Origin of the sequence: Rahnella sp. AA (genome assembly GCF_002834385.1) — a bacterium.
GTDB lineage: Bacteria > Pseudomonadota > Gammaproteobacteria > Enterobacterales > Enterobacteriaceae > Rahnella.
Genome location: NZ_PITQ01000002.1, coordinates 633,047 through 690,717, shown reverse-complemented (window position 1 = coordinate 690,717; position 57,671 = coordinate 633,047). Strand labels below are relative to the sequence as shown.

Annotated in this window: 53 protein-coding genes; 33 read left to right on the top strand and 20 right to left on the bottom strand. The window is 53.6% G+C overall.

Annotation, left to right across the window (positions count from 1 at the left end):
- The first annotated feature begins 417 nt into the window (after positions 1-417).
- From CWS43_RS07935 to CWS43_RS07905, 7 genes are all read left to right on the top strand, one after another.
- Entirely contained in the window at positions 418-1,854 is a 1,437-nt protein-coding gene (locus tag CWS43_RS07935) for a HAMP domain-containing sensor histidine kinase (RefSeq protein ID WP_101076478.1), read from the top strand.
- A gap of 31 nt (positions 1,855-1,885) precedes the next feature.
- On the top strand, positions 1,886-2,659 hold the full coding sequence (gene qseG / locus CWS43_RS07930; protein ID WP_232776749.1) for a two-component system QseEF-associated lipoprotein QseG: 774 nt from the start codon (positions 1,886-1,888) through the stop codon (positions 2,657-2,659).
- The gene (gene glrR / locus CWS43_RS07925; RefSeq protein ID WP_101076375.1) at positions 2,656-3,993 is read left to right on the top strand and encodes a two-component system response regulator GlrR; all 1,338 of its coding nucleotides are present in this window, start codon (positions 2,656-2,658) and stop codon (positions 3,991-3,993) included. The genes qseG and glrR overlap by 4 nt, the downstream gene beginning before the upstream one ends.
- Before the next feature lie 154 nt (positions 3,994-4,147).
- On the top strand, positions 4,148-4,486 hold the full coding sequence (gene glnB, locus CWS43_RS07920) for a nitrogen regulatory protein P-II (protein WP_013574351.1): 339 nt from the start codon (positions 4,148-4,150) through the stop codon (positions 4,484-4,486).
- A gap of 419 nt (positions 4,487-4,905) precedes the next feature.
- Positions 4,906-5,427 carry a sorbitol dehydrogenase family protein gene (locus tag CWS43_RS07915; RefSeq protein WP_101076374.1) on the top strand — a complete coding sequence of 174 codons (522 nt, stop codon included), beginning with the start codon at positions 4,906-4,908 and terminating at the stop codon, positions 5,425-5,427.
- Between the two features lie 26 nt (positions 5,428-5,453).
- Positions 5,454-7,055, top strand: coding sequence for a GMC family oxidoreductase (locus CWS43_RS07910; RefSeq protein WP_101076373.1), 1,602 nt, complete (start codon positions 5,454-5,456; stop codon positions 7,053-7,055).
- Between the two features lie 10 nt (positions 7,056-7,065).
- Positions 7,066-8,466: a cytochrome c gene (locus CWS43_RS07905; RefSeq protein WP_101076372.1), complete on the top strand. Its 1,401-nt coding sequence runs from the start codon at positions 7,066-7,068 to the stop codon at positions 8,464-8,466.
- Positions 8,467-8,531: 65 nt separating this feature from the next.
- Here the strand turns inward: CWS43_RS07905 and hmpA are convergent, their stop codons facing one another.
- Positions 8,532-9,791, bottom strand: a complete 1,260-nt coding sequence (hmpA, locus tag CWS43_RS07900; RefSeq protein WP_255414153.1) for an NO-inducible flavohemoprotein — start codon at positions 9,789-9,791, stop codon at positions 8,532-8,534.
- Positions 9,792-10,190: 399 nt separating this feature from the next.
- Here hmpA and glyA point away from each other — a divergent pair, with 399 nt between their 5' ends.
- A complete protein-coding gene (glyA, locus tag CWS43_RS07895) occupies positions 10,191-11,444 on the top strand; it encodes a serine hydroxymethyltransferase (protein WP_101076370.1) in 1,254 nt (417 codons plus the stop codon).
- Positions 11,445-11,607: 163 nt separating this feature from the next.
- The gene (locus CWS43_RS07890; protein WP_101076369.1) at positions 11,608-12,768 is read left to right on the top strand and encodes a 3-phenylpropionate MFS transporter; all 1,161 of its coding nucleotides are present in this window, start codon (positions 11,608-11,610) and stop codon (positions 12,766-12,768) included.
- On the opposite strand, the gene csiE is transcribed toward CWS43_RS07890, so the two are convergent.
- Positions 12,765-14,045, bottom strand: a complete 1,281-nt coding sequence (gene csiE / locus CWS43_RS07885; RefSeq protein WP_101076368.1) for a stationary phase inducible protein CsiE — start codon at positions 14,043-14,045, stop codon at positions 12,765-12,767. The two genes, CWS43_RS07890 and csiE, sit on opposite strands and share 4 nt — an antisense overlap.
- A 145-nt stretch (positions 14,046-14,190) precedes the next feature.
- Between csiE and CWS43_RS07880 the strand changes: the two genes are divergently transcribed.
- Together CWS43_RS07880 and CWS43_RS07875 are read left to right on the top strand one after the other, a co-directional pair.
- Complete coding sequence (locus CWS43_RS07880) at positions 14,191-14,898, top strand: DUF1007 family protein (protein ID WP_369825851.1); 708 nt, start codon at positions 14,191-14,193, stop codon at positions 14,896-14,898.
- Positions 14,889-15,908, top strand: a complete 1,020-nt coding sequence (locus CWS43_RS07875) for a nickel/cobalt transporter (RefSeq protein ID WP_101076367.1) — start codon at positions 14,889-14,891, stop codon at positions 15,906-15,908. The genes CWS43_RS07880 and CWS43_RS07875 overlap by 10 nt, the downstream gene beginning before the upstream one ends.
- Positions 15,909-16,007: 99 nt before the next feature.
- Here CWS43_RS07875 and suhB read toward each other — a convergent pair whose 3' ends face one another.
- The gene (suhB, locus tag CWS43_RS07870) at positions 16,008-16,811 is read right to left on the bottom strand and encodes an inositol-1-monophosphatase (protein ID WP_101076366.1); all 804 of its coding nucleotides are present in this window, start codon (positions 16,809-16,811) and stop codon (positions 16,008-16,010) included.
- Positions 16,812-16,937: 126 nt separating this feature from the next.
- Here suhB and trmJ point away from each other — a divergent pair, with 126 nt between their 5' ends.
- The 16 genes from trmJ (at position 16,938) to CWS43_RS07790 (ending at position 33,520) form a co-directional block, all read left to right on the top strand.
- Positions 16,938-17,675, top strand: a complete 738-nt coding sequence (trmJ, locus tag CWS43_RS07865; protein WP_101076365.1) for a tRNA (cytosine(32)/uridine(32)-2'-O)-methyltransferase TrmJ — start codon at positions 16,938-16,940, stop codon at positions 17,673-17,675.
- A gap of 217 nt (positions 17,676-17,892) precedes the next feature.
- Positions 17,893-18,387 carry a Fe-S cluster assembly transcriptional regulator IscR gene (iscR, locus tag CWS43_RS07860; RefSeq protein WP_101076364.1) on the top strand — a complete coding sequence of 165 codons (495 nt, stop codon included), beginning with the start codon at positions 17,893-17,895 and terminating at the stop codon, positions 18,385-18,387.
- 324 nt (positions 18,388-18,711) lie between these two features.
- The gene (locus CWS43_RS07855) at positions 18,712-19,887 is read left to right on the top strand and encodes an IscS subfamily cysteine desulfurase (RefSeq protein ID WP_101076362.1); all 1,176 of its coding nucleotides are present in this window, start codon (positions 18,712-18,714) and stop codon (positions 19,885-19,887) included.
- A 112-nt stretch (positions 19,888-19,999) separates the two neighbouring features.
- Positions 20,000-21,310, top strand: coding sequence for an aminopeptidase PepB (gene pepB / locus CWS43_RS07850; RefSeq protein ID WP_198555788.1), 1,311 nt, complete (start codon positions 20,000-20,002; stop codon positions 21,308-21,310).
- A 76-nt stretch (positions 21,311-21,386) separates the two neighbouring features.
- Positions 21,387-22,250, top strand: coding sequence for an enhanced serine sensitivity protein SseB (sseB, locus tag CWS43_RS07845; RefSeq protein ID WP_101076361.1), 864 nt, complete (start codon positions 21,387-21,389; stop codon positions 22,248-22,250).
- A gap of 223 nt (positions 22,251-22,473) precedes the next feature.
- Positions 22,474-22,899 carry a nucleoside-diphosphate kinase gene (ndk, locus tag CWS43_RS07840; RefSeq protein WP_101076359.1) on the top strand — a complete coding sequence of 142 codons (426 nt, stop codon included), beginning with the start codon at positions 22,474-22,476 and terminating at the stop codon, positions 22,897-22,899.
- Between the two features lie 227 nt (positions 22,900-23,126).
- Positions 23,127-24,326 (top strand): bifunctional tRNA (adenosine(37)-C2)-methyltransferase TrmG/ribosomal RNA large subunit methyltransferase RlmN, encoded by a 1,200-nt coding sequence (locus tag CWS43_RS07835; protein WP_101076358.1) that lies wholly within the window; start codon positions 23,127-23,129, stop codon positions 24,324-24,326.
- Between the two features lie 92 nt (positions 24,327-24,418).
- Positions 24,419-25,180 carry a type IV pilus biogenesis/stability protein PilW gene (pilW, locus tag CWS43_RS07830; protein WP_101076356.1) on the top strand — a complete coding sequence of 254 codons (762 nt, stop codon included), beginning with the start codon at positions 24,419-24,421 and terminating at the stop codon, positions 25,178-25,180.
- On the top strand, positions 25,170-26,159 hold the full coding sequence (rodZ, locus tag CWS43_RS07825) for a cytoskeleton protein RodZ (protein WP_101076354.1): 990 nt from the start codon (positions 25,170-25,172) through the stop codon (positions 26,157-26,159). Before pilW ends, rodZ begins: the two co-directional genes overlap by 11 nt.
- 42 nt (positions 26,160-26,201) lie before the next feature.
- The gene (gene ispG, locus CWS43_RS07820) at positions 26,202-27,323 is read left to right on the top strand and encodes a flavodoxin-dependent (E)-4-hydroxy-3-methylbut-2-enyl-diphosphate synthase (RefSeq protein WP_101076352.1); all 1,122 of its coding nucleotides are present in this window, start codon (positions 26,202-26,204) and stop codon (positions 27,321-27,323) included.
- A 131-nt stretch (positions 27,324-27,454) separates the two neighbouring features.
- A complete protein-coding gene (gene hisS, locus CWS43_RS07815) occupies positions 27,455-28,729 on the top strand; it encodes a histidine--tRNA ligase (protein ID WP_101076350.1) in 1,275 nt (424 codons plus the stop codon).
- A gap of 13 nt (positions 28,730-28,742) precedes the next feature.
- Positions 28,743-29,363, top strand: coding sequence for a YfgM family protein (locus CWS43_RS07810; RefSeq protein WP_101076348.1), 621 nt, complete (start codon positions 28,743-28,745; stop codon positions 29,361-29,363).
- 11 nt (positions 29,364-29,374) lie between these two features.
- Positions 29,375-30,556: an outer membrane protein assembly factor BamB gene (gene bamB, locus CWS43_RS07805; protein WP_101076346.1), complete on the top strand. Its 1,182-nt coding sequence runs from the start codon at positions 29,375-29,377 to the stop codon at positions 30,554-30,556.
- Between the two features lie 210 nt (positions 30,557-30,766).
- The gene (gene der / locus CWS43_RS07800; RefSeq protein ID WP_101076345.1) at positions 30,767-32,251 is read left to right on the top strand and encodes a ribosome biogenesis GTPase Der; all 1,485 of its coding nucleotides are present in this window, start codon (positions 30,767-30,769) and stop codon (positions 32,249-32,251) included.
- A gap of 69 nt (positions 32,252-32,320) precedes the next feature.
- Positions 32,321-33,277, top strand: a complete 957-nt coding sequence (locus CWS43_RS07795) for an AEC family transporter (RefSeq protein ID WP_101076344.1) — start codon at positions 32,321-32,323, stop codon at positions 33,275-33,277.
- Between the two features lie 12 nt (positions 33,278-33,289).
- Positions 33,290-33,520 carry a zinc ribbon domain-containing protein gene (locus CWS43_RS07790; protein ID WP_101076341.1) on the top strand — a complete coding sequence of 77 codons (231 nt, stop codon included), beginning with the start codon at positions 33,290-33,292 and terminating at the stop codon, positions 33,518-33,520.
- Here the strand turns inward: CWS43_RS07790 and CWS43_RS07785 are convergent.
- From CWS43_RS07785 to CWS43_RS07775, 3 genes are all read right to left on the bottom strand, one after another.
- Positions 33,505-33,852, bottom strand: a complete 348-nt coding sequence (locus CWS43_RS07785) for a protealysin inhibitor emfourin (RefSeq protein ID WP_101076340.1) — start codon at positions 33,850-33,852, stop codon at positions 33,505-33,507. The genes CWS43_RS07790 and CWS43_RS07785 overlap by 16 nt on opposite strands.
- Complete coding sequence (locus CWS43_RS07780) at positions 33,853-34,887, bottom strand: M4 family metallopeptidase (protein WP_101076339.1); 1,035 nt, start codon at positions 34,885-34,887, stop codon at positions 33,853-33,855.
- Between the two features lie 136 nt (positions 34,888-35,023).
- A complete protein-coding gene (locus CWS43_RS07775) occupies positions 35,024-36,106 on the bottom strand; it encodes a LacI family DNA-binding transcriptional regulator (RefSeq protein WP_101076337.1) in 1,083 nt (360 codons plus the stop codon).
- 215 nt (positions 36,107-36,321) lie between these two features.
- On the opposite strand from CWS43_RS07775, the gene CWS43_RS07770 reads away from it, so the two are divergent.
- Together CWS43_RS07770 and CWS43_RS07765 are read left to right on the top strand one after the other, a co-directional pair.
- Positions 36,322-37,635 carry an MFS transporter gene (locus CWS43_RS07770; protein WP_101076336.1) on the top strand — a complete coding sequence of 438 codons (1,314 nt, stop codon included), beginning with the start codon at positions 36,322-36,324 and terminating at the stop codon, positions 37,633-37,635.
- Positions 37,632-39,995, top strand: coding sequence for a TIM-barrel domain-containing protein (locus CWS43_RS07765; protein WP_101076334.1), 2,364 nt, complete (start codon positions 37,632-37,634; stop codon positions 39,993-39,995). Before CWS43_RS07770 ends, CWS43_RS07765 begins: the two co-directional genes overlap by 4 nt.
- Before the next feature lie 47 nt (positions 39,996-40,042).
- Here the strand turns inward: CWS43_RS07765 and xseA are convergent, their stop codons facing one another.
- A complete protein-coding gene (gene xseA / locus CWS43_RS07760) occupies positions 40,043-41,416 on the bottom strand; it encodes an exodeoxyribonuclease VII large subunit (protein WP_101076332.1) in 1,374 nt (457 codons plus the stop codon).
- 168 nt (positions 41,417-41,584) lie between these two features.
- Between xseA and guaB the strand changes: the two genes are divergently transcribed.
- A complete protein-coding gene (gene guaB / locus CWS43_RS07755; RefSeq protein WP_157825360.1) occupies positions 41,585-43,051 on the top strand; it encodes an IMP dehydrogenase in 1,467 nt (488 codons plus the stop codon).
- A gap of 223 nt (positions 43,052-43,274) precedes the next feature.
- Positions 43,275-44,852, top strand: a complete 1,578-nt coding sequence (gene guaA, locus CWS43_RS07750) for a glutamine-hydrolyzing GMP synthase (RefSeq protein WP_101076328.1) — start codon at positions 43,275-43,277, stop codon at positions 44,850-44,852.
- A 14-nt stretch (positions 44,853-44,866) separates the two neighbouring features.
- Here guaA and CWS43_RS27175 read toward each other — a convergent pair whose 3' ends face one another.
- Positions 44,867-45,088 (bottom strand): hypothetical protein, encoded by a 222-nt coding sequence (locus tag CWS43_RS27175; RefSeq protein ID WP_157825359.1) that lies wholly within the window; start codon positions 45,086-45,088, stop codon positions 44,867-44,869.
- A 120-nt stretch (positions 45,089-45,208) separates the two neighbouring features.
- Between CWS43_RS27175 and CWS43_RS07745 the strand changes: the two genes are divergently transcribed.
- Positions 45,209-46,552: a bifunctional diguanylate cyclase/phosphodiesterase gene (locus CWS43_RS07745; protein ID WP_101076326.1), complete on the top strand. Its 1,344-nt coding sequence runs from the start codon at positions 45,209-45,211 to the stop codon at positions 46,550-46,552.
- Positions 46,553-46,659: 107 nt separating this feature from the next.
- Here CWS43_RS07745 and CWS43_RS07740 read toward each other — a convergent pair whose 3' ends face one another.
- Positions 46,660-47,436: an NAD(P)H-dependent oxidoreductase gene (locus CWS43_RS07740; RefSeq protein WP_101076325.1), complete on the bottom strand. Its 777-nt coding sequence runs from the start codon at positions 47,434-47,436 to the stop codon at positions 46,660-46,662.
- Between the two features lie 85 nt (positions 47,437-47,521).
- On the opposite strand from CWS43_RS07740, the gene CWS43_RS07735 reads away from it, so the two are divergent.
- Positions 47,522-48,415 (top strand): LysR family transcriptional regulator, encoded by an 894-nt coding sequence (locus CWS43_RS07735; protein WP_101076323.1) that lies wholly within the window; start codon positions 47,522-47,524, stop codon positions 48,413-48,415.
- Positions 48,416-48,475: 60 nt separating this feature from the next.
- Here CWS43_RS07735 and CWS43_RS07730 read toward each other — a convergent pair whose 3' ends face one another.
- From CWS43_RS07730 to hybO, 11 genes are all read right to left on the bottom strand, one after another.
- Positions 48,476-49,138 carry a DUF3313 domain-containing protein gene (locus CWS43_RS07730; protein WP_101076321.1) on the bottom strand — a complete coding sequence of 221 codons (663 nt, stop codon included), beginning with the start codon at positions 49,136-49,138 and terminating at the stop codon, positions 48,476-48,478.
- 140 nt (positions 49,139-49,278) lie between these two features.
- Positions 49,279-49,743, bottom strand: a complete 465-nt coding sequence (locus tag CWS43_RS07725; protein WP_369825850.1) for an N-acetyltransferase family protein — start codon at positions 49,741-49,743, stop codon at positions 49,279-49,281.
- A 178-nt stretch (positions 49,744-49,921) separates the two neighbouring features.
- Complete coding sequence (gene hybG / locus CWS43_RS07720) at positions 49,922-50,185, bottom strand: hydrogenase maturation factor HybG (protein ID WP_101076319.1); 264 nt, start codon at positions 50,183-50,185, stop codon at positions 49,922-49,924.
- Complete coding sequence (hypB, locus tag CWS43_RS07715; RefSeq protein ID WP_101076318.1) at positions 50,176-51,054, bottom strand: hydrogenase nickel incorporation protein HypB; 879 nt, start codon at positions 51,052-51,054, stop codon at positions 50,176-50,178. The genes hybG and hypB overlap by 10 nt, the downstream gene beginning before the upstream one ends.
- Positions 51,055-51,085: 31 nt before the next feature.
- On the bottom strand, positions 51,086-51,427 hold the full coding sequence (gene hypA, locus CWS43_RS07710; protein ID WP_101076317.1) for a hydrogenase maturation nickel metallochaperone HypA: 342 nt from the start codon (positions 51,425-51,427) through the stop codon (positions 51,086-51,088).
- 1 nt (position 51,428) lies between these two features.
- Positions 51,429-51,959, bottom strand: a complete 531-nt coding sequence (gene hybE, locus CWS43_RS07705; RefSeq protein ID WP_101076474.1) for a hydrogenase-2 assembly chaperone — start codon at positions 51,957-51,959, stop codon at positions 51,429-51,431.
- 5 nt (positions 51,960-51,964) lie between these two features.
- Positions 51,965-52,516 (bottom strand): HyaD/HybD family hydrogenase maturation endopeptidase, encoded by a 552-nt coding sequence (locus CWS43_RS07700; RefSeq protein ID WP_101076316.1) that lies wholly within the window; start codon positions 52,514-52,516, stop codon positions 51,965-51,967.
- 17 nt (positions 52,517-52,533) lie between these two features.
- A complete protein-coding gene (hybC, locus tag CWS43_RS07695; protein ID WP_101076315.1) occupies positions 52,534-54,240 on the bottom strand; it encodes a hydrogenase 2 large subunit in 1,707 nt (568 codons plus the stop codon).
- Positions 54,218-55,417: a Ni/Fe-hydrogenase cytochrome b subunit gene (hybB, locus tag CWS43_RS07690; protein ID WP_101076314.1), complete on the bottom strand. Its 1,200-nt coding sequence runs from the start codon at positions 55,415-55,417 to the stop codon at positions 54,218-54,220. The genes hybC and hybB overlap by 23 nt, the downstream gene beginning before the upstream one ends.
- Positions 55,404-56,435, bottom strand: coding sequence for a hydrogenase 2 operon protein HybA (gene hybA, locus CWS43_RS07685; protein WP_101076313.1), 1,032 nt, complete (start codon positions 56,433-56,435; stop codon positions 55,404-55,406). The genes hybB and hybA overlap by 14 nt, the downstream gene beginning before the upstream one ends.
- A 3-nt stretch (positions 56,436-56,438) precedes the next feature.
- Positions 56,439-57,572 carry a hydrogenase 2 small subunit gene (gene hybO / locus CWS43_RS07680; protein ID WP_101076312.1) on the bottom strand — a complete coding sequence of 378 codons (1,134 nt, stop codon included), beginning with the start codon at positions 57,570-57,572 and terminating at the stop codon, positions 56,439-56,441.
- Between the last annotated feature and the right edge of the window lie 99 nt (positions 57,573-57,671).

The window sequence follows — 57,671 nt, the reverse complement described above, 5'->3', positions numbered from 1 at the left end:
AAATGCGTTGTGCATATGTCTGAAAATAATTTTCAATAAAAATACTCTTTTAATACATGCATATAAAATTTATATTTTAATGTTGGCATGTATTCTGCTAGATTATGGCAGTTGCTCATTCACCTGATTATGATTGGCTCACGCGAAAGCGTTGATATGCTCATAATGTCCGAATGACGCCAAAGAAACGGTGCCTATCGTTCACCTGACCGATAATCGTTGCGCAAGCACGTTATCAAGCATCGAACGACACGTTGAGTGAGGCACCACCTCTTCCAACCTCCTGAATATCCTTTTGGGTATTCAGGAAGTTAATTCTGCGAACCCCCCTCCTGCCCCTTATCGCTATCACTTCCTCTGTGGCACTGGCTGTTCAAACCGTTGTCAGCTAGCATGACTTTATCTGTGGTCAATGAGATGAATGCGTTGAAAAGAGGACGTTTATTCCCCGGTTCTTTACGTCAGCTGGTGCTGATGGCTTTCCTGCTGGTTCTGTTGCCATTGCTGGTGCTGGCCTATCAGGCTTATGACAGTCTGGATCAACTAAGCCGCCAGGCGGCGCGGATCAACCGCACCACGCTCATTGACGCACGCCGCAGCGAATCGATGTCCAGCATTGCACTGGAGATGGAACGCAGCTACCGCCAGTATTGCGTACTTGATGATCCGACGCTCTTTCGCCTCTATCAGAATCAGCATAAACAATACGCGCAGTTGCTGGATGCTCACGCCGCAGTATTGCCCGATTTACGCTATTACCAGACGCTGCGCACGCTGCTGACACAACTCACGGAACCCACCTGCCGTAATAACGCCCCCGATGCTGACTCATCTGCGCGCCTTGAGAATTTCTCCCGTACGAATGCTGAAATGGTGCAAGCCACCCGCGAAGTCGTGTTTTCACGCGGCCAGCAGCTGCAGCATGCTATTGCCGAACGCGGCCAGTTTTTCGGCTGGCAGGCGCTGGTGCTTTTTCTGCTCAGCGGCGCGCTGGTCGTCTTGTTCACCCGCATGATTATCGGCCCGGTTAAGGGCGTAGAGCGTATGATCAACCGGCTGGGTGAAGGACGCAATCTGGGGGATGTGATGCGTTTTAAAGGCCCGCGTGAAATCCGTTCTCTGGTTCAGCGCATCGTCTGGCTGAGTGAACGTCTGGCCTGGCTGGAGTCGCAGCGTCATGAATTTTTGCGCCATATTTCACATGAGCTGAAAACTCCGCTCGCCAGTATGCGCGAAGGCACCGAATTGCTGGCGGATGAAGTTGCCGGCCCGCTGACGCCGGATCAAAAAGACGTGGTGGCGATCCTCAATAACAGCAGCCGCCATTTACAAACCCTGATTGAACAGTTGCTCGATTACAACCGCAAACTGGCGGATGCGCCCACGCTCAGCGTGGCCGTCAGCCTTAACGCACTGGTCGATGATGTTGTCGCAGCTAACAGCTTGCCGGCCCGCGCCAAAAAGATCCGCACTGAAGTGTCAGTCGAGGCGCCGCAGTGTCTGGCAGAGCCCACTTTGCTCAAGCGGGTACTGGATAATCTCTATTCCAATGCGGTGCACTACGGGGCCGAATCCGGTACTATTTGGGTCCGCAGCCGGGAAGAAGCAGGGCGGGTGATTATTGAGGTGGCGAACACCGGAACCCCGATCCCGCAAGCTGAGCATGCGATGATTTTTGAACCTTTTTACCAGGGTAGCCAGCAAAGAAAAGGGGCTGTAAAAGGCAGCGGTCTGGGATTGAGCATTGCTCAGGACTGCATTCGCCGTATGCATGGAGAGCTGCAACTGGTTGCCGTTGAGGATGCGGACGTATGTTTTCGCATTGAATTACCCCTGACGGCTGAGAAGAAATAATAATGATGCTATTTGCAGGCGGGTGCGACCAATGAGCGCATTCACCCTAATGACCCAAATTACCGCCCGCCTGGTGCGGGCTGTACTGCGCAAACGGGCCCTCCTGGTGAGCGTACCGCTGGTGCTGGCGGGCTGTGTGTCACATTCCGCCGACAACCGTTACTACCAGCAGGTGTCTGATCAGATTGTGCCGGACAGCAAAGTCATCGACTTTCGCATTGCGCCTTGTGAAACCCTCTGGACACTTGATGACAGCGAAGCCATGAGTAACTCTCTTTACTGGCTACGGGCGATGGACTGCGCCGATCGCATGAGCGATGCCCAGGCGCGATTCCAGGCACAACAGATCCCCGCGACCCGCTGGGATCAGGTGTTTAAACAAAGCATTTTGCTGTCGGGAGCTGATCCCGATCAGCAGCAGCGCCGTACGTTGCTGGCCAAAGTGAGTGAATATCGTGGCCAGATGCCGGGGCAGATCCGGCCGCTGGTGCAGTTGTGGCGTGAACGCCAGAATCTGCAGGTGGTGCTGGGCGATGAAAAAGCCCGCAATGCCCGTCAGCAGGCAGTGAATGAAGAGAAAATTCAGACAATGGCCGCCGGGCAGGTGGTGCTGGAAAACAATCTTGCCGATACGCGCCGCAAGCTGGAAAACCTGACTGACATTGAGCGTCAGCTTTCCTCACGCAAGCAGATTCAGGGCGATTTGCCGGATAACGACGCCAGCACCGCCGCGAAACCGACGTCTGTGAATGCGGTGAAACCTTCTGAGACCTATACGCCTGCTAAGGATCAAAACGCAAAATGACGTTACGCAAAGCTGCCAGCTTGCTGCTGGTTGATGACGATCCCAGCCTGCTAAAGCTGTTGGGCATGCGGCTTACCAGTGAGGGGTTTCGTGTTACGACGGCGGAAAGCGGCGCTGAGGCACTGCGCGTGCTACATCGTGAACGTATCGATCTGGTATTGAGTGATTTACGCATGGATGAAATGGATGGTATGGCGCTGTTTGCTGAGATCCAGAAATTTCAGCCCGGCATGCCGGTGATCATTCTGACGGCTCACGGTTCTATCCCAGACGCCGTTGCTGCCACGCAGCAGGGAGTATTTAGTTTTCTGACTAAACCGGTTGACCGTGATGCGCTGTATAAAGCTATCGATGAAGCGCTGGCGCAGTCCAGCCCTTCTGCTGATGAAAGCTGGCGTGAGTCGATCGTTACCCGCAGCCCGCTGATGTTGCGGTTGCTGGAACAGGCCAACATGGTGGCACAGTCCGACGTCAGTGTACTGATTAACGGCCAGAGCGGGACGGGGAAAGAAGTGCTGGCGCAGGCGATTCACGGTGCCAGCCCGCGCGGCAAGAAAGCTTTTATCGCCATTAACTGCGGCGCTTTGCCGGAACAGTTGCTGGAGTCTGAATTATTCGGCCACGCTAAAGGCGCATTTACGGGCGCGGTGAGCAGCCGGGAAGGGCTGTTCCAGGCGGCAACGGGCGGCACGTTATTTCTCGATGAAATTGGCGACATGCCGCTGTCGTTACAGGTAAAACTGCTGCGTGTATTGCAGGAGCGCAAAGTGCGCCCGCTCGGCAGCAATCAGGACGTGGATGTTGATGTGCGGATTATTTCCGCTACGCACCGTGATTTGCCCAAAGCAATGGAGAAAGGCGAATTTCGCGAAGATCTGTTCTACCGGCTTAATGTGGTGAGCCTGAAATTGCCGACCCTGAGCGAAAGGGCGGAAGACATCCCGCTGCTGGCCAACCATTTGCTACGCGTTGCGGCACAGCGGCATAAACCTTTTGTCCGCAGTTTTTCCACGGATGCGCTGAAACGGCTGATGGCCGCAGGTTGGCCGGGAAATGTACGCCAACTGGTGAACGTGATTGAGCAGTGCGTGGCGTTGACTTCCGCGCCGGTGATCAGCGAAGCGCTGGTACAACAGGCGCTTGAAGGGGAAAACACCGCGTTGCCGACGTTTGCGGATGCGCGTAATCAGTTCGAACTGAATTATTTGCGTAAATTGTTGCAAATCACCAAAGGCAATGTCACTCAGGCTGCCAGGATTGCCGGGCGCAACCGCACCGAATTTTACAAGTTGCTGTCACGCCACGCGTTAGAAGCGACCGATTTTAAAGAGTAACGGGAATTTACTTTCAGAGGCTTCGGGTACATTCCTGCCGCTGAACTATGATACCTTTAGCGCCTTCGCATGCCTCAGGCATCCGAAACCAGACTGTGAACCATGCTGCCGCTCAGGAAGGCGGAGAGCAAACGAATGATTATAAGGGTCCGCCATGAAAAAGATTGATGCGATTATCAAGCCATTCAAACTCGACGATGTCCGTGAAGCACTGGCCGAAGTTGGGATTACCGGGATGACTGTGACCGAAGTGAAAGGCTTTGGCCGTCAGAAAGGTCATACTGAGCTGTACCGTGGTGCTGAATACATGGTCGATTTCCTTCCGAAAGTGAAAATCGAAATTGTTGTTGCGGATGACATTGTGGATACCTGCGTGGAAACAATAATGACCACTGCGCAAACCGGTAAAATCGGCGACGGTAAAATCTTCGTATTCGACGTGGCGCGTGTGGTACGTATCCGCACCGGCGAGCAGGACGAAGAAGCAATCTAATATTTTCTCATAGCCGGTAGCCTGAGCTCACCGGCTTTGAACCCCTCCGTAGTTCTCCTTCCTTTCCCTTCTCATCTTGTTATACCAACCCGTTTTTATACAAATCCCTCATTAATCCTCTGTTTTTTTCGCGCTTTTACTCTTAATACTTTCGATTTGAACTGTCGGTTTTCTATTTCCGGATAACCACAAAAAATGCTATTTGTTGTGTTTTTGTAAAGTTTGTGGGGTTTTTATTGTGACTTCATTGAAAAAATGAGAGTAAAATCACATTTGTTGTTATACCAGTTCAAATAACTTGTCAGATACGTTGTAGTCACCGACTAAAACAATTCAGGGTGAAAGTACCTGACAGCCGGACTGGTGTGGATTGATCTTCCGTTGATCGTGGTTTTCACACCCATTCAGAAGGCTTTGCAATGTCACAACAAGAAAAACCCATACGCATTTCCCGGCGCGTATTTTTAGGGGGCGCATTAGCCGCGCTTTCTGTTCCCCTGATGAACAAACTCCTGCTCAGCCCGGCCTACGCAGCACCCGTCGCCGGATTGTCTCAGGCCAAACAGGATTTCACTCAACTTTCACAGTATCTGACCGGCCATGACCAGCTGGATCCGGCTCTTTCTGAACGCTATTACCAGACCATGTTGCAGCTGTACCCGGATTTTACTGCTCAGGTTCAGGCATTACAGGCGTTTGTCTCGGCAAATCATATTGACGCCGCCAGTCTGCAAAAAGCGCTCGATGCGCAGCAGCCCGCACTGGCGAAATTGCCACGCAGCATCTTGCAGGCGTGGTATCTCGGCGTGGTCGGTGACGGCAAACAGGCCGTCTGTCTGGCTTATGAAAATGCCCTGATGAATGTCGCGGTACGCGATCACCTCAATCCGCCGAGCTATGCCTACGGCGCTTACGGTACCTGGGCTAAACAGCCTGCCTGAAAATAACGTTCAAAAAGGGTTAAGCAATGAGTGAACAACTTTCTGCCGATGTCGTTGTTATCGGCTCGGGGATCTGCGGCTCGCTGGTCGCACAGCGTCTGGCAAAACAGGGCTTATCGGTCATTATTCTTGAATCCGGGCCGCGTATTGATCGCGGTACGCTCACTGAGAACTTCCGTAATTCGCCGCGCAAAAAAGACTTTATGTCACCGTACCCGTATTCAGACTGGTCGCCGCATCCGGTTTATAAACCCGAAGATAATGATTACCTGCAACAGCAGGGGCCATATCCGTTCCCGGCAGAATATATCCGCATTATGGGCGGCACCACCTGGCACTGGGCGGCGCAGGCGTGGCGCGTGTTGCCTAATGATATGAAGATTAAAACGCTCTACGGGGTCGGGCGTGACTGGCCGTTGTCGTACGAGGAGCTGGAACCGTTTTACTACGAAGCTGAAGTTAAAATGGGGGTATCCGGTGCACCCAACAATGGTTCACCGCGCACGCAGCCGTTCCCGATGGAACCGGTGGCGGAATCCTGGTTGCAACAACGTTTTCGTGAACGTCTGGCACCGGGCGGTTATGACGTGATCGTCAATACTACCGCGCGTAACAGCCGCAATTATGACGGACGTCCTGCCTGCTGTGGCAATAATAACTGCATGCCGATTTGTCCGATCGATGCGCAATACCACGGCGGCATCGCGGCACAGGCTGCCGAAGCCGCGGGCGCAAAACTGATTACCAGTGCAGTGGTTTACCGCCTGGAACATGACGAAAAAGGCCGCATTGTTGCTGCACATTATTACGATCCGGATAAGGGTGAGCATAAAGTTACGGCGAAAAACTTTGTTCTGGCGGCTAACGGAATTGAAAGCCCGAAACTGCTGCTGATTTCCGCCAGTGATAAATACCCCGACGGGCTGGCAAACAGCTCTGGCACTGTAGGGCGCCACCTGATGGATCACCCGAGTAACTCACTGACTTTTGAAACAGAGGAGCCGCTGTGGGCAGGCCGTGGACCGATGAGCCCGGCGTCTATCAATAGCTTGCGTGATGGTGATTTCCGCAAAGATTACGCCTCATTCCGTATTGATATCGCCAACTCTTCGCAGGTGCAGTCCGTGACGCAGGATCTGCTGGCCGAAGGTGTTTACGGCATTAGTCTGGACAATGAAATCCGTCGCCGCGCATCGCATCAGACCAGCCTGAAAAACGTGATGGAACAGTTACCGAACTACGATAACCGCATCATTCTCAGCGATAAAAAAGACAAACTGGGCATCCCGAAACCGGCGGCAATTTACCACATGGACGATTACGTGCATCGCGGTATGGCGCGAGCCGTGAAAGAGTACACCGAGATTGCCAGGTTAATGGGCGGCACTAATTTGCGTTTCAGTAAGCCAGGCGTTTACGGCAATAACCAGCATATTACTGGCACGATGAGCATGGGGCATGACCCGAAAGATTCCGTGGTGGATGCGTTCGGGCGTACGCACGACCATGAAAATCTGTTCATCACCAGCACCGGTGTTATGCCGACGTCGGCCACGGTCAATTCTACGTTGACCGCCGTCGCACTGGCGCTACGCACTGCTGACCATCTTGCCAAAACTGCGCTATAGGCTGACTGACATGACTCTGAATCGTTTATCTCAAAAACGTCTGACGGGCGTGCTGCTGGCCTTTGGCCTGAGCCTGACCGCGGGTGTGGCGCACGCGACATTATCCCCGGAGCAGGATGCGTTGATCAGGAAAGGTGAATACGTCGCGGTGGCCGGTGACTGCGTGGCCTGCCACTCGACCGAAGGCGGCAAGCCGTTTGCAGGCGGGCTCGGGCTGGCGACGCCGCTGGGCACTATTTATTCGAGCAATATCACGCCATCGAAAAAGGACGGTATCGGCAATTATACGCTGGAACAATTTGAACATGCAGTGCGTGACGGCGTGCGCGGCGACGGTGCGAATTTGTATCCGGCCATGCCCTACACTTCTTACGCCAAAATCAGTGATGACGACATGAAAGCGCTATACGCCTATTTTATGCAGAGTGTACAGCCGGTTGATGCGCCTTCAACGCCAACGGCGCTGCCGTTCCCGTTCAATATCCGTTTGTCGATGGCAGGCTGGAATTTGCTGTTCCTTGATAAAGGCGTGTTCAAATCCGATCCGGCAAAAAGCGAGCAGGTAAACCGGGGCGCGTATCTTGGCGAGGCGCTGGAACATTGCAGCACCTGCCACACGCCACGTAACGCACTGATGGCGGAGCAGGGGGATAAAGCGCTGAGTGGCAGCAGCCTGGGCACCTGGTATGCGCCGAACATTACTCCGGATACGGTTAGCGGTATTGGCAACTGGAGTACTGATGAAATCGCCGGTTATCTGAAAACCGGACATGCACCGGGCAAAGCGCAGGCAGCAGGGCCGATGGCCGAAGCTATCGACCACAGCTTAAGCCATCTCAGTGACAGTGATTTGCAGGCAATTGCGGTCTGGCTGAAGCAAACCACACCGGTCAGCCAGGAAGGGCAGGCGAAAGCGGCGGATCAGTTCGGCACACCGGCGAATTATGTTGATAATCTGCGCGGCGTTCCACGCCCGGCAGATGCCGATAAAATGACCGGCTGGCAGGTGTACGACGGCTATTGCGCCAGTTGTCATCAGCCTGACGGGCGTGGCAGTAAAGATGGCGGGTTACCTTCGCTAATCAATAACACCGCGCTTGGCCACCTGAACAGCGATAATCTGGTGATGGCCATTTTGCATGGCGTGCAGCGAGGGGCTGAAAGTAAAGATGTGGCGATGCCCGCTTTTGACCATTTGCTGTCAGATACGCAGATCGCTACGCTCAGTAACCAGTTGTTGCAGCAGTTCGGTAACGATCAGGCTAAAGTTACGTCTGAACGGGTGAAAGAATTGCGTGCGGGCGGTAAGCCTTCGCCGTTGCTGGAACTGGCGCACTGGGGAATGGGGATTGCGGGACTGGTCGTTATCCTGCTGATTGCACTGTTCTTTGTGCGTCGTCGCCGTCATTAATTTATACTGAGACAGTAAGCGTAAAGGCTGGCATTGTGTGCCAGCCTTTTCTTTTTCAACGGCTATCAGATGACTTTATGCGGGCCGAAGCATTCGTAGTGAACGTTGGCTTCGGCAATGCCCAGTGCCAGCAGTTGTTTTGCGGCAAACTGCATGAAACCCACCGGGCCGCACAGGTAGAAGTGCATCGCCGGATTGCTGATTTTATCGCTGACTTTGCTCAGATCCATCAGCCCCTGATACTGGAACTTATTTTCTGGTGAAAAGCCACCGGGTAAATCGCTTTCCTGCGGCTGGTTATACCAGACATGGCTTTCCAGCTGCGGGAGTTGTGTCTGTGCGCTTTTCACTTCACCGGCAAACGCATGAACCGCGCCATTTTCGGCGGCGTGCAGCCACTGAACCGGCGCTTTATGGCCGCGCTGCGCCAGCGTGCTGAGCATACCTAACATCGGTGTCTGGCCGACACCGGCGGAAATCAGCGCGACCGGCGTGGTTTCGCTGACGTCCATGAAGAAATCACCGTGCGGCGCGGCGAGATGAATAATGTCGCCCGGCAGCGCAAAGTTATGCAGGAAATTAGAAACCGCGCCCTGACCTTCACGTTTTACCGCAATACGGTACGTTTTACCGTTCGGTGCCTGCGTCAGGGAATACTGACGGATTTCCTGATTTTCCAGTGATGCGTCACGGATATACACGGCCAGATACTGCCCCGGCTGAAAATCCGCCACCGGCTTGCCATCGACAGGTTCCAGCAGGAAAGAGGTAATCAGTTCGCTTTGCGGCTGTTTCTCCGCAATACGGAATTCACGGGTGCCGCTCCAGCCACCGGTTTTTTCGGCGCTTTCTTTATAGATTTCCGCTTCGCGATTGATAAATACACCCGCCAGCACGCCGTAGGCTTTACCCCACGCATCCAGCACTTCCTGACCCGGGCTGAACATTTCATCCAGCGTTGCCAGCAGGTGTTCGCCGACAATGTTGTACTGCTCCGGCTGAATGATAAAACTGGTGTGTTTCTGCGCGATGCGTTCCACAGCGGGTAAAAGCGCCGCCAGATTTTCGAGATTCGCAGCATAAGCGCAGATGGCGTCAAACAGCGCCTGACGCTGATCGCCATTACGCTGATTGCTCATATTGAAGATGTCTTTCAGTTCAGGGTTGTGCGCGAACATGCGATCGTAGAAGTGAGCCGTCAGTTTCGGGCCGGTTGCCGCGAGCAAAGGAATAGTGGATTTAACGGTTGCGATAGTTTGTGCATCTAGCATAGTGAACTCCTTCCTCTTCGTCCTTGAAACTGCTGCTGCGTTAGCTGCCCTCAATAATCCGAATCACTGACTCAGGTCAGCTCATCGGAATTCTTTCGATTGCCGCCTTGCCGTAGCTCCCATGACTTTGAGGTTATTTAGAATGAAAAGTAATAACATGTATTTTAAATACATCTTATATAAACCCCCTATTTCTGTAAACACCCCCTAAAGAGGTACGGGTAATTTCCGGTGCGGGATATCTCACAAAGCTGAAATTTGAACATGTTCAGGTGAATAAAATTCCCTTGATTATGGGCAGAGGTTCGCAGATCAAAGCCTTGCTGCATCTGGAGCCAATCGTTTGCTTAAAAACCTGAAACTGACCCTATCCGAAGGCCGCCTAAACATTTACACTGTTGCGCAGAACCCGTAAGGGGCGTTTATTTTAGTTTGTTGAGTCAGGAGATGCGGATGTTAAAGCGTGAAATGAACATTGCCGATTATGATGCTGAGCTGTGGGCAGCAATGGAAAAAGAAGTTGTTCGTCAGGAAGAACATATCGAGCTGATTGCGTCAGAAAACTACACCAGCCCGCGCGTGATGCAGGCTCAGGGTTCGCAGCTGACCAACAAATATGCCGAAGGCTATCCGGGCAAACGTTATTACGGTGGTTGTGAGTACGTCGACATCGTTGAACAACTGGCTATCGACCGTGCAAAAGAATTGTTCGGTGCTGATTTCGCTAACGTTCAGCCACACTCCGGCTCACAGGCTAACTTCGCGGTTTACACCGCATTGCTGCAACCGGGCGACACCATTCTGGGGATGAACCTCGGGCACGGCGGTCACCTGACGCACGGTTCTCCGGTCAACCTGTCCGGTAAGCTCTATAACGTGGTGCCTTACGGCATCAACGAAAGCGGCGACATCGACTATGACGACGTTAAGCGTCAGGCCGAAGCACACAAACCAAAAATGATCATCGGCGGCTTCTCAGCCTTCTCCGGTATCGTTGACTGGGCAAAAATGCGTGAAATCGCAGACAGCGTTGGTGCGTACTTCTTCGTCGATATGGCACACGTTGCCGGTCTGATTGCTGCGGGCGTTTACCCGAACCCGGTTCCACACGCACACATCGTCACGACCACCACGCACAAAACGCTGGCTGGCCCTCGCGGCGGTCTGATTCTGGCGAAAGGCGGCAGCGAAGAGTTCTACAAAAAACTGAATTCTGCCGTATTCCCTGGCGGCCAGGGCGGCCCGCTGATGCACGTGATTGCCGGTAAAGCGGTAGCACTGAAAGAAGCGATGGAACCTGAGTTCAAAGCGTACCAGCAACAGGTTGCTAAAAACGCGCAGGCGATGGTTGCTGTGGTTCTGGAACGTGGCTACAACGTGGTTTCCGGCGGTACGCACAACCACCTGTTCCTGATGGATCTGGTCGATAAAAACCTGACCGGTAAAGAAGCCGATGCCGCTCTGGGCCGCGCGAACATCACCGTGAACAAGAACAGTGTGCCAAACGATCCGAAGAGCCCGTTTGTCACTTCTGGTGTACGTATCGGTACGCCTGCTGTCACCCGTCGCGGCTTCAAAGAAGCTGAAGTCCGTGAACTGGCTGGCTGGATCTGTGACGTGCTGGACAACGTGAACGACGAAGCGACTATCGAACGCGTTAAACAGAAAGTTCTCGATATCTGTGCACGCTTCCCGGTTTACGCATAATATTTGCGGAGCCGTTGAGCTGCTAAAACCCGCTACGGCGGGTTTTTTTATGGGCATGTATCAGAATTTGTGAGCTGGCAGACATTACGGGAGTCGGAATGCGTCTGCGGATTGCTAGCGATTGTGAGCTTTGTCAAAGTATTGGCCTCACACCGGAGGATTTATGGAATTGCGTTCCACGCGCTGGCTTGCACTCAGTTATTTCACCTATTTTTTCAGTTACGGCATTTTTCTTCCCTTCTGGGGCTTATGGCTAAAAGGCGAGGGGATTTCCTCCGAAAGCATCGGCCTGTTGCTCGGTGCCGGGTTAGTCGCCCGTTTTCTCGGCACGTTAATTATCTCTCCGTCGATTAAAGACCCGTCTCATCTCATTACCGGCCTGCGTATTCTGGCCTTGCTCACGCTGGCGTTTGCCGTCGGGTTCTGGTTTGGCAACGGCTGGGCGTGGCTGATGATCAACATTGCCGGTTTCAGCTTATTTTTCGGGCCGTTAGTGCCGCTGACCGATGCTTTAGCGGGCACGCTGCAACGCCAGATCAATATGGATTACGGCAAAGTGCGTGTCTGGGGTTCGATTGCGTTCGTCATCGGATCAGCGGTGACCGGCAAGCTGGTCGAGGTTTACGGCCATAACGCGATTTTGTATACGCTGACGGCAGGTATCGCAGCGATGCTGCTCGGCATGTTATTGCGCCCGAGCGTGAAACCGGTGGGTGAACCGCGCGAAAGCGGCGCGCCGACCATTTCATGGAAAGCGTTACTGGGCGAAAAACCGGTCTGGCGGTTCCTGCTGTGCGTCACGTTATTGCAGGGGGCGCACGCGGCGTATTACGGATTCAGCGCGATTTACTGGCAGGACGTCGGCTATTCCTCAACGACCATCGGGTATTTATGGTCGCTGGGCGTGGTGGCGGAAGTTCTGGTCTTTACCTTCAGCCATCAGCTGTTCCGGCGCTGGTCGGCGCGGGATTTGCTGTTGTTGTCGGCGGTATGCGGTGTGGTCCGCTGGGGCATGATGGGGGAATTTACCGCGCTGCCGTGGCTGATCGTGGTTCAGATCCTGCACTGCGGCACGTTCACCGTTTGCCATCTGGCGGGTATGCGTTTCATCGCTTCGCGTCCGCGCGATCAGGTGATCCGGTTGCAGTCGGTTTATTCCGCGCTGGCGATGGGCGGCGGCGTGGCCATTATGACGATGGTTTCCGGCTTCCTTTTCGAGCATCTTCACGCCGGATTATTCTGGGTGATGGCGCTGCTGGCGGTTCCGGCGATTTTCCTGCGCCCGAACGTCACACCTTCAGCACCGGCTGAGACAGCCAGCTAGGGCGCTTCGAGCAGCGAGCGGATACGTTTTCGCTGCTCTTTCGCCAGCGGCAGCTGAGTGTGGATGACTAAAGGATCGGCGTCGGTGCTGCGGATGGCGTAAGGCGTGACAATCATCGCCACGCCGCCCGGCGCGCCGAACTGATAAAAATCCGCCAGCGTCTGATACTTGATATTGAGCGGCAGCAGCGTGGCTTCGCGCAGTTGTTGCTCGACCGCTTCTTCCAGTTGCGGATTGTCGTGCGTCAGCAGCAAAATCTGTTTTTCCTGTAAGGCATTCCCCTGCATCAGCCAGGCACCAAACGTAATTGCCACCAATCCGATTTCATCTTCTGAAAGGCTGATCAGATATTCGTGTTCAAACCCTTTCAGCGCCTCACGGGTTGTCCTCACCAGGCGCGGATACATCCGGTTTACTTCTTCCTGCATCAGATTATCGATACCCAGACTGAAATGGCAGCGCTCAATCGCCGGGCCGAGATGGGCGAAAAGTTGCCCAACCAGCCCTTCGTAGCTGCTAAATTTCATACCAGCGACTTCCTGAAAGCTTGCCACCATATTTTCAACTTCCAGCCGCAGACGCTGATCTTCCGTTGAACCGGAACTCTGATAGCTGTGATTTTTTAACATGCGCAGCATCAGGGTGAAAAATTCGCATTCGCCGTCATCCAGCAAACCATTGCTGAGGCTCTGCAACTGAATAAAAATCTCACGTGCCGCCGGGTATTCCGGTTTTTCACGCAACCAGCGCCGCTGCTGTTCGGTGAAATGTAAGCCGGTGGGCCGGTCGTTTTGCCATAAACAATACTGCAGGCAAATCTGCATCAGCTGGCGGTCGTGCTGGCTAAGCGGCTTTGGCAGCAGTGCGGTGCCGTCCTCAACGATCATGCCCAGGATATCCGTTCGTAGTACCGCTTTAGGGCAAGACTGGCCTTCAAAAGCGATGTGCAGCCACGGGATAAAATGGCGGGAAACAAAATCAGGAGAAATGCGTAATGTGCGGCGCAATCCCTGAAACAGGCACAGCCGCTGGGCGAGCTGATCGCCCTGGATCCGGCACTCTCTCTCGCTGTACTGCAATACATCCAGATGATGGATCCGCTGGATTTCGCAGGTGACTTCGGCCAGATCTTCCCACGTTGTACATAATCCGACGCCGTTAATTTCGCTGATGATCTCCAGTTGAACCGCCGTCAGCGGCGCGTACAGCATCAGCAACACGTGGCACCGGCGTTGCGTAGCGGAAAGCGCAGGAGAGGGCTGTTTTTCTGGAGTCATATCACCTTCTGTAACTGTTTAGCCTGAAATTATTAGTCAAGCATAGCAAAGCGAAAGCCTGCAATATGGCGCGGGTATTGGGTTTTACTCCGGCTTACAACTCAGATCACAGATATTTTTGACGACCGCTTAAATGCACAGCAAAATGCTGTTACTTAGTAACAATATGAAGGCGCTTTACAGGGAGATGACCTTGAACAAAGCCAGGAACCGGCCTGTTTTCCGTTGTGCAAAATGGCTGGGTTTAGCGCTCATGTGCCTGCCAGCCAGCGTGCTGGCGCATCCGCACAGTTTTATTGATATGCAGACCACGCTGGTGGCGGACGCAACGTCGCTGACCGGGCTGAAAATGGTCTGGACGATGGACGAAATCACCTCCGCCGATCTGCTGTATGACGCGAAAAATGCTAAAGCGGGATCGGAGGTCTGGAAGAAACTGGCGGCAGAAGTCATGGCACGGGTGCTCAGCCAGCACTATTTCACCGATTTCTACCGCGAAGGCAAACCGATGAAATATCTCGATCTACCCAGTGAATATGCGCTTTCCCGCAAAGGCGATCAGGCGGTGCTGGAGTTCGTGCTTCCGCTGGCGCACCCGCAACCGCTGGCGGGTAAACCGATGCAGTTTTCGACCTTCGATCCCTCCTATTTTGTGGATATGACGTACAAAGACAAAAACGCGCTGCACCTTCCGCCGGATCTGGAAAAACGCTGCACGCTGGCGCTGTTTACCCCGAAACCGGACGCCTCGCTGCAAAGCTATGCGTTGTCGCTGGATAAGGCCGATGCGCCGCCGGAAGACATGGATCTTGGTCAGCAATTTGCCCAGAAGGTCACGCTCGAATGTCATTAATTTCAACCCCACCGAAAACCTTCTCCTGGCGGGATTTATGGCCGCTGGTGGTATTTACGATCCTGCTGGCGGGCGGGGCGTTTGCGCTGTTCCACTTCTGGCCGCGAATTCTGCTCAGCAGCATTATCTGGCAGCGGGATTTGCATCAGGAACTGGCGGGGCTTTTGCGGCAGGTGAAAGAAAATCCGTTACAGGCAGGCATGACGCTGGCGGGTTTCAGCCTGATTTATGGTGTGGTTCACGCCATCGGGCCGGGGCACGGAAAAATCGTTATCACGACCTATCTGGCAACCCATCCGTCACGCCTGAAAAACAGCCTGAAACTGACGTTTGCCTCCGCCATTGTGCAGGGGTTGGTGGCGATTTTACTGGTCAGCGTGGTGCTTGGTGTCTTGCAGCTTTCTTCACGCCAGCTTCATCAGAGCAGTTTCTGGATGGAGCGGGGCAGTTTCATTCTGGTGATTTTACTTGGGTTGTTGCTGTGCTGGCGGGCACTTAAACGGGTCTGGCAGACGATCAAACGTTTGCAGCCAGCACCGGCCATGCGCATTAACCGCCTTTCTCCGCTGGGCGCTCAGCCGCATGTTCATGACGAACACTGTGGCTGCGGGCATCAGCACGTGCCGAGCGATCAGCAGCTTCAGGCGGGCGGTGATTTACGCACGCAAATCGCGATTGTGCTGGCGATGGGGCTGCGTCCGTGCTCCGGCGCAATCATGGTTCTGCTGTTCTCCAAAGTGATCGGCGTTTACAGCTGGGGCGTGATTTCTGCCATCACGATGGCCATCGGTACGTCGCTGACCGTGTCACTCATCGGCGTACTGGTTTTTTACAGCCGCTCACTGGCGGTGAAACTGAGCGCAAGCCGGACGCCTGCCGCGTGGCAGCGCATCGCCTGGTCTTTGCTGGCACTGACCGGCGGGATTGTGTTGCTGGTGGTGGGTATTTTGCTCTTCAGCACCGGCGGCGGTGATGTTTCTCCGATCACCGGCGGGCCTTTCGGGCGTTAATCTTCTCGCTGCCAATCCTGAACCGCAGACATAAAAAAACGGACGCCCAATCAATGGACGTCCGTTTTTTCTGGGTCTTACGACCCGAAACCGACGAAATTAACGCTTCAGCGCTTCGCTCAGTTCATCACGCATGGTCATCAGAATACCTTTAACGACGCGTGGATTACCGGCAACGATGTTACCGGAAGAGAAATGGTTGTGGCCGCCAACGAAGTCAGTCACAACGCCGCCTGATTCACGAACCAGCAGTTCGCCACCGGCGAAATCCCAGGGCTTCAGGGCGATTTCGAAGAAGCCGTCAACGCGGCCAGCAGCGACGTAAGCCAGATCCAGCGCAGCAGAACCGGTGCGACGAAAATCTGCACATTCGGTGAACAGTTTGCCCACGACGTTCATGTAGCTTTTTGCGTGTTGTTTGGCTTTGAACGGGAAACCGGTCGCCAGAATGGTGCCGTCGAGATCTTTCGCGTTAGTGCCGCGCAGACGGTAACCGTTCAGCTGTGCGCCCTGACCACGGGTTGCGGTGAACAGTTCGTTGCGCATTGGATCATAAACTACCGCGACTTCAGTGCGGCCTTTGATGCGCACGGCGATAGAAACAGCGAAATGTGGGAAGCGTTTAACGAAGTTGGTGGTGCCATCCAGCGGGTCGATAATCCATTGTACATCTTTGTCTTCGCCTTCCAGCTCGCCACACTCTTCACTGATGATGGTGTGTTTTGGGTAGGATTTGCGAATGACATCGATAATCATGTGTTCTGCATCGCGATCTACATTGGTAACAAAATCGTTGGTACCTTTTTGAGTAGCTTCTACAGAGTCTGGCGTTTCGTAATGTTTGGCAATCAGGTTACCGGCCTTGCGCGCAGCGCGCACGGCGATGGTGAGCATCGGATGCATGGATATCTTCCAACTAGGATGTTAAAGAACGGGAATACGGGAAACGGCGCGCAGTATAGCAGGGGTTCTGAAAATTAACTACCGTTGTGTTAGGCTGTTATGATTTTCCGTCTGCCCAGAGTTTGTATGCTGCCTAATATCCGCATTGTCTTAGTTGAAACGTCCCACACCGGTAACATGGGTTCTACTGCCCGTGCCATGAAAACGATGGGCTTATCAAGCCTTTATCTGGTGAATCCGCTGGTGAAACCTGATTCTCAGGCCATCTCTTTGTCCGCCGGTGCCAGCGATGTGATCGGCAACGCCACCATCGTTGATACGCTGGATGAAGCCCTTTCTGGTTGTAGCCTGGTGATCGGCACCAGTGCGCGTTCCCGTACGTTGCCGTGGCCGATGCTTGAGCCGCGTGAATGCGGTGAGCACAGCGCCAAAGCGGCACAAACTGCGCCGGTTGCGCTGGTCTTCGGGCGCGAACGCGTCGGGCTGACCAACGAAGAACTGCAAAAATGTAACTATCATGTCTGCATTCCGGCGAACCCCGAATACAGCTCGCTGAATCTGGCGATGGCCGTGCAGATTATTGCGTATGAAGTTCGCGTTGCACATCTGGCTTTGCTGGAAGCTGCCACACCGCAGGTGGAATACGAAGAATCGCCGTATCCGCTGGTCGACGATCTGGAACGTTTTTACCAGCATCTGGAACAGACGCTGCTGGAAACTGGCTTCATTCGTCAGGCACATCCGGGTCAGGTAATGAGTAAATTACGCCGTCTGTTTACCCGTGCGCGACCTGAATCTCAGGAATTGAACATCCTTCGCGGCATTCTGACGTCGATTGAAAAGACTCATAACAACAAAGAATAAGCCTGTTTTGGGGGTTATTAAGACGTTTTTTGTTATGTGAATCATTGTGTTGTAATGCCTTCATTCGTGGAGGCAAAAACGCCTGTTTTTCCTCAGTGTAATACTTGAGTAAATTACTCGGTTAAATAGTTGACTGATTTACTCGGGAATGTCAGACTCATTTGCATCAACCGCATCCGTGCGTTTTTAAAAGTCATTTAAAACAGGTAACCATGCTATGAGACTGACATCCAAAGGCCGTTATGCCGTGACCGCTATGCTCGACGTTGCACTGCATTCACAGGAAGGACCAGTACCACTGGCTGATATTTCTGAGCGTCAGGGTATTTCTCTTTCTTATCTGGAGCAGTTGTTCTCGCGTTTACGTAAAAATGGTTTGGTTGCCAGTGTTCGTGGTCCGGGCGGTGGTTATCTGCTGGGCAAAGATTCCGGTGATATCGCGGTTGGCGCGGTAATTACTGCCGTTGACGAATCTGTCGATGCCACCCGTTGTCAGGGTAAAGAAGGCTGCCAGAATGGCGAACGTTGCCTGACGCACACGTTGTGGCGTGATCTGAGCGAGCGCATCAGCGGTTTCCTCAACAACATCACATTGGCAGAGCTGGTCAACAACCAGGAAATCCTGGAAGTGGCCGACCGTCAGAACGGTGAAATCCGTCGTCAGCCGAATGGCCGTCAGATGGAGACGATCAACGTAAATCTCAGAGCCTAATCCCCGTCATCCTTCGCGCTGCCCCGGCGTTGGCTGCCGTCGCAAACCCCCGGTCACATACTACTGTATGCTCCCGGGGATTTGCTCCGTTGCCGCCTTGATGCAACACGAATGATTTAGGGAATGCTGAGAATTTATGTTTTAAGAAGCCCGTGGGAATTCACATTTCCGCGGGTTTTTGCATTTTCAGACGCCAATACTTACCGTTTAGTGCCCGTAAAACATCATTTCCCTTTTAAGAATTCGTGAAGCCGTTTTAAACTGGGTGTCGTTTTTTTCATTCTTTCGTTCGAAACAGAACGCGCAGTCCGGAGCTTGCCTGCCATGAAATTACCTATTTATCTCGATTACTCTGCCACTACGCCGGTTGATCCGCGCGTCGCCGAGAAAATGATGCAGTGTCTGACACTGGACGGTACTTTCGGTAATCCGGCTTCACGGTCTCACCGTTTTGGCTGGCAGGCCGAGGAGGCGGTGGATGTGGCGCGCAACCAGATTGCCGAACTGATTAATGCCGATCCGCGTGAAATTGTATTCACCTCCGGGGCGACGGAGTCCGATAATCTGGCGATCAAAGGTGCGGCGCACGCGCAGCGCGGGAAAGGCAAACACATTATTACCAGCCAGACTGAGCATAAAGCGGTGCTTGATACCTGCCATCAGCTGGAAAGCGAAGGTTTTGAAGTTACGTATCTGGCGCCACAGGCTGACGGTTTTATCACGCCGGTGGCCATTGAAGCGGCTATGCGTCCGGACACGATCCTGGTCTCCATCATGCAGGTGAATAACGAAATCGGCGTGGTGCAGGATATCGCGACGATTGGCGAACTGTGCCGCAGTCGTGACGTGTTGTTCCATGTGGATGCGACCCAGAGCGTGGGGAAAATCGCGATTGATCTCAGCGAGTTGCCGGTCGATTTAATGTCATTTTCCGCACATAAGATTTATGGCCCAAAGGGCATCGGCGCGCTGTATGTGCGTCGTAAACCGAAAGTCCGCATCGAAGCGCAAATCCACGGTGGCGGCCATGAGCGCGGCATGCGTTCCGGGACGTTGCCGGTGCATCAGATTGTCGGTATGGGCGAAGCTTATCGCATCGCTAAAGAGGAAATGACCGACGAAGTTGAACGTCTGGCAGCGTTGCGCGATCGCCTGTGGAACGGCATTCAGGTGCTGGACGGCGTCTTTATGAATGGTTCTGCCAAACATGCTGCGCCTAATATTCTGAACGTCAGTTTCGCCGGTATTGAAGGGGAATCCCTGATTATGGCGCTCAAAGATCTGGCGGTTTCCTCCGGATCAGCCTGTACGTCCGCCAGCCTTGAGCCTTCTTACGTTTTGCGTGCTCTGGGTATCAATGAAGAGCTGGCTCACGCCTCTTTGCGTTTCTCCCTGGGGCGCTGGACGACGCAAGAAGAAATTGATTATGCGATTGCGCTGGTGGTGAAATCTGTTCGCCGCCTGCGTGAACTGCCGCCGGTTTATACGGCGAAAGCCTGACATTTACCGTGAAGTGCCACCCTATTTAAAGGGCGATTTACCTGTCATTGAAGAAAAGACGTTCATTGAAGATAAAACTTGTCTTTGAAAATAATAAATCAGGAGTGCTGTTATGAGTTCCGAAGTAACAACCAATGAAGCCATGTCCGTGTTCCTTTCTTCCCAGCCAGCAGATGCCCGCTGGGGTGAAAAAGCCACGCTGAGCACCGGTTCTGAAGGCATGACTATCCATCTGAAAGAGGGCGATGCGCTGACGGCGATTTCCCGTGCGGCACGCCGTATTGATGGTCAGGGCGTGAAAAATGTCAAACTGACAGGCGAGGGCTGGGATCTCGAAAACAGCTGGGCATTCTGGCAGGGTTTCCGTGGCCCGAAAGGCACGCGCAATGTGGAATGGGCTGAGTTATCCGAAGATGACACCACCACGCTGAAACAGCGCCTGAAAATCATCGACTGGGTGCGTAACACCATCAATACGCCAGCGGAAGATCTGTCCCCTGAGCAACTGGCGACCCGCGCTGTCGATCTGATGTGTGAATTCGGTAACGAAAAAGTCAGCTACCGCATCACCAAAGGTGAGGATCTGCGTCAGCAAAGTTACATGGGCATCCATACTGTGGGCCGTGGCTCTGACCGTCCGCCGGTTCTGCTGGCGCTTGATTACAACCCGTCAGGCGACGCTGAAGCGCCTGTTTATGCCTGCCTGGTCGGCAAAGGCATTACTTTCGACACCGGTGGCTACAGCCTGAAACCCAGCGCTTCCATGGATTCCATGAAAGCTGATATGGGCGGCGCGGCTACCCTGACCGGCGCGCTGGCGCTGGCGGCGGCTAACGGCCTGAACAAACGTGTGAAACTGTATCTGTGCTGCGCCGACAACATGGTCAGCGGCAACGCGCTGAAACTGGGCGATATCATTCGCTACCGCAACGGCAAAACCGTCGAAGTGATGAACACGGACGCCGAAGGCCGCCTGGTTCTGGCTGATGGCCTGATCGACGCTTCTGCGCAGAATCCGGAGCTGATCATTGATGCGGCGACGCTGACCGGTGCGGCGAAAACCGCATTGGGCAATGATTACCACGCACTGTTCAGCTTTGACGATGCGCTGGCAGCTGAGCTGCTGGAAAGTGCCAAAGCAGAACACGAACCGTTCTGGCGCCTGCCGCTGGAAGAGTTCCACCGTTCGCATCTGCCTTCCAATTTCGCAGAACTGAACAACATCGCCGGCCCTGCACATACTGCGGGCGCAAGCACGGCGGCGGCTTTCCTGTCTCATTTCGTCACTGAATATAAGAAAGGCTGGCTGCACATCGACTGTTCGGCAACCTACCGTAAAAGCGCTGCTGACCAGTGGTCTGCAGGTGCGACCGGTCTGGGTGTGCGTACCGTCGCTAACTTATTGTTATCCAAGTCTAACTAACATAATTATTTGTTGATGTAAGATTAACGGGGCGCAGAATAGCGCCCCGTTTTATACCATTACCGGAGTCAGAATTATGAGTGTCCCACACGATCATCTTCCTGCGGGTGCCGCCGCGGTAAACGGGGAAAACGAGCTGGAGCGCTTGCTTCGTCTGTCCGTCACCGCGCCTGCCTGGCGCCCGGCTTTTTACCAGACCTTGCTGGATTCCACCGTTTTCGTGCTGGGTGATGCAGGTCAGGATGACGCGGAAAAACAGGGCAGTGTGGCGATTACCGCCGGTAGCGAACTCAATATTCTGCACTGGGAAAAACAGGACGGCAGCTCGATCATTCCTTTCTTCTCTTCAGTCGACGTGTTGGAAAAAGCCAGCGCGGGCGAAAGCCCGGACGAGCAGGCGTTTGTTGCGTTGCCTGCCCGCGTGCTGTTCGAAATGACGCAGGGCGATGAGCTGTTTCTGAATCCTAAGTCTGAATACGGAAAGGAATTCACGCCAAACGAAGTCACGCTGCTGCTGAGCAACGGCGGATTGCATGCGCCGTCAGAGCTGGTGCTGGACAAAGAAAGTCAGTTACTGATTGGTCAGCCAGAAGAATATCCTTCAGCCATGATTGATGCATTAACCACGCTGTTTACCCAGAAAAAGCCGGTACGTCGTGCCTTTATGGCGCTGATCCACGATAAAGCGGTTGATGACCAGCCAAACCTGTTGATTGGTGTTGAAGCCGACGGTGATGAGCAGGAGATCGACGCGCTGATCCGCGAAGCGGGAAATGTGGCAAGTGAAACGTCCCCGGACGATCGCCCGGTGGATTTCTGTATCGTTTCCGAAAAAGAGCGTGGCATCAGCCATTATTTGATCAGCCATACCCAGCCGTTTTATCAGCGCAAGTGGGGAAGCTGGCTGCGTAACATTATTCCTTCATCCGGTCAGGCATAAAACAGGGTAACAAAAGAAAGGGAAATCGAGTTTTGCCCTTGTTTTGTTTAAGGGAAATGGTGTGTTTAGGTTCGATAGTGAATCAATCACGCATTTTTTTAATTAAATGTTGTGATTCGGGTAGGCAATCTTAACTTCGCTCCCTATAATCACCGCCATTTTACGGCAGGTATAACATTAAATTAACCGGCCCTACCTATAAAAGTCAGACAGAGGTTTTTCCATGACTATCCAACGTACTTTCTCCATCATCAAACCAAACTCCGTAGCGAACAACGACATCGGTGCTATCTACGCACGTTTCGAACGCGCAGGTTTCACTATCATCGCGTCTAAAATGCTGAAACTGACTAAAGAGCAGGCTGAAGGCTTCTACGCTGAACACAAAGGCCGTCCTTTCTTTGATGGTCTGGTTGAGTTCATGACGTCTGGCCCGATCATGGTTCAGGTTCTGGAAGGCGAAAACGCTGTTCAGCGTAACCGCGACATCATGGGCGCAACTAACCCTGAGAACGCGCTGGCCGGTACCCTGCGTGCAGACTTCGCTGACAGCTTCACCGCTAACGCCGTTCACGGTTCTGACGCTGTAGAATCTGCACAACGCGAAATCGCTTATTTCTTCACCGAAAGCGAAATCTGCCCGCGTTAAGATTTTCAGGTCATCGTTGCCGGAAGACAGGCCGCAAATTCGCAAGAATTTTGTAACAGCCACTTTCCAAACATGGCAACTGTGCCTTAAAATTTGTACAATGTTGCGCCCCGAATGAGCCAGCCTCGTCGGGGCGCAATTTATTTGCAGGCCGCCAGTTTCTGAAAAGGTGCCGGCTCTGCACTTCCAATACGCCATAACGTGTAACAACGAGGCCATTTTTCATCATGTTAGAATCAAACACGCCCGAGCATACCTTGTCTGAAAACACTCCCGTTTCCGCAGAAGCTGTGAGCACAGTCGTGCCTGCCGCTGCAAAAATTAACCTTCTTGATCTTAACCGCAAACAGATGCGTGAGTTCTTTATCAACATGGGCGAGAAACCGTTCCGTGCTGATCAGGTCATGAAGTGGATGTACCACTATTGCAGCGATGATTTCGAGCAAATGACCGATATCAACAAGCCGCTGCGTGAAAAGCTGGCCCGCGTTGCAGAAATTCGTGCACCGGAAGTGGCTTCTGAACAACGTTCAACCGATGGCACCATCAAATGGGCGATTCAGGTTGGCGGCCAACTGGTCGAAACCGTGTATATCCCGGACGGCGATCGTGCGACGCTTTGCGTTTCTTCTCAGGTAGGCTGCGCGCTGGAATGTACTTTCTGCTCAACCGCCCAGCAGGGCTTTAACCGTAACCTGCGCGTGTCCGAAATCATCGGTCAGGTGTGGCGTGCGGCGAAAATTATCGGTGCCGCAAAAGTGGCTGGTACACGTCCTATCACCAACGTGGTGATGATGGGTATGGGCGAGCCTTTGCTTAACCTGAATAACGTGGTTCCGGCGATGGAAATCATGCTGGATGACTTTGGTTTCGGCCTGTCAAAACGCCGCGTTACGCTTTCAACATCCGGTGTTGTGCCTGCGCTCGATAAACTCGGCGACATGATCGACGTTGCGCTGGCGATTTCCCTGCACGCGCCAAATGACACTATCCGTGACGAAATTGTACCGATTAACCGTAAGTACAATATTGATACTTTCCTGGCCGCCGTTGAGCGTTATATCGGTAAATCCAACGCCAATCAGGGCCGTGTGACCATCGAATACGTCATGCTCGACCATATCAACGATGGGACGGAACATGCGCATGAGCTGGCTGAACGCCTGAAAAATACGCCATGCAAAATAAACCTGATCCCATGGAACCCGTTCCCGGGCGCACCGTATGGCCGCAGCTCCAACAGCCGTATTGACCGTTTCTCGAAAGTGCTGATGGATTACGGTTTCACGGTGATTGTCCGCAAAACCCGTGGCGACGATATTGATGCTGCCTGCGGACAACTGGCGGGTGACGTCATCGATCGTACCAAACGTACGTTGAAGAAAAAAATGGCAGGCGAGCAGCAGATTTCCGTAAAAGCCGTGTAGTTGCCATAAACCGTAAGGTGTGCGAGAGGTTTACTGCGTTGTTTGGGTAAACCTCCGTTTTGTTGTCGTTGGCAGGATAAAGGGAATTAGGCATGACAATGAATGGCAGTGTGAAGTTGCTGATTATAGCGGGATTTTCCGTTGCATTGCTGGCGGCGTGTTCCGGTACGCCGAAAAAAACACAGCAGGCCACTGGCGCATCGCAAACGCGTCTGGAGCTTGGGCTGGCCTATCTGTCTCAGGGCGATATGCCAGCGGCAAAGCAGAATTTGCAGACGGCCGTTGACGGCGCGCCAGGCGATTACCGTACGCAGCTTGGTATGGCACTTTACGAGCAAAAAAACGGCGATCAGAAAGCAGCGGAAAGCCGCTACCAGCAAGCGTTGAAGCTGGCCCCGCAAAATGGGACCGTCTTAAATAATTACGGTGCGTTTTTGTGTAGTTTAGGGCAGTATGTACCCGCACAACAGCAGTTTAGCGCCGCAGCTAATGCGCCTGATTACGGTCAGGTTGCTGACAGTCTGGAAAATGCAGGCTACTGTTTTCTGAAGGCCAATCAGAATGAGGAAGCGCGAGTGTTACTGAGCCGGGCATTAAAAGTTGATCCCGATAAAGGCGCACCCTTGCTGACTGAGGCAACCAAAGAATTTGAGAAAGGGAACCGCATTCAGGCGAAGTTATTACTGGATGTCTATCAACATGTTCTGCCCGCTACGGCTGACAGCATTATGTTACAAATTCGATTCGCTGCGTTAGCGGGCAATCCGGATAGCGTTCAACGCTACGGTAAGCAGCTTGCGCGTAGTTATCCACAATCTAAACAGTACCAGCAGTTCTTAGCTAATGAATACTGAAGCCTCTCAAGAAAATAATGCAAAACTGACCACAGGCGAACGCCTGCGTCAGGCTCGTGAACAGTTAGGTCTCAGTCATCAGGCCGTTGCAGAACGCCTGTGTCTGAAAGTCTCAACTATTCGCCAAATCGAAGAAGAAACGACGCCGGCCGATCTCGCGCCGACTTTCCTGCGTGGTTATCTTCGTTCCTATGCCAAACTGGTACATGTACCTGAAGACGAATTGTCTGGGCTGATCGGTAAACAAGCACCGATTAAAGTGCCAAAAGTTGCTTCGATGCAGGGCTTCTCTCTCGGTAAGTCTCGCAAAAAACGTGATGGCTGGTTGATGGGCTTTACCTGGCTGGTCGTGTTTGTGGTTATTGGCCTGACGGGCGCATGGTGGTGGCAAAATCATCAGGCGCAGCAGCAGGAAATCGTGACGATGGCCGATCAGTCCTCGGCACAGCTGAATCAGGATAACGGACAGGGGCAAGCCATTCCTCTGGGCGATAACCCGAATTCTGCACCCACAACAGAAGACACCTCTGCTGCCCCGGCAGCACCTGCTCAGCCGCAGAATTCTATTCCACTGAATACGACGGCTACAACGCCTGCGGCCAGCGCTCCCGCTTCATCAGGCACCTCAGCGACGCAAGCGCCTGCTGCGGTTTCTACCAGTCAGCCAGCAGCAACGGCTGATAACGGTCTGCCAACCGGTGATGCGCAAACTGCTGCGGCAGCCGGTACGGATCCACAGGCTGTCACTTTTACCTTTAAAGCTGATTGCTGGTTCCAGATTGATGATGCATCAGGAAAAACGCTGTTCAGTGGCATGAAGAAAGGCGGTGAAACCTTCAGTGTGAAGGGAACTGCTCCGTATAAGCTGAAAATCGGTGCGCCAGGGGCTGTTGATATCCAGTTCCAGGGCAAGCCGGTAGATTTAAGTCGTTTTGTAAAATCAAGCCGTGTTGCGCGCCTGACCTTAGCTGCCGAGTAATCGGCAGCTTGCCAGACGATGACAACGATGGAGAGTGAAGTAATGCATAACCAAGCACCCATTACCCGTCGCAAATCAACCCGGATTTATGTCGGCAAGGTGCCTGTAGGTGACGGAGCGCCGATTGCTGTGCAATCGATGACCAACACCCGCACCACTGATGTGGCCGCGACTGTCGCACAAATCAAATCACTGGAACGCGTGGGGGTCGATATTGTCCGCGTTTCTGTGCCCACTATGGATGCCGCTGAGGCATTCAAACTTATCAAGCAGCAGGTTAATGTCCCGCTGGTCGCCGATATTCATTTCGATTACCGCATCGCGCTGCAGGTTGCTGAATACGGTGTCGATTGCCTGCGTATCAATCCAGGTAACATTGGTAATGAATCCCGCATCCGCTCCGTAGTGGATTGCGCCCGCGATAAAAATATTCCCATCCGTATCGGTGTGAACGGTGGCTCTCTGGAAAAAGATATCCAGGAGAAGTACGGTGAACCTACGCCGGAAGCGCTGCTGGAATCGGCCATGCGTCATGTCGATATTCTTGATCGCCTCAACTTTGACCAGTTTAAAGTCAGCGTGAAAGCTTCTGACGTTTTCCTTGCCGTTGAGTCTTATCGCCTGCTGGCAAAACAAATCGTTCAGCCTTTGCACCTTGGGATCACTGAGGCAGGCGGTTTACGCGCCGGTTCAGTCAAATCGGCAATCGGCCTGGGTCTTCTGTTGTCAGAAGGTATCGGCGACACGCTGCGTATCTCACTGGCGGCAGATCCGGTTGAAGAAGTGAAAGTGGGCTTTGATATCCTGAAGTCACTGCGTATTCGTTCCCGTGGGATCAACTTTATTGCCTGCCCGACCTGCTCGCGTCAGGAATTTGATGTCATCGGCACGGTGAATGCGCTGGAACAACGTCTGGAAGACCTGATCACGCCGATGGATGTTTCCATCATCGGTTGTGTGGTGAACGGTCCGGGTGAAGCGCTGGTCTCAACAATCGGTGTGACGGGCGGTCATAATAAAAGCGGTTTCTACGAAGACGGTGTTCGTCAGAGAGAGCGTTTTGACAACACGGATATGATTGACCAGCTGGAAGCAAAAATTCGCGCCAAAGCGGCGGTGATGGATGAGAGTAAACGTATCGTTATCAATCATCTTGAAAAGTAACATCGGTTGCGGGCGTCTGCGGACGCCTGCATTATATTGAACCCGGTAGGGGAGGGTGTCTGCGCGTTGAACCGCAGGGCACAAAACCCCTATAATCGGGTTCATTTTTTATAAAACGATAGAGAACTGACGTGGCAAAGAATATCCAGGCCATTCGCGGCATGAACGACTATCTGCCTGAAGACACGGCATTATGGCAACGTATCGAAGGATCGTTGAAACAGGTGCTCGGCGGTTACGGCTACAGTGAAATCCGTATGCCGATTGTAGAGCAGACCCCATTGTTTAAGCGCGCTATCGGCGAAGTGACCGATGTCGTGGAAAAAGAAATGTATACCTTTGAAGACCGCAACGGTGAAAGCCTGACGCTGCGCCCTGAAGGTACGGCGGGCTGCGTCCGCGCCGGCATCGAACATGGTCTGCTGTACAATCAGGAACAACGTCTGTGGTATATCGGCCCGATGTTCCGTTACGAGCGTCCGCAAAAAGGCCGCTATCGCCAGTTCAATCAGCTGGGTGTGGAAGTCTTTGGCCTGCAAGGCCCGGACGTTGATGCCGAGCTGATCCTCCTGAGCGCCCGCTGGTGGCGTGCGCTGGGTATCGCTGAACACGTTACGCTTGAGCTGAACTCTATCGGCTCTCTGGAAGCCCGTGCGAGCTATCGCGACGCGCTGGTGGCGTTCCTTGAGCAGCACAAAGATCAACTGGATGAAGACTGCAAACGTCGTATGTACAGCAATCCGCTGCGCGTGCTGGACTCTAAAAATCCGGATATTCAGGCGTTGTTAAATGATGCGCCGGAGCTGGGTGATTATCTTGATGACGAATCAAGAGAACACTTTGTAGGTCTGTGTGAACTTTTAGAGCAGTCTGGTATCCCATATACGGTTAATCAGCGACTTGTGCGCGGTTTGGATTATTACAACCGCACCGTGTTCGAGTGGGTAACCAACAGCCTGGGCTCTCAGGGGACTGTTTGCGCCGGTGGCCGTTATGACGGGCTGGTAGAACAATTGGGGGGGCGTGCAACACCTGCTGTCGGTTTTGCTATGGGGCTGGAGCGCCTGGTCTTACTGGTTCAGGCCGTAAATCCGGATTTCAAAGCACCGGCAACGGTTGATGCTTACGTCATTTCATCCGGGGCAGGTACGCAAGGTGCGGCGATGCAGCTGGCTGAAACGCTGCGTGATGCACTGCCTGAGCTGAAAGTGATGACTAACTACGGTGGCGGTAACTTCAAGAAGCAATTTGCCCGTGCTGATAAATGGGGCGCACGCGTTGCCCTGGTATTGGGTGAAGATGAAGTCGCTAACCTGCAGGTTGTTGTAAAAGATCTGCAAAGTGGAACGCAAGAAACGCTGGCGCAAAGCGAACTCGCCGCGCGTCTGGCTTCGATGTTGGGTTAAGGAGAAGGACACTGTGGAAGTCTATACCACTGAGAATGAACAGGTTGATGCTGTACGTCGCTTCTTTGCCGAAAACGGTAAAGCGCTGGCCATCGGCGTTGTTCTGGGTATTGCAGCCCTGGGCGGCTGGCGTTTCTGGCAGAGCCATCAGGATTCTGCCCTGACGGAAGCTTCTGCGTCTTTCCAGAAAGCTAATCAGTCGCTGACCAGCAATAGCCCGCAGGGTGTTGCTGATCTCGAAAAATTTGCACAGAGCAATGATAACAATTACGGGGTTTTTGCGGCCCTGCAGCTGGCCGATCATTTCGTCGAAACGAAAGATTTCGCCAATGCTGAAAAGCAGTTAGCTCAGGCGCAAGGTCAGGCCAAAGAAGATAATTTACGTTCGCTGGTGAATTTACGTCTGGCTCGTGTCCAGATGCAGCAAGGCAAATTTGATGATGCACTCAAAACGTTAGACGGCGTAAAGGGTGAAGGCTGGGCGGCTATGCAACAAGGCATCCGTGGTGATGTCCTGCTTGCGAAAGGCGATGCAAAAGGCGCACGTGAAGCCTACAGCAAAGGACTCGATTCTAAACCCTCTCAAACGCTGCAAACCATGCTGCGTATGAAATTGAACAACTTAGCCAGCTAAGGGGAACCCCGATGCAATTGCGTAAAACACTCTTGGTAGGATGGGTTTCAGTTGCCCTGCTGAGTGGCTGTTCATTGTTTAACAGCGAAGAAGACGTCGTCAAAATGTCTCCGCTGCCAAAAGTTGAGAACCAGTTCACTCCGACTCAGGTCTGGAGCAAATCGGTAGGCGATGGCGTGGGTGAGTTCTACTCCAACTTGCGCCCGGCCTGGCAGGACAGCACCATTTATGCTGCAGATCGTTTTGGTGTGGTTAAAGCACTGGATGCAGACAGCGGTAAAGAAAAATGGAGCGTTAACCTGTCCGAGAAGACCGGTTTCCTTTCACGTAACATTTCTGCCCAGCTTTCTGGTGGCCTGACCGTTTCCGGTGGCCATGTCTATGCTGGCAGCGAAAAAGCTATTGTTTATGCATTGAATACTTCCGACGGTACTGTCGCCTGGCAGACCAAAGTTGCGGGTGAAGCACTGTCCCGCCCGGTTGTCAGTGATGGTCTGGTTCTGGTTCACACAGGTAATGGCATGCTGCAGGGCCTGAGTGAAGCAGATGGTACTATTCAGTGGACCGCTAACCTGGATATGCCAACGCTGTCATTGCGTGGAGAATCTGCTCCGGCTGTTGCGTTTGGTGCTGCCATCGTCGGCGGTGATAACGGCCGCGTTAGCGCCGTGTTGATGAAAGAAGGCCAACTGATCTGGCAGCAACGTATTTCTCAGACCACGGGTACGACTGAAATCGACCGTCTGAGTGACGTTGATACCACACCGGTTATCGATAATGGCGTGGTGTACACGCTGGCATATAACGGCAATCTGGTGGCGATGGATCTGCGTTCTGGTCAGATTATGTGGAAGCGCGATGTGGGCTCGGTTAATGACATCATCGTAGACGCGGGTCGCATTTATCTGGTCGATCAGGATGACCGTGTGATGGCGCTTGATACCCAGGGTGGTGTCAGCTTGTGGCGTCAAAGTGAATTACTGCACCGTAACCTGACCGCCCCCGTGTTGTATAATGGTTTCATTGTGGTCGGTGATTCCGAAGGTTATCTGCACTGGATCAACACCACGGATGGCCGTTTTGTGGCTCAGCAGAAAGTCGACAGTGATGGCTTCCTGAGTGCGCCGATTGTGGCGAGTGATAAGCTGGTTGTTCAGGCGAAAGGTGGGGAAGTTTATTCCTTTACCCGTTAATATTGCGCCCAGCGTCTGGCTTTGAGATCGGTTGATCCCGGGCTTTAAAACGGCTCCTGAATTGCTCAGGGGCCGTTTCGTATTCTGAAATATGCATAATTTGAATTCACAATTGTGTTGTAACAAATTGAATTATAGCGATTTGCCATGCATTGCAGGCAGATCGGCTATCTGCGTTTAGCACTATATTAAAAAAACTGAGGCTTCAAAATGATACCTGTCGTTGCGCTTGTAGGGCGCCCGAATGTGGGTAAATCCACTTTATTTAACCGTTTGACCAAGACGCGTGATGCGCTGGTTGCGGATTTCCCGGGGCTTACGCGTGACCGCAAGTATGGTCGTGCCGAAATTGAGGGTAATGAATTCATCATCGTGGATACCGGTGGTATCGACGGTACCGAAGACGGTGTTGAAACCCGCATGGCCGGGCAGTCACTGCTGGCAATCGAAGAAGCCGACATCGTCTTATTCATGGTGGATGCGCGCGCGGGCCTGATGCCTGCCGATCAGGGCATCGCCCAGCATCTTCGCAGCCGTGAAAAAGCGACATTTCTGGTGGCGAACAAAACTGACGGTTTAGATCCTGACAGCGCAACCGGCGATTTCTACTCCCTCGGTCTGGGTGAAGTGTACGCGATCGCGGCTTCTCATGGCCGTGGTGTCGCGCAGCTGATCGAACACGTTCTGGTGCCATTTGTTGGCGAAAAACCAGAAGAAGTTGAGCTGACTGAAGAAGAAGCCAACGCCGCTTACTGGGCTGAGCAGGAAGCGACCGGTGATGAAATCCCGGAAGATGAAGAAGATGATTTCGACCCGACGACGTTGCCTATCAAACTGGCTATCGTCGGGCGTCCGAACGTAGGTAAGTCCACACTGACTAACCGTATTCTGGGCGAAGAGCGTGTCGTGGTTTACGACATGCCGGGTACCACCCGTGACAGTATCTATATTCCGATGGTTCGTGATGAACGTGAATACGTTCTGATTGATACCGCCGGTGTGCGTAAACGCGGCAAAGTCACTGAAACGGTGGAAAAATTCTCCGTTATCAAAACGCTTCAGGCGATTGAAGATGCTAACGTCGTGATGCTGGTCATCGATGCCCGCGAAGGTATTTCGGATCAGGATCTCTCGCTGTTAGGCTTCATCCTTAACAGCGGTCGCTCACTGGTTATCGTCGTCAACAAGTGGGACGGCATGAACGAAGAGGCGCGCGCTCAGGTGAAAGACCAACTGGATCTGCGCCTTGGTTTTGTCGATTTCGCGCGTATTCACTTCATCTCTGCCCTGCACGGTAGCGGCGTGGGTAACCTCTTTGAATCGGTGGTTGAAGCGTATACCTGCGCGACCACGCGTGTGAGTACTTCCTTACTGACCCGTATCATGCAAATGGCAGCAGACGATCACCAGCCACCGCTGGTCAATGGCCGTCGTGTTAAGCTGAAATATGCGCACGCCGGGGGTTATAACCCGCCAATCGTGGTAATTCACGGTAACCAGGTGAAAGATCTGGCTGATTCCTACAAACGCTATCTGATGAACTACTTCCGTCGTTCACTGAAAGTGATGGGTACGCCAATCCGTATTCAGTTCAAAGAGGGTGAGAACCCGTTTGAAGGTAAGCGTAACACGCTGACGCCAAATCAGCTGCGCAAGCGTAAACGACTGATGTCTCACCTGAAAAAAAGCAAATAATGATTTACGGGGTGCATGAAAATGCGCCCCATTTTTTTGTCTCATTTTACCCTGCAAGGAGCTGGCTGGATGTTCTGGCAGACCTGGAGTTTTGCATTTGGCGTTACCGTGCCGAATTTACTGATCTTGCTGCTGGGTGTGATGTTGCGTCGCACCGGCCTGATGGACGACAATTTCAACGAAAAAGCCAGCCGGTTAGTGTTTAACATTGCGCTGCCTTGCCTGCTCTTTTTTAGCGTCGCGCAGGGGCATGATTCCTCCGGCTCAAACCTGCCGCTGGCACTTTACGGCGGGATTGCCACTGTCGTTTCTTTTTTACTGCTGGAACTGGTGGCCATTAAGCTGGTGAAGGATCCCCGCGAACGCGGCATCTTTGTGCAGGGAGGATTCCGCGCCAATACCGGTATCGCCGGTCTTGCGTACGCCTCTTTGGCGTTCGGAAATGAAGGCATTGCCTTAGGATCGATGTATCTGGCGGTGACGGTCATTCTTTTCAACGTGCTGTCCGTTATTACGCTGACCCGCAGCCTGAAAGGCGGGCAGGGGAAACGGATAGGAATGAAGCCGGTTTTGCACGGGATTGCCACTAACCCGCTGATTATTGGTCTGGTCCTCGGTCTGGCATTCCAGCATAGCCACTTGCCGATGCCTGCAACGATCGCCAGCACCGGTGATTTTATTTCCGGCATGGCACTGCCGCTGGCGATGTTGTGCGCTGGTGCAAGTCTGGACTGGCGTGCGATGTTTCGCAGTTCTAACGTGGCGGCCTGGTCTTCGGCTTCGCGTGTTATTTTTGTCCCTGCGCTGATGACGTTCGGCGCATGGCTGTTCGGTTTTCGTGGTGCTGCGCTTGGCGTGATTTTTCTCTTTTCCTGCACACCGACGGCCGCAGGTAGCTATGTGATGACGCGCGCGATGGGCGGCAACGCCACTCTGGCGGCGAATATTATCGCGGTGACCACGTTAGGATCATTTTTCACCACCGCTCTGGGGCTGTATTTATTACGGACGCTGGGCGTTATTTGAAGGAGATATTCGATGGAAGCACTTTGTCCGATTTGCAGTCAGCCCATGAACTGGGTGAGCGGTCACTTGCACTGTGAACCGTGCCAGATGAGTTACACGCAAACGGCGTTATGCCCGGATTGCCATCAGCCGTTGCAGGAGCTGAAAGCCTGCGGTGCGGTCGATTATATTTGCCAAAACGGGCATGGCATGATTTCTAAAAAGCGGGTGCAGTTTACCTATTCTCCTTATTCGCAGGCGTGATTTTCATCGGGTGGTGCCTGTTTCCATAAATCGACCAGCTCTTCCGGTGCCTGCGTTTCAGGGATGATCACCACCAGGCTGGCGGTGGTTTCCGCCGAGGCGTAATAAATCTCCAGTCGGAAATAACGCTGGTCACCGCGACCGGCGTTTTCTTTTTCCTGCGCATAGGGCAGCGTTTTGTTGATGAGCCGGCAGATTTCCTGCCGCTTATCGTCGCTCATTCCGGAAAGGTCAACCCGCCGTGGCCCGCTGAGTTTGGGGATAAAGGCAATGCCGCCTTCGCGGTAAATCTCTATCACCGCGTTGCTTTCCAGCGAATCTAAAGGTTTCATTTACATCACTCCGACCTGCTCCCAGGCCTCACGAACTGCCTGCGCAACAGTTTCGTCAAACCGTTTACCGGCATGTTGCACCGTGAACTGGGCGAAAGTCACAAAGTCAGCATTTTTCGGCAGGGATTTATCACAGACCGTGTCGTACCAGACATACCCCGCACGCTCCCAGGCATTACCGCCCAGTTTAGTCGCAGCCAGATAAAATGCGCGGTTAGGGATCCCCGAATTTATGTGAACACCGCCGTTATCGTCGCGGGTGTTCACATACCCTTTCATGTCCGCCGGTTGCGGATCCTTGCCGAGCAAAGGATCATCGTAGGCCGTTCCCGGATGTGACATTGAACGCAGGCCGGTACCGTGAATGCCTTTTGCCAGCAAGCCTTCACCGATAATCCAGTCGGCCCTATCAGCCGTTTGTTTCAGGTGGAACTGTTTCACCAGAGATCCGAAAACGTCAGAAAGTGATTCGTTGAGCGCGCCGGATTGTCCGTTATAATCCAGACCCGCTTCGCTTTCTGTTACGCCGTGAGAAAGCTCATGGCCCACAACGTCAATCGCAATGGTGAACCGGTTAAAAATTTCACCGTCGCCGTCGCCAAATACCATCTGCTGCCCGTTCCAGAAAGCGTTCTGATAGCCTTTGTCGTAGTGAACGGTGCCCAGCAACGCCAGCCCTTTATTGTCGAGGGAATTACGTTTGTATGCCTGCCAGAAGAAATCATAAGTGACGCCGAGATAATCATAAGCCTCATCCACGGCTACATCGCCGTTGCTGGCCTGGCCCTCTTTGCGTACCGACTCGCCGGGAAGTTTCGTGGAATTTTTCGCGTCATAAATATCACGTTCGGCCTGACCGGCTCTGGCCGTGGTGATTTTTTGCGGTTTGGCGTAAGGCTGCGCCATCAGGGTATTCACATGCACCAGCGTTTGTCTGGCGCAATTGCGCTGAGGCTCGGTGCCGTGCTCGATAATCCGGTTGAGAATATAGGGCGGGATAACGCTGTAGTAACGCTTCGCTGAACTGTGATTCATCGTGAATCTCCTTATCAAGTGTCACCCGTGGGTGAAAGAAAGGCGTTCTGACTGCCTGATACTGAAAGGAGGCTAATGATTAGCCGTCTCCTGTCAGTATAGGACTGCGATGCGTGATATCCGTGAAAGATGAGATTTATCTGTCCGGCAGGGGGTCATACAAAAGATGGGGGCGCGGAGTCACGGCACGCCCGGTGGCTTTGCGCACCGAATTGCGTACCACCAGTTTTCCCTGCAAAAGCTGAGTGGTGTGAGGCGCATCCGGACGCAACATTCTGCGTTGCAGCAGGGCGATGGCTTCCGCGCCCAGTTCGTCACGCGGAACGTGAACGGCGGTCAGCGGGACATCATGAATTTCGGCCAGATTAAATCCGTCGGTGCTGATGACGCTGATATCACCCGGTACCGATAACCCCCTTTTCGCCAGCGCGGCAACCACACCCGATGCCATAAAGTCGCCACCAGCCAGGATAGCCGTCGGCAACGGTTGCTCCGGCGGCAGTGAATCGAGGTATTCCAGCATTGCCTGTTCGCTTTCGTACGCCCCAAATCCTGACGTATTCAGCAAATGCTCGCTGTCGCTGAAAGTCTGATGATTGCGGGCGAACGCCTGCTTAATGCCGGTCAGACGCAGTTCCATGGTATGACGGCGCAGACATTGCACCGTCACGATGTGCGTATGGCCTTGCGCGAACAGATAGTCGCAGGCGAAATCACCCATCGTCTGATGATCGGGGCTGACGCTGTCGTGGCGCATATACCGGTCATGGCAATTGACCAGCACGCAGGGTTTTGCCATTTCCGCCGCCAGCTGATGAATATGCGGATCGTCGATGCCGACCAGCAAAACCGCTTCAGTCTGCGGATCGGTCATTTTGGCGATGAACAGCGCCGCATCGGCGTTTTCCTCCTCTATCGCACAATACCGGACACGCACTTCGTAACAGGCGGTTGACGCCAGAATGCCCTGGATAACCTTGTAGTAAAAAATATCGCTGCGTACATCAAAGGCGCGGGCAGGGGCGAAAATGATCAGATTGTTGAGCATCAGCCTGCCGGTGGAGAGTTCGTCAAAAACGCCCTGCGATTTAGCGCATTCAAGAACCCGATCGCGGGCTTTGCTGCTGGTGTTATTTTTCCCCGCCAGAACCCGCGAAACTGTACTGATTGACAGCCCTGTCTGGTCGGCAATTTGCTGGATATTTAACTTTCCTTTCAAACTGTGATCTCCTTCAAAATCGCTCCTGCAAAATTTTTCACCTACGTATCCGGCTACCGGAAGGCCTTCTGTCACCTCTCGTTTGGCTCCGCATTTATAGCGTGAAAGCTTTTGCAAAAAATCACGTTTCGCTCACAAATCCGTCTGCCTACTCTGCAAATGTACCTCACATAACACATCATCTGCGGCAACGGCCGACGGATGGGAGAACAGGCATGACAATTCAAATCAACACCGAAACGGCGGCTGTGACAGGGCGTCGTAAAATAAAAGCTCTACGCTGGTGGATGCTGGCGCTGTTCCTCCTCGGCGTGACGGTTAACTACGTCACCCGAAACTCTTTGGGTCTGCTGGCGGCTGAACTGAAAACCAGCCTGAACATGACCACCGAACAATATTCCTACATCGTGGCGGCGTTTCAGGCGGCCTATACGATATTCCAGCCATTGTGCGGCTGGCTGATCGACGTCATCGGATTGAAACTCGGTTTTCTGATTTGTGCATCAATCTGGGCCGTGGTCTGTATGTTGCATGCGGGCGCGGGCAGCTGGATCCAGCTTGCTGTTTTACGTTTCTTCATGGGGAGCGCCGAAGCGGCGGCCACACCGGCCAATGCAAAAGCGATTTCTGACTGGTTCCCGCGTAAGGAACGCCCGGTTGCGGCGGGCTGGGCGGGCGTCGGTTTCTCCATCGGGGCGATGCTGGCACCGCCGATCATTCTGGTGGCGCATATGTCATTTGGCTGGCGCGGTGCCTTCCTGTTTTGCGGTGTGCTGTCGATGCTGTGGGTTCTGCTGTGGTGGAAATTCTACCATTCTCCGGAGTCACACCCGAACTTAAGCAAGGATGAACTGGCGCTGATCCGTCAGGACAACGAGCCACAACAGGAACGCCTGCCGTTCATTAAATCCCTGAAAATTGTCTGCAAGAACAAGAAATTCTACGGTATCGCCATCCCGGCATTTCTGGCCGAACCGGCATGGGCGGTCTTCAGTTTCTGGGTTCCGCTGTATCTCGCCAACGAGCGTGGCATGGATTTAAAACACATCGTGATGTTTGCCTGGCTGCCGTTTCTGGCCGCCGATCTGGGCAGTATCGCCAGCGGTTATCTCACCACGCTCTACCGCAAAGTTTTCGGTTGCACCCGCATTAACTCCATCGTGGCCAGCTCCGTCACCGGCGCATTCATGATGCTGTCACTGGCGCTGGTTGCCGTGACCCAAAGCCCGTATGCCGCCATCGCGCTGATTTCCATCGGCGGATTCGGCCATCAGGTTATTTCCTGCATGCTCAGTGCGGTTGTCGTTGAAACATTTGATAAAAGCCAGGTTGCGACCGTCAACGGAATGCGCGGTTCTTCCGCGTGGATCGCCAGCTTCCTGTTCTCACTGCTGATAGGCGCAGTGGCCGATTCGATCGGTTTTAATCCGTTGTTTATCGCCATGGGATTCTTTGATTTGGTCGGGGCGGTATTCCTGATTGCCCTGATCGCAGAACGCCGCAATCCGGCAAAAAGGGAGAGTGTATGAAAACGTTAAAACACTGGGAGTTTGCCGGGCAGGACAATGCAGGCGTGAATCTGCGTGTCGACGGTAAGCATCTGTTTTGTCTGCGGGTGCTTGAAGAGGGGCTGATTCGCGTCTTTATCCAGCGAAACGGCGAACTGGCGCTGGACAGAACCTGGAGCATCGCGCCACAAAACGATGTGCCATGGGAAGGACGTGACCGCCTGAGCAACGAAGGTTTTTCGCAGCCAGGCTACCAGCTGACGCAGGGTGAAGACTCGCTGACGTTAACGACCGACGCGCTGCGTGTCACGGTTCATCAGCCGCTGTGGCTGGAGTGGGAACATAAAAATGCGGCGGGTGAATGGCTGCCGCTGGTCAGCGACCGCAAAACCGGCGCGTATATGCTGGCAGTAAAAGGCGATGCCTCAGCGCATTATCAGCTGCGCGAAAAGCAGGACAGTGTCTACGGGCTGGGAGAAAAGGCCGGTGATCTCAACCGCAGCGGCCGCCGTTTCGAAATGCGCAATCTTGATGCGATGGGTTATAACGCAGCCAGCACCGATCCGTTGTACAAGCATATTCCGTTTACGATGACCCGCAGGAATGACGTTAGTTTTGGCGTGTTCTACGACAATCTCAGCAATGTCTGGCTGGATCTCGGTAATGAGCTGGATAACTACCATCTTCCATACCGCCGTTTCAGCGCTGAAGCGGGCGACCTGGATTACTACCTGTTTATCGGCCCGACATCGCTGGACGTCACCAAAAAGCTGGTGAAGCTGACCGGTAAAACCACGTTTGGCCCGAAATGGAGTCTCGGTTACAGCGGCTCGACGATGTATTACACCGACGCGCCGGATGCCCAGCAGCAGTTGATGAAATTCATCACGCTGTGCCAGCAGCATGAGATCCCGTGTGACTCCTTCCAGCTTTCATCGGGTTACACGTCGATTGGCAACAAGCGTTACGTATTTAACTGGAACTACGACAAAGTGCCTGAACCGGAAGTGATGTCGAAAGCGTTTCTCGATGCCGGTATCCGTCTGGCCGCCAACATCAAACCGTGTTTATTGCAGGATCATCCGCAGTACGGGCAGGTGGCTGAGCAGGGCTTATTTATTCGCGACAGCGAAAGTAATGTGCCTGAGCGCTCGGTTTTCTGGGATGACGAAGGCTCGCATCTCGATTTCACGCACCCTTCCGCCGTGCGCTGGTGGCAGAAAGGCGTCACGCAGCAGTTGCTGGAAAAAGGCATCGGTTCTACCTGGAACGATAACAACGAGTATGAAGTTTGGGACAGCGACGCGCGCTGCTACGGTTTCGGCAAATCGATCGCTATCAAACATATCCGCCCGGTTATGCCGTTGCTGATGATGCGCGCGTCGTTTGAAGCACAGCAAAGCTTTGCACCCGAAATCCGTCCGTATCTGATCTCACGCTCCGGCTGTGCGGGTATGCAGCGTTATGTGCAGACATGGAGCGGCGACAACCGCACCAGTTGGCTGACGCTGCGTTACAACACGCGTATGGGCATCGGGATGAGTCTGTCCGGTCTGTACAACGTCGGGCATGACGTCGGTGGATTCTCCGGCGATAAACCGGATGCCGAGCTGTTTGTCCGTTGGGTGCAAAACGGCGTAATGCATCCGCGTTTCACCATTCACTCATGGAATGACGATAATACCGTGAATGAGCCGTGGATGTATCCGCAGGTGACACCGCTGATCCGTGACGCTATTCGCCTGCGCTACCGGCTGTTGCCGTATTTCTACACGCTGCTGTGGCAGGCGCATGCTGAAGACGAACCGATGTTGCGCCCGACATTCCTCGACCACGAGCATGATAAAAATACCTTTGCCGAAACAGACGATTTCCTGATGGGGCGCGACTTACTGGTCGCCAGCGTTGTAGAAGAAGGCCAGCGTGAACGCCGCGTTTATCTGCCAGATAACGGCATCGGCTGGTGTGATTTCTATACTGGCGAGTGGTTTGCCGGGGCGCAGACAATCACGCTGGATGCGCCGCTGGATTGCCTGCCGCTGCTGGTGCGTGCTGGCGCTGCGCTGCCGCAATCCTGCCGTCTGGCGCATGTGGAGGCCAGCAAGGATTTGATCAGGGAACTCCATGTTTATCCGGCACCGGGTCTGGCGGAATCAAAAGGATTGTTGTTTGAAGATGACGGCGAAAGCCACCGCTGGGAGCAGAATCATGCGCTGTGGGTGAACTGGGAAATTACCAGTAACGACCAGCGTATTGATATTACGCTGACGCAGCGTGGCGATTTCAAACCGGCGTGGAAGACCCTGAACATTGTTCTGCCGAAAGGTGAAGCGCGCAAACTTTGGGTGAACGGCGTGGAGGCGAACAGCTACAGTCTGTAGTTTTTTCAAACACCTCCCTCTGTACAAGGGGGAGGTAGATCCGGCGCTTATTTAACAGCCCGTTTCCGAGTTTTCTTTTCCGCTACGACCGACTTCACTTCACTTTCAATCCAGCCATCGGCAAGGCGTGTTTTCAACATTTCACCGGGTGCCGTCTGGGCGGTTTTCTTCAGTAATGTCCCTTGCGGTGTGGTTGTGACGCTGTAGCCACGGGCCAGTGTGGCCAGCGGGCTGACGCCTTCGAGTTGCGTACAGGCAGTGCCGAAACGTTGACGACTTTCCGTTAGTTGCGCTGACATGGCCTGTTGCAGCCGGTACTGAAGTTGTTGCACCCGCTGCTGGGCGCGGTGAATGCGCGGTTGTGGTTGTTGCTGTGTCAGCCGTTGTTGCAGCCTGTCGGTGCGGCGCAGCATCTGGCGCAGATGATTTTGCATCGCTTCATCCAGACGGCGGCGCAGTTTGAACAGTGCGGTTTGCTGGCGCGCGAGACGTAAATGCGGATGCTGTTGTTGCAGGCGATGATTCAGGCGCGAAAAACGCTGCGCCAGCTGTGCAAGGTAATAATCCATCGCCATTTCAAGACGCTGTTGTTGTGACTGAATCTGGCGCAGCAGTTCCAGCTGGTTACGGCTGATCAACTCTGCGGCGGCCGACGGCGTCGGCGCGCGTAAATCAGCCACGAAATCGGCAATCGTTACGTCAGTTTCATGGCCAACGGCGCTGACAATCGGAATGCGGCTGGCGAAAATTGCCCGCGCCACGCGCTCGTCGTTAAAGCTCCACAAATCTTCCAGCGAACCGCCACCGCGCCCGACAATCAGCACATCGACTTCTTCGCGGGCATTGGCGAGCGCAATGGCGCGGACAATTTGCCCCGGCGCATCCACGCCCTGAACGGAGGTCGGATAGATGATGACGGGCAGGGAAGGATCACGGCGTTTGAGCACGTTCAGCACATCGTGCAGCGCGGCCCCGCTGGCGGAGGTAATCACCCCGACGCATTTCGCAGGCGAGGGCAGTGGCTGTTTGAACTGCGTGTCGAACAGCCCTTCGGCGGCCAGCTGCTGTTTCAGTAAATCGAATTTCTGCTGCAATAAACCGTCACCGGCTTCCTGCATACTCTCGGCAATCAGCTGATAATCGCCACGCGGTTCATACAACGTAATGGTCGCGCGGACTAAAACCTGCTGGCCGTTTTGCGGGCGAAACGTGGTGCGGCGATTGGTATTGCGGAACATCGCGCATTTAACCTGCGCGCGGTCATCTTTGAGTGTGAAATACCAGTGGCCGGACGACGGCTGGGAGAAATTTGAGATCTCACCGGAGAGCCATACCTGACCCATTTCGTTTTCCAGCAACTGTCGGACCGTCTGATTCAGGCGGCTTACGGTAAAAATAGGAGGCGAAGAGGGTATCGACATGTGATCCAGATCAAATTCAAAAACAGAGACTTAATCGAACGATACTACATGCCCGCAAAAGGTAATCAAGAAGTTTTTGAAATAGTTCTGGTCGGAACGCACCCTCACCTGTATACTCCCGCTGCAATATTTTATCTTTTCCGCATCCACCTTGGTGAGATATTGCCCATGCTACGTATCGCTAAAGAAGCACTAACGTTTGACGACGTTCTCCTTGTTCCAGCTCACTCCACAGTTCTGCCTAATACTGCCGACCTCGGTACTCAACTGACCGCTAAAATCCGTCTGAATATCCCTATGCTGTCCGCAGCTATGGATACCGTGACTGAAGCGAATCTGGCGATTGCTCTGGCGCAGGAAGGCGGCCTCGGATTCATCCACAAGAACATGTCTATTGAGCGTCAGGCGGAAGAAGTCCGTCGCGTGAAGAAGCATGAAAGCGGCGTTGTTGCTGACCCTAAAACGGTCACTCCTGCGACCACTTTGCGTCAGGTTAAAGAACTCACCGAAATTAACGGCTTTGCCGGTTACCCGGTTGTGACCGAAGAAAACGAACTGGTCGGTATTATTACCGGTCGTGACGTGCGCTTCGTGACCGATCTGGAACAGCCTGTGACGGCGGTAATGACGCCGAAAGAACGCCTGGTTACCGTGAAAGAAGGCGAAGCCCGCGAAGTCGTCCTGCAGAAAATGCACGAAAAACGCGTAGAGAAAGCGCTGGTTGTTGACGCGCAATTCCATCTTCTCGGTATGATCACCGTAAAAGACTTCCAGAAAGCCGAACGTAAACCAAACGCCTGTAAAGATGAGCAGGGCAGCCTGCGCGTCGGCGCTGCGGTTGGCGCCGGCGCTGGCAACGAAGAGCGTATCGATGCTCTGGTTGCGGCGGGCGTTGACGTTCTGCTGATCGACTCCTCACACGGTCACTCCGAAGGCGTTCTGGAACGTATTCGCGCCACCCGCGCAAAATACCCGGATCTGCAAATCATCGGCGGTAACGTCGCAACTGGCGCAGGTGCACTGGCACTGGCTAAAGCGGGCGTGAGCGCGGTTAAAGTCGGTATCGGCCCGGGTTCAATCTGTACCACCCGTATCGTCACCGGCGTTGGTGTTCCGCAAATCACTGCCGTTTCTGACGCGGTTGAAGCGCTGGAAGGCACCGGTATTCCGGTTATCGCTGACGGCGGTATCCGCTTCTCCGGCGACATCGCCAAAGCTATCGCTGCCGGCGCAAGCTGCGTGATGGTCGGCGGTATGCTGGCAGGTACTGAAGAATCTCCGGGCGAAATCGAGTTGTATCAGGGGCGTTCATACAAATCTTACCGTGGTATGGGTTCTCTGGGCGCGATGTCCAAAGGCTCTTCTGACCGTTACTTCCAGACCGATAACGCGGCTGACAAACTGGTGCCGGAAGGTATCGAAGGTCGCGTTGCCTATAAAGGCCGTCTGAAAGAGATCATCCACCAGCAAATGGGCGGTCTGCGCTCCTGTATGGGGCTGACCGGTTGTGCTACCATCGACGACCTGCGCACCAGGGCTGAGTTTGTTCGTATCAGTGGTGCAGGGATCCAGGAAAGCCACGTGCACGACGTGACGATTACCAAAGAGTCGCCGAACTACCGCATGGGTTCCTAATCCCACAGCCGCTGCTGCGCATCGGCGATCCTGCGTTGGAAACTGGCTCAAAATGCTCATTTACGTCATGTAAACTGCGCTTTTTCGCCAGTTTCCGCCTTGCCTCACCTTTGCTCGCGAGCGCCTGGATCGAGTCATTACAAATTTATATCCAGCCCGATATTTCCGGGCTGATTAATATTCCGTTTTAACGCTTTTATTGCTTTCTGGAAAACGCCCCCTCATGAGCGAAAATATTCACAAGCACCGTATCCTGATCCTCGATTTCGGCTCCCAGTACACCCAACTTGTTGCGCGCCGCGTGCGTGAACTCGGTGTCTATTGCGAACTCTGGGCCTGGGACGTAACCGAAGCCCAAATCCGTGAATTCAACCCGAACGGAATCATCCTGTCCGGCGGCCCGGAAAGTACCACCGAGCACGACAGCCCGCGCGCCCCTGATTACGTCTTCGAAGCCGGTGTACCGGTTCTGGGCGTCTGCTATGGCATGCAAACCATGGCAATGCAGTTAGGCGGCCATGTTGAAGGCTCAAACGAGCGCGAATTTGGTTATGCGCAGGTTGAAGTTCAGACTGAAAGCGCGCTGATCCGCGATATTCAGGATGCCCTGAGCGAAAACAATAAACCGCTGCTCGACGTCTGGATGAGCCACGGCGATAAAGTGACTGCCATACCGTCTGATTTCGTGACCGTTGCCAGCACCGAGACTTGCCCGTTTGCCATTATGGCGAACGAAGAAAAACGCTTCTACGGTGTGCAGTTCCACCCGGAAGTGACGCACACCCGTCAGGGCCTGCGGCTGCTCGAACGTTTCATCATGGACATCTGTGAGTGTGAAGCTCTGTGGACGCCAGCGAAAATCATCGAAGACGCCGTTGAGCGCCTGCGCGTTCAGATTGGCGACGATCACGTGATCCTCGGCCTGTCCGGCGGCGTTGATTCCTCCGTGACTGCGATGCTGCTGCACCGCGCCATCGGCGACCGTCTGACCTGCGTGTTCGTGGACAACGGCCTGCTGCGTCTTAACGAAGCAGATCAGGTTCTGGAAATGTTCGGCGATCGTTTCGGTCTGAACATCGTTCACGTTGCCGCGGAAGACCGTTTCCTGTCTGCGCTGGCAGGTGTGGATGAGCCGGAAGCGAAACGTAAAATTATCGGCCGTGTGTTCGTGGAAGTCTTCGACGAAGAAGCCTGTAAGCAGGATGAAGTGAAATGGCTGGCGCAGGGTACCATCTACCCTGACGTGATTGAATCCGCTGCTTCTGCCACCGGTAAAGCCCACGTCATCAAATCGCACCACAACGTGGGCGGTTTGCCGAAAGAGATGAAACTGGGCCTGGTTGAGCCGCTGAAAGAGCTGTTCAAAGACGAAGTGCGCAAAATTGGTCTGGAACTGGGCCTGCCGTACGACATGCTTTACCGTCACCCGTTCCCGGGCCCGGGTTTAGGTGTTCGCGTACTGGGCGAAGTGAAGAAAGAGTACTGTGACCTGCTGCGTCGCGCTGATGCAATCTTCATCGAAGAACTGCACAAAGCCGACCTGTACAACAAAGTCAGCCAGGCGTTCACCGTCTTCCTGCCAGTCCGCTCTGTTGGCGTGATGGGCGATGGCCGTAAATACGACTGGGTGGTCTCACTGCGAGCAGTAGAAACCATCGACTTCATGACCGCGCACTGGGCGCACCTGCCGTACGATTTCCTCGGCCGCTGCTCCAACCGCATCATCAACGAAGTTAATGGCATTTCCCGCGTTGTTTACGACATCTCCGGTAAACCACCGGCGACGATCGAGTGGGAATGATTTCGCGTCTGGCATTAGCCTGCACGTAAAAGCAGTAAAACAAAAAAGCCCGCATCACTGCGGGCTTTTTTGTTTTTGTGTCTGGCATTTTCTGGCACTGAATAGCGAGAGGGCGCTGGCCAGCCGTGCGAGCGGGACAGAAAAATAGCTCCTGCCAAAATATTAATGTATAAATAATTGATCCTCCCTGAGCTGGCCTGATATGCCTTTATTGGGGATGATTTATACTGCTTCATCTGCCCGTAAGCCGGGCTAACACAGACATTGGTGCAAAGTGATGCAGTGATCATGGGCGACGGGTATCTATCGTAAATGTAGTCGTAATCACTCTTATACTCAGGCCTGAAAATTTCTCTATGGAATCGAATCCTCACGCGCCGTTGACCAGTTTTATTGATCTCATGATGGATGCTGTTTTTGCGGTCGATGCCCATGCCAATATCGTATTTGCGAGCGCATCATGCGAACGTATTTTCGGCTATACGCCGAAGGAAATGGTTGGCAAAAACATGTTTGATCTGATGCTGCCTGAGGATCGGGAAGTCACCCGAAATTCGGTGGTTGCCGTCATGTCTGGCCATCCTCAGCTTCATTTCGAGAATCGTTACGTTCACAAGAATGGGCAAGTCGTCAACATCATGTGGTCAGCACGCTGGTCACCGGCCGATCAATTGCGCATTGGCGTTGCCCGCGATATCACTGAACGCAAACGATCCGAATCGTTGCAGTCTGCGCTTTATTCCATTTCCGAAGCCGCTCATACCGCAGAGGATTTACTCAAACTATTCCAGCGTATTCATGAAATCGTCGGCACGCTGCTTCCTGTCGATAATTTTTCGGTTACGCTCTACGACAGTGAAACCGGTCAGCTGAGCTTCCCTTATCACGTGGATGAGTTTCTGCAGACGCCGGACCCTTTTACACTGATCCCCGGGACGTTCTACGCAGAGATTATTCATACCGGGCTGCCGCTGCTGATCACGCCGGAGACGATGTCTGCCCGTCTGGAAGAGTTACGAATTTCTTTTGGCATGAATCCATTTTGCTGGCTGGGTGTTCCGCTTAAGTCGCATAAAGGCACGATTGGCGTGCTTATGGTCAAAAGCTATCCGGGGGGCGTGAGCTACAACGAGCAGGATCAGGAGTTATTGCAGTTTGTGTCGACTCAAATTGCGACTGTTATTGAGCGTCAGCAAATGCAGGCCCGGCTGCAGTATATGGCGAAATATGACCAACTGACCGATCTCCCGAACCGTGGTTTTTTGCACGATCGCCTGAAGGCCGCGCTCTCCACTGCACGTGCGGGGGAAGAGCAATTGTCCCTGTTGTATATTGATCTCGACAAATTCAAACAGGTTAACGATACGCTGGGCCATGGTATTGGCGATTTACTGCTGCAAGAGACCGCCTCGCGCCTGAAGTTGTGTGTGCGCGAATCGGATACCGTCGCCCGTGTCGGTGGTGATGAGTTTGTAATTTTGCTGCAAGGGTCTTCATTACCCGGGCATGCTGCCTGGGTGGCAGAAAAGATCCGCAACGCTTTCAATGCTCCTTTTACCCTGGAGGGACATCGTTTGACCATTGCACCCAGTATCGGGGTCGCACTCTACCCGGAGCATGGTAACGACGAACGCCAGCTTCTCGAATATGCTGACAAAGCCATGTATTTAGCCAAAAACAAATCACTAAATAACGATTAGGTGGGGATCATTTTCAGAGAAACCTTCTTCTTAAAAGCCATAAAAAAACGCCAGCAGGATCGTATGATCTGATGGCGTTTTTTTATGCCTGAAATCCCCTCAGGGCGTTATTTCAGGTGTGCTGCAAACCCGGTTTTCTCTGGCGTAATTTCGGCTTTAAGCGTCAGTGAAGGGATTTCATAATCGCCGCCGTTTTGCTGGCGGAATGCGATCGGCGTTGTGGTTTCCAGTGTATCCAGCCGCGTCGCCAGCTCATCGCAGAGCTGATTAAAGCGTGCTTCATCCGTACGGCCGGTGCGGTAGAACACCAGCGGCGGAAGTACGGAGAAACCGGGGTAATGCAGGATCCCGTGATGGATAGGGAACAGTAAATCATCGATCGAACCGTTAATTCCGCGCGGGCCATAATGAGGTTCCCAGCCACCGGTCGTCACCATCAGCAAGGCGCGTTTACCCGACATATTCCCTTCGCCGTAACGGTCGCCCCAGTGCGAATCCGAATGTTCGCCCACACCGTAGGCAAATCCATAGGCGTAAACCCGTTCCACCCAGCCTTTCATGATAGCGGGCATGGAGAACCACCACAGCGGGAACTGGAAAATGACGGTATCTGCCCATCGGAGTTTTTCCTGCTCGGCGTTGATATCCGGGCTTTGTGTCCCGTTTTTAAACGCCCGCTGTGAGTCCTGAGAGGGATGAAAAGGAATATCCGGTGAAGGCGACGTGTTATCACCGGCATCCAGCGGCGCTTTCCACTGCATGGCGTACAGATCGGAAACCTGTACGCTGTGACCGGCGGCCTGCAGATGTTTAACCGCAAAATCTTTCAGCGAACCGTTCAGGGATTTGGGTTCCGGATGGGCGTAGACGATTAAAATATTCATGACGAACTCTCCGTTAAGTGATGAAAGCAGAGTAGGTCGTCGTCAGGTATAGTTAAAATGAATTTAAAATATACCAGGTATAGCCATGAATAATTTCGGTCGTCTGGATCTCAATTTATTGCTCACGCTGGACGTGCTGCTGGCGGAGCACAATGTGACGCGGGCGGCGCAACGCCTGAACCTTTCGCAGCCTTCAATCAGTGTTCAGCTGGCGAAGTTGCGTGATTTTTTTGACGATCCTCTGCTGTTGCCGGGCCCGCGCGGGATGCGCCCCACTGCGCGTGCCGATGAATTACGTGAACCTCTGCAACAGGCGCTGGCCGCTCTGGCGTCTGCGGTTTCTGCCGGTGACGTTTTTGACCCGTCGAAGGCGGCGAATACCTGGAATCTGGGCGCGGCGGATTACGGCGAATCCACCATTGTATTGCCCGTCCTTCAGGCATTGCGCACCAGTGCGCCCGGAACAAAGCTGGCGATATTTGAAACATCGCCGGTGCGGATTATGCGGAAAATGGAGCGCGGAGAGCTGGATCTGGCGTTTCATACGGGCGAAGCGGTGCTGAAGAATTTACACAGTGCATTATTGTTTTCAGAACGTTATGTACTGGTCGGCAGGAAAGGGCATCCGCAACTCAGAGAGCCGGTCACGGTGCCGGTGTTTTGCTCACTTGAGCATGTGATCGTTTCGCCCGACGGCGGGGGATTTCAGGGCATCACCGACAGCACGCTGGCAGATACCGGATTATCAAGGCGGGTGGTGCTCTCCGTGCCGCATTTCCTGTTTGTGGTTCAGGTGCTGCTGGCCACCGATTTAGTCGCCATGCTTCCCGAGCGTCTGGTAAGGGGCAATGTCGCATTGCAACTGACCGAACCGCCTGTGGAAATTCCCGGTTTTGAAATGCATATGTACTGGCATGAGCGTTCGCATCGCGATCCGGCGCATATCTGGCTGCGGGAATTTATGAGGAGTGCGGTGTGATTCAAAGAGTAAAGGCAGCCCTTCTGGCTGCCTCTCAAAACGCTGACCAACGTCTCTGACTTAGTTCGACTGGAACAGTTTTGTGTCGTTTGCCAGACCGTCAATCACGACTTTCAGATCGTTTGCGGTGACTTTCTGGGTGTCATTGGAAATCTGTTTACCAAACCCTTTACGCACGACTTTAATTACCGGTTTTCCGGTGCTGGCGTCAATCAGCTCACCTTCGAAATAGACTTCGGTATCGCGTGTGCGGTGGCCGCTGGCGGTTTCAGCACTGGCAATCACCAGCGCAACCGGGATCACTTCATAGAACTGCAAACCTTCCGCAGAAGTGTTTACGCCCGTGATCGCGCCACGGAAAATCAGGGTGCGCGGGCCGGCGTGATCGGTCAGTTGCAGGCGTTCGCCCAATGCAGGTTTCATGCGGCTGTTGGCGTAATCGAGTACACCCTGCAGCGTCTCTTTGCTGATTTGCGCCGTCGGTTGCGGTTCCGGGTAGAAAGTAATTGGCTCGTACTTCAGGTAAGAGTAATTGGCTTTTTTAAAGGAAGGATCGATCCAGCGCAGCACCGGGTTACCTGATGGCGTTTTTACTTCTGTTAAATTTGAATAGTCGCCGAGGAAGCCGGAGAATTTTTCTTTTTGCGTGACATGGCTTGTACAACCAGCCAATAACAGGGTTCCGGCAACCAGTGCTGTTTGTATTAGTTTAGTTTTATTCATTCTAACCCTCTAAAAATTTTAAGGAAGACAACGTTATGTATAGCACTGCTGTGGAATTTAACCGCTTACCAACAAAGATAAATTGATATTTGTCAGAATCAGAAAAATACACGAACGCAGGCTAATGACTTTCCATTTAATTATTTATTTGGTGAATGAAATAAATAGTATTCGCCTTTAGGGCTGTCACCCGTGGCGGTGATGGTCCAGCCTTTTGCCAGGTAAAATGCGACAGAGTTTTTACTCTTTACTAAACATTTCAGTGAGCCGCGGCGGGTAAACGTGGCTTCACAAGCATGAAGCAGCGCAGAGCCTGCACCGGTTCGCTGAAACCGGGGATCGATGAACAGGTTATGCAGAAAATTTTCCTGCGTGAAAATTGAGGCAAACCCCAGCAAATGCCCGTCACGTTCTGCGACCAGAATTTTTTCGCCAATAACCGCACGATCAAAATCTTCCAGCTGAAAATCGTCGTCCAGCCATGTCCAGGTGTGTTTGCGGGAAGCCAGATACACTGTGCGTAAAAACGGGCGGTCTGCCTCTTCATAGGGACGGATGTGAAGTAGTGATGGCAAAGCGTGAGTCTCCGGAGCGGGGCAGGTCATTGTTGTATCAGTCTATTGTAGTACGCAACTCACGCGACGGTGCCAGTGATTTTGCATGAGCGCAATGAGTTTTTGCGGCTGTCGCGGCCAGCAGATGTTATCCCGATAATGGCTTGTTACTCTGAAAGGCGGCAAGACGCCCCGTCAATGTACGGGGCATATTTATAGCCGGACTGATTCAGCTCCGCATGTCATCCAGTTCCTGTTCCACCAGTTGCATGGATTGCAGCGCGGCCAGCGTATCCTGTGCTTCTTCTTCATCAAGCAGGCTCATGGCAAAACCGACGTGCACGAGAACCCAGCGGCCGATTAAATCGAGGGTTTCGCCTTCGCAGACCAGCGCGATGTTGACTTCACGCCGCAAACCACTGATGTCGACTATTGCCGGCTGATGAATGTCCTCGCCAACTGACACCACCTTTCCGGGAATGCCTATGCACATTGCTGCGCCTCCAGCCAGGAAAGCCATTCATCCATCCCTTCGCCGCTTTGCGCCGACAGCGTGATCACCTGTATGTCCGGATTAACCCGCCGCGCAAAGGCGATACAGGCGTTCAGGTCAAAATCGAGATAGGGCAGCAGGTCGATTTTATTGATGATCATCAGAGAGGCGGCGGAGAACATGTGCGGGTATTTAAGCGGTTTATCTTCTCCTTCGGTAACGGAAAGTACGGCCACTTTATGTTTTTCACCCAGATCAAAGCTTGCCGGACAAACAAGATTACCGACATTTTCGATAAACAAGATGCTGTTATCCGCCGGATCCAGCCGGTGGGCGGCATCGTGGACCATTTGTGCATCCAGATGGCAGCCTTTACCGGTATTTATCTGAATAGCGTTCACCCCGGTTGCCCGGATCCGATCGGCGTCGTTTGTCGTTTGTTGGTCACCTTCAATCACTGCGCAGGGGGTGCTGAGGCTTATCCGGTTCAGCGTCTGGGTCAGTAAGGTTGTTTTGCCTGAACCGGGGCTGGAGACCAGATTCAGCGCCAGAATGTGTTGTGCGGTGAAGTGTTCACGATTATGGGCCGCCAGGGCATTATTTTTAGTCAGCACATCCATTTCGATTTGCAGTAAACGTTGTTGCCCCGCAACGGGTCCGGCAGGATCCTGTTCGTCAGGCTGCGGTATACCGGCATGATAATGGTGATGCACATCGCCGGTGTGATGGTAGTGGTGATGAATGACCACGCTGTGCTGATGTGCGCTGGCGTGATGATGGCTGTGGTCGTGGGGATGGTGATGGTCATGTGTGTGGCTGTCACCTTCGATTTGGTGCTCGTCAGCTCCGCAGCCGCATGTAGTACACATAAGGACGACTCCTGTCGGTATTGAACCGCATTCACTCAGTGGCTAATTGTTTCAGTTGCAGGCTGTCGCCTTGCTCGATGCGTAAATTATAACTGCCGCATTGCGGGCAACCTGCGCCGTGGCGTATCACGTCGACAGCCGTGCTGCAATCCCAGCACCAGGCTATCGCCGCGCGTACAGAGATATGCAACTCACATCCCTGTGCCAGCGTTTGCTGGCAGACCGATTCAAAGCAAAAACGTAAGGCGCTTTCCTCAATGCAGGAAAGCGCGCCAATTTCCAGCCAGACGCCGGTGACTTTACGTGCACCGTGTTGCCGTGCCTGCTGTTCAATCAGTTCCAGCGCGCTGTAGCACATCGAAATTTCATGCATGCTATTTTCCCCGGCGGTGGAACAGGGCACGACGGCTGGGATCGCGCGGAGCATCGGCATCTGCCACCGGCAATGACAGCGCCATGCGCACACTCTGCTCAGCCAGCGCAATGCCCTGTTCCGGTGTTAACGCTTTATCTACCGGTGACATCAGTGAGCAGGAAAGATACTGGCGCCGCTCACCCTGCTGATTGCCGATTTCGCCCTGTAAAAAAGTGACATTGCCGCAAGGCAGTTGCAGTGCCAGCCGATCGCCCGGAGCGCGGGATAACCACACCTGATCCGGTCCGGGCAGGATCAGCAGGCTCAGCGTCCAGGGGGTCAGCAGGCAACCTATCCACTGGTTTTCAAACAAGGTAAAACCGCAGGCTTTGACAGGAATGGCAGCACGATAAAACGGTAATCCGCTCATCTGCCGGTCAGCGACGTGCCGGAATGCCGCTTCCAGCCAGGTTGCAGGGGATGTATCAAATCCGGTTTGTTCCGGCAAACCGGTGTTGTCGGGTAATGCGGCCGGCAGAATCGATGACATATCGCTCATATCTGACTTTCCGTGGTGAATGGCACTGACGACGATAAGCAGGTTGTCGGATAGTCTGCTTTCTCCTGAGCCGTTTTTTCACGGATCCCGATACCGCTTTCGCGCAGCACCGCAAGGATCTGTTGCATCGCCGGGATAATAGCTTGCTGTACGCGAGGGCTCAGGCCGATTGCGGGTTCCAGCGACCCGGGTTCAACGCCAATTAGCGTAATCTGACGGGGAAATTCGTCCGTCAGTCGCAGGGCCATCAGCACATCCGACAGCCCCAGCTGATGCGGAGATATTTTTCGGGTGAAAAGCGCCGGGACTTCTTCATTGCATAATTTTGTCACGGTGCCCGGTGCGCTGCCGGTCAGCACCGCATCGGCGACAATCAGGTGATCGCGGCAGGCCATCGTCTCAATCAGTTCCATTCCGGCGGTGCCTCCGTCCACGATGTCTATTTCCGGTGTAAAAGCATAATGCTGGCCCAGCGCTTCGATAATTCTCACGCCTGCCGCTTCATCGCTAAGCAACAAATTGCCTATCCCGAGTACTAATATCTTCATGACAATACCTTCAGGGGTTACAACACCTTCACCCGGGTGACTTCGTTGCCGTTCACCGCGTCTACCACATGTACTGCGCAAGACATACAGGGGTCGAAGGAGTGAATGGTTCGCACGACTTCCAGTGGTTTGTTCGGATCGGCAACCGGAGTTCCGACCAGAGATTGTTCATACGGGCCAGCTTGCCCTTCAAAGTTACGCGGGCTGGATGTCCAGGTAGAAGGCACTACCGCCTGGTAGTTCGTGATTTTACCGTTTTTAAAAACAACCCAGTGTGACAACATGCCGCGCGGCATTTCACCAAAACCGACGCCCCGGAATTCTTTATCGGGTGACAGGTCGGGTTTGATAAATGTCTGATGATCCCCGGTGCCGATGTTGGTCACCAGCGCCTGCCATTGTTGCGCCAGCGTGTTTTTCAGCACACAGCAGTGCACGGTTCGGCCAATAATGCGGCCCATCGTCGAGTGCATCTGGCGGGTTTCCAGCGTGTTGCCCGTCAGCGTTTTATACAGTCCGACGACTTGTGCAAAGTGCGTTTCGGTGTCTTCATGCTTTGCGGCCAGGCTGCATAGCATCCAGGCGAGTGGCCCGACTTCAACCGTTTTGCCGTAAAATGTGGGGGATTTTACCCAGGAGTATTTGCCGTCTTCCTGCCAGCCGGTGTATTCCGGCCGTGTCAGGCCTTCCCACGGCGCCAGCGGTTCATCGTCCTTATACCAGGCATGTTTACCGCTTTCTTTAATGCCATTGATCAGGAATTCATCCTGATGGCTGGTAAAAGGCCGGTAGCGGGCAAAATCACCGTTTTCCAGATAACCGCCTGCCAGCATAAAACTCCCCCCCTTATTATCGGTCGGCAGCTCCGGCACGCTCATGTAATGATCGGCACCTTTCCCCAGCGTCAGCCACTGCGGATAGTGGGCTGCGATCACCGCGCAATCGACCTTGTAGACTTGCTCAATAAAATCGCCTAAGCGGTCAATAAAGGATTTCACATACATCAGCCGCTCCAGGTTCAGTACACCCGGTGAATCCAGATTAATGGGGTTCGCCACACCGCCCACCGCCAGATTCTGAATGTGCGGGGATTTGCCACCGAGAATGGCGACAATCCGGCTGGCATCCCGCTGACACTCCAGCGCCTGGAGATAATGGGCGACGGCAATCAGGTTTACTTCAGGGGGCAATGCCATCGCCGGGTGGCCCCAGTAGCCATTGGCGAAAATCCCCAACTGTCCGCTGTCGACCAGATCCTTGATCTTCTTCTGAACTTTGGCGAACTCGGCAGCGCTGTTTGACGGCCAGTCCGATAAACCTTTCAGAAGCGCTTCGGCTTTATTGGGATCGGCTTTCAGAGCTGAAGTGACATCGACCCAGTCCAGTGCAGATAGCTGGTAGAAATGAACGATGTGATCCTGAATGCTGTGCGCCGCCAGAATCAGGTTACGGATGTATTGCGCATTGACCGGAACATTGACCCCAAGGGCATTTTCCACAGCCCGTACTGAGGCAATTGCGTGAACGGTGGTACACACGCCGCAGATACGTTGCACGATCATCCACGCGTCACGCGGATCCTGGCCTTTAACGATTTCTTCCATTCCCCGCCACATTGTCCCGGAGGACCAGGCTTTGGTGACTTTCCCTTGCTCAATTTCGCAATCAATGCGCAGGTGCCCTTCAATACGGGTAATAGGATCAATGGTGATGCGTTGGCTCATGCTTTACCTCAGCCTGATAATTCTTATGAACGCCTTCGGGCGCGGGAAGAACCGGCAGTAGCCGTATTAATAAGATGTATGCACACACTTCGATGGCGACAAAACCGATAGAAATCAGAACTTCTTGTGCGGCAGGGAAGTAGTGGTAGCCGTTGCCGGGATCAAAGGCCAGCATCGAGTAACTCAGTCGCCACAGTGCTGCGCCAAATAGCATGCTGAGGCCACCCAGGAACAGAAAGCGCGAATCTTCGCGTGTGGCGTGCAGCCGGAACAGCACAAGTGGCAGTGCCATCAGCGCCGCTTCGCACCAGAACATCACGGAGAACCTGTCGCCGGCGAACAGATAGTGGGTTTTGTGGTGCAAGATAATTTCGCCAAAACGTAAGGCGAGAAACAGCACCAGGAGCACCTGGGTAATGCGGCTTAGCCGGATAAACAGCGGTTTTTCATTGGCACCGCGCCCCCGTAAACCCGCCTGCACCAGTGCGCCTTCGAACATCACAATCGAAAACCCCATGATGAATGCGGTCAGTACCGAAAGCAGCGGCAGAAGCTCATAACTTTGCCAGAGCGGATGCACTTTAAATCCCGCTGAAATCATCAGTGATCCCATGGATGACTGGTGCATGGTCGGGAGCAGTGCGCCTAACGCGATAATAAAGAACATCACCTTGTTAAGACGTTTGAGTGCCACTTTCCAGCCGAAACGTTCGAGCACGACGGGCGCGAATTCCAGCGCCATGACGCCGATGTAGATGGTCATACACACGGCGGTTTCGAACAGCACGGACGAGGTGTTGAAAAAGCCAGGGATGTAGAAGTAGGGCAGATTCCAGTAGCGGCCAACATCAATGGTGATAGACAAACCACCCAGCGAGTAGCCGAACAGGCTTGCCAGCAATGCCGGTCTGACCAGCGGGTGGTATTCGCCACGATTGAAAACGTAGACGGCCCAGGCCAGTGCCCAGCCGCCGCAGGCAAAGCCGGTGCCGACCAGCAAATCAAACGCAATCCATAATCCCCACGGGTATCCGCCGTTTAAGGCGGCGACCGAGCCGATGCCAAAGAGCAGACGGCGCAAAATCAGCACCGCGCAGATGACAACCAGCGGAGCCAGCAACATAACTGGCCAGCTGACCAGACGCCCGCCAAGCGGGCTGGCTTTATGCGTCGTCATGGTCGTTCTCCTTATGTGAGTCGTCGTCATGCTTTTCATCGGTTTTGCGGTCGTTACGGGTATTGCGATACACCAGCACCGACAGCCCGGCTAATACCGCCAGCGGCAATATCATCCCTTTATAAATGGTGTGCTGAACGTGTTCAGAGCGTTCGCCAGTCGACAGCTCATCGAGTTTTGGTAGCATCAGTTTTTGGTACGGAACACCCGCCAGAACCAGAACCTGCGTACCGCCGCCTTCTTTTTCACCGTATACGTAGTTATCGTAATGGGGCACTGCATGCAGATAGGTATCGTCAGCATCCAGTGTCTGGCGTGGATAGTGATAGTCACTGCCCGATTTTAAGGCGAGGCGACGTTTTGCCTCGCTGAGCAGATTTTCCCGTGTGCCGAAAATCACTGCGCCGGTGGGGCAAACCTCCACGCATCCGGGTAATCCGCCTTTATCCAGCCGTTCCAACCCTTTCTGATTGCACAGTTCGCATTTGTGGATCCTGCCTAACGGGTTTTCATAATCGAATTTAGGCACGTCAAAGGGGCACGCCACCATACAATAACGACACCCGGTACAGATGCTGGCGTCGTAATGCACTACGCCGGTTTTTGCATCTTTTTTCAGTGCGCTGACCGGGCAGACCGTGACACAGTTAGGATCCACACAGTGCATGCACTGTTTTTTGATATAGGCATAACCGTTATCGAGCTGGTCCTTGTTCTGACCGTCGCCGGAGCTCCAGACCTGAATAATGTTATTGGTGTAAGGGCTGAGCTTATCGTTGTTAGACCAGGTGGCGCTGCCGCCCGCGTAGATCTGGCTTTCCGGGTTATAGGCCAGTTCGTTGACCTGCTGGCATTTGGACACGCATGCCTGACAGCCGACGCAGAGCGTTGAATCGTAGAGCATGCCCAGCGCACCGGGGATCGGCGGTTTATTGGTGGCCGCTGCACGTCCGGCCAGCGGCGCGCCCGCTAACACTGCGCCAGCGCAGGTGAGTTTAAAGAAGTTGCGTCTGTTCACGGCTTAGTCCTCCCTGGAGGCTTTATCAGCGTCCTGCCGTTCCCGTTTTTGCTGACGCCCCAGCTCGCGTACGGTCATCAGGCTGACCCCGGCGACGATGCCCAATACCCCTCCAATCAGGCCGACCGCCGTGGCTGAAACATGACCACCTTCAGGCGCATTTGTTGCGGGTTTTTCTGTCCGTGGCGTCGGGTTCGCCACATTGGCCAGCTGGGAGATACCTTTCGTAAAACCAACGCCTTGTTCATTACAGCCATAGCAGGGATGTCCGATACCGACAGGCCAGATACCCCCGCCGATATCGCAGAACTGCAATGTCGGGCAATTGCCATACGTTTCCGGCCCTTTACACCCGAGATGATAGAGGCACCATCCCTGACGATGTCCTTCATCGCCAAATTCTTTGGCAAAACGGCCTGCATCGAAATGCGGACGTCGTTCGCAGTTTTCGTGGATCAGACGGCCATAGGCAAAGGTGGGGCGCCCTGATTTATCCAGCGCCGGTGGCCGCTGATAGGTGATGACATGTGCGACGGTGGCAAGAAAATTGTGCGGGTTCGGTGGGCAGCCGGGAATATTGATAATGGATTTGCCCGGTAGCGCTTCCTGCAGGCTGACGGCTCCGCTGGGGTTGCTGCCCGCAGCCGCGACGCCGCCCCACGAGGAACAGGAGCCGATAGCAATGATGACCGCGGCGTGTTCCGCCACTTCACGGATGTGCTCGACAATGGGCTTACCCGCGACCATGCAATACACGCCACCGTCTTTGACGGGAATGGAACCATCGACAACCAGAACATACTTCCCTTTGTACTGTTCTATCGCCCTGCGTTTGTTTTCTTCTGCCTGATGGCCAAATGCCGCTGACAGGACTTCGTGATACTCAAGTGAAATGGTATCGAGCAACAGATTCTCAATTGTCGGGTGCGTTGCTCTTAACAATGATTCGGTACAACCCGTGCATTCCTGCGCGCCTATCCACAACACGGGGGGACGTTGTGGCGAAACAATCGCTTTTGCTATATCTGCGGCGGCTGTGTTTGTCAGCCCCATTGACGCGGCAAGTGCGGCACAAAGCTTCATAAAATCACGGCGGTTAATGCCATGATGGGAAAGCATCACATTTTCCCCTGCCATTTTTATTATTTTCCTTTCACCAAAATTAGCTTGCTCAATAAATCCTGAAAGTAGAAAGGCGGCACTCCGGCAAACCCACGAGGCTTACGTCAGTAAGCC

Coding starts and splice junctions, on each gene's coding strand:
- CWS43_RS07935 (WP_101076478.1), top strand. CDS start 418: ATGAATGCGTTGAAAAGAGGACGTTTATTCCCCGGTTCTTTACGTCAG.
- qseG (WP_232776749.1), top strand. CDS start 1,886: ATGAGCGCATTCACCCTAATGACCCAAATTACCGCCCGCCTGGTGCGG.
- glrR (WP_101076375.1), top strand. CDS start 2,656: ATGACGTTACGCAAAGCTGCCAGCTTGCTGCTGGTTGATGACGATCCC.
- glnB (WP_013574351.1), top strand. CDS start 4,148: ATGAAAAAGATTGATGCGATTATCAAGCCATTCAAACTCGACGATGTC.
- CWS43_RS07915 (WP_101076374.1), top strand. CDS start 4,906: ATGTCACAACAAGAAAAACCCATACGCATTTCCCGGCGCGTATTTTTA.
- CWS43_RS07910 (WP_101076373.1), top strand. CDS start 5,454: ATGAGTGAACAACTTTCTGCCGATGTCGTTGTTATCGGCTCGGGGATC.
- CWS43_RS07905 (WP_101076372.1), top strand. CDS start 7,066: ATGACTCTGAATCGTTTATCTCAAAAACGTCTGACGGGCGTGCTGCTG.
- glyA (WP_101076370.1), top strand. CDS start 10,191: ATGTTAAAGCGTGAAATGAACATTGCCGATTATGATGCTGAGCTGTGG.
- CWS43_RS07890 (WP_101076369.1), top strand. CDS start 11,608: ATGGAATTGCGTTCCACGCGCTGGCTTGCACTCAGTTATTTCACCTAT.
- csiE (WP_101076368.1), bottom strand. CDS start 14,045: ATGACTCCAGAAAAACAGCCCTCTCCTGCGCTTTCCGCTACGCAACGC.
- CWS43_RS07880 (WP_369825851.1), top strand. CDS start 14,191: ATGCTGTTACTTAGTAACAATATGAAGGCGCTTTACAGGGAGATGACC.
- CWS43_RS07875 (WP_101076367.1), top strand. CDS start 14,889: ATGTCATTAATTTCAACCCCACCGAAAACCTTCTCCTGGCGGGATTTA.
- suhB (WP_101076366.1), bottom strand. CDS start 16,811: ATGCATCCGATGCTCACCATCGCCGTGCGCGCTGCGCGCAAGGCCGGT.
- trmJ (WP_101076365.1), top strand. CDS start 16,938: ATGCTGCCTAATATCCGCATTGTCTTAGTTGAAACGTCCCACACCGGT.
- iscR (WP_101076364.1), top strand. CDS start 17,893: ATGAGACTGACATCCAAAGGCCGTTATGCCGTGACCGCTATGCTCGAC.
- CWS43_RS07855 (WP_101076362.1), top strand. CDS start 18,712: ATGAAATTACCTATTTATCTCGATTACTCTGCCACTACGCCGGTTGAT.
- pepB (WP_198555788.1), top strand. CDS start 20,000: ATGAGTTCCGAAGTAACAACCAATGAAGCCATGTCCGTGTTCCTTTCT.
- sseB (WP_101076361.1), top strand. CDS start 21,387: ATGAGTGTCCCACACGATCATCTTCCTGCGGGTGCCGCCGCGGTAAAC.
- ndk (WP_101076359.1), top strand. CDS start 22,474: ATGACTATCCAACGTACTTTCTCCATCATCAAACCAAACTCCGTAGCG.
- CWS43_RS07835 (WP_101076358.1), top strand. CDS start 23,127: ATGTTAGAATCAAACACGCCCGAGCATACCTTGTCTGAAAACACTCCC.
- pilW (WP_101076356.1), top strand. CDS start 24,419: ATGACAATGAATGGCAGTGTGAAGTTGCTGATTATAGCGGGATTTTCC.
- rodZ (WP_101076354.1), top strand. CDS start 25,170: ATGAATACTGAAGCCTCTCAAGAAAATAATGCAAAACTGACCACAGGC.
- ispG (WP_101076352.1), top strand. CDS start 26,202: ATGCATAACCAAGCACCCATTACCCGTCGCAAATCAACCCGGATTTAT.
- bamB (WP_101076346.1), top strand. CDS start 29,375: ATGCAATTGCGTAAAACACTCTTGGTAGGATGGGTTTCAGTTGCCCTG.
- der (WP_101076345.1), top strand. CDS start 30,767: ATGATACCTGTCGTTGCGCTTGTAGGGCGCCCGAATGTGGGTAAATCC.
- CWS43_RS07795 (WP_101076344.1), top strand. CDS start 32,321: ATGTTCTGGCAGACCTGGAGTTTTGCATTTGGCGTTACCGTGCCGAAT.
- CWS43_RS07790 (WP_101076341.1), top strand. CDS start 33,290: ATGGAAGCACTTTGTCCGATTTGCAGTCAGCCCATGAACTGGGTGAGC.
- CWS43_RS07785 (WP_101076340.1), bottom strand. CDS start 33,852: ATGAAACCTTTAGATTCGCTGGAAAGCAACGCGGTGATAGAGATTTAC.
- CWS43_RS07780 (WP_101076339.1), bottom strand. CDS start 34,887: ATGAATCACAGTTCAGCGAAGCGTTACTACAGCGTTATCCCGCCCTAT.
- CWS43_RS07770 (WP_101076336.1), top strand. CDS start 36,322: ATGACAATTCAAATCAACACCGAAACGGCGGCTGTGACAGGGCGTCGT.
- CWS43_RS07765 (WP_101076334.1), top strand. CDS start 37,632: ATGAAAACGTTAAAACACTGGGAGTTTGCCGGGCAGGACAATGCAGGC.
- xseA (WP_101076332.1), bottom strand. CDS start 41,416: ATGTCGATACCCTCTTCGCCTCCTATTTTTACCGTAAGCCGCCTGAAT.
- guaB (WP_157825360.1), top strand. CDS start 41,585: ATGCTACGTATCGCTAAAGAAGCACTAACGTTTGACGACGTTCTCCTT.
- guaA (WP_101076328.1), top strand. CDS start 43,275: ATGAGCGAAAATATTCACAAGCACCGTATCCTGATCCTCGATTTCGGC.
- CWS43_RS27175 (WP_157825359.1), bottom strand. CDS start 45,088: ATGAAGCAGTATAAATCATCCCCAATAAAGGCATATCAGGCCAGCTCA.
- CWS43_RS07745 (WP_101076326.1), top strand. CDS start 45,209: ATGGAATCGAATCCTCACGCGCCGTTGACCAGTTTTATTGATCTCATG.
- CWS43_RS07740 (WP_101076325.1), bottom strand. CDS start 47,436: ATGAATATTTTAATCGTCTACGCCCATCCGGAACCCAAATCCCTGAAC.
- CWS43_RS07735 (WP_101076323.1), top strand. CDS start 47,522: ATGAATAATTTCGGTCGTCTGGATCTCAATTTATTGCTCACGCTGGAC.
- CWS43_RS07730 (WP_101076321.1), bottom strand. CDS start 49,138: ATGAATAAAACTAAACTAATACAAACAGCACTGGTTGCCGGAACCCTG.
- CWS43_RS07725 (WP_369825850.1), bottom strand. CDS start 49,743: ATGACCTGCCCCGCTCCGGAGACTCACGCTTTGCCATCACTACTTCAC.
- hybG (WP_101076319.1), bottom strand. CDS start 50,185: ATGTGCATAGGCATTCCCGGAAAGGTGGTGTCAGTTGGCGAGGACATT.
- hypB (WP_101076318.1), bottom strand. CDS start 51,054: ATGTGTACTACATGCGGCTGCGGAGCTGACGAGCACCAAATCGAAGGT.
- hypA (WP_101076317.1), bottom strand. CDS start 51,427: ATGCATGAAATTTCGATGTGCTACAGCGCGCTGGAACTGATTGAACAG.
- hybE (WP_101076474.1), bottom strand. CDS start 51,959: ATGTCATCGATTCTGCCGGCCGCATTACCCGACAACACCGGTTTGCCG.
- CWS43_RS07700 (WP_101076316.1), bottom strand. CDS start 52,516: ATGAAGATATTAGTACTCGGGATAGGCAATTTGTTGCTTAGCGATGAA.
- hybC (WP_101076315.1), bottom strand. CDS start 54,240: ATGAGCCAACGCATCACCATTGATCCTATTACCCGTATTGAAGGGCAC.
- hybB (WP_101076314.1), bottom strand. CDS start 55,417: ATGACGACGCATAAAGCCAGCCCGCTTGGCGGGCGTCTGGTCAGCTGG.
- hybO (WP_101076312.1), bottom strand. CDS start 57,572: ATGGCAGGGGAAAATGTGATGCTTTCCCATCATGGCATTAACCGCCGT.